This is a genomic window from Bradyrhizobium valentinum (genome assembly GCF_001440405.1).
Classification (GTDB): Bacteria; Pseudomonadota; Alphaproteobacteria; order Rhizobiales; family Xanthobacteraceae; genus Bradyrhizobium; species Bradyrhizobium valentinum.
This window is the reverse complement of sequence record NZ_LLXX01000176.1, coordinates 1-55,975: the sequence shown is the minus strand read 5'-3', so window position 1 is coordinate 55,975 and position 55,975 is coordinate 1. Positions and strand designations below refer to the sequence as shown.

At 61.6% G+C, this 55,975-nt stretch carries 52 protein-coding genes, 6 pseudogenes and 2 riboswitches (1 of these 60 cut by a window edge); of the genes and pseudogenes, 45 read left to right on the top strand and 13 right to left on the bottom strand.

Annotation, left to right across the window (positions count from 1 at the left end; genetic code table 11):
• From CP49_RS32160 to CP49_RS32150, 3 genes are all read left to right on the top strand, one after another.
• On the top strand, positions 1-19 hold part of the coding region annotated (locus tag CP49_RS32160; protein ID WP_156438769.1) for an HAD-IC family P-type ATPase (this coding region is incomplete at its 5' end). 811 nt of the annotated region lie to the left of the window's left edge; 19 of 830 annotated nt are visible.
• On the top strand, positions 19-207 hold the full coding sequence (gene ccoS / locus CP49_RS32155) for a cbb3-type cytochrome oxidase assembly protein CcoS (RefSeq protein WP_057854145.1): 189 nt from the start codon (positions 19-21) through the stop codon (positions 205-207). The genes CP49_RS32160 and ccoS, both read left to right, overlap by 1 nt.
• Positions 208-357: 150 nt before the next feature.
• Positions 358-765 (top strand): DUF6455 family protein, encoded by a 408-nt coding sequence (locus CP49_RS32150; protein ID WP_057854144.1) that lies wholly within the window; start codon positions 358-360, stop codon positions 763-765.
• Positions 766-798: 33 nt separating this feature from the next.
• Here CP49_RS32150 and hemN (CP49_RS32145) read toward each other — a convergent pair.
• The 4 genes and pseudogenes from hemN (CP49_RS32145) to cobU all read right to left on the bottom strand — a co-directional run bounded on the left by hemN (CP49_RS32145) (position 799) and on the right by cobU (position 6,531).
• Positions 799-2,101 (bottom strand): annotated as a pseudogene (gene hemN, locus CP49_RS32145) (oxygen-independent coproporphyrinogen III oxidase).
• A gap of 2,431 nt (positions 2,102-4,532) precedes the next feature.
• Positions 4,533-5,165, bottom strand: coding sequence for a 5,6-dimethylbenzimidazole synthase (gene bluB / locus CP49_RS32135; protein ID WP_057854142.1), 633 nt, complete (start codon positions 5,163-5,165; stop codon positions 4,533-4,535).
• On the bottom strand, positions 5,165-5,953 hold the full coding sequence (cobS, locus tag CP49_RS32130) for an adenosylcobinamide-GDP ribazoletransferase (RefSeq protein WP_057854141.1): 789 nt from the start codon (positions 5,951-5,953) through the stop codon (positions 5,165-5,167). Before cobS ends, bluB begins: the two co-directional genes overlap by 1 nt.
• 74 nt (positions 5,954-6,027) lie before the next feature.
• Positions 6,028-6,531: a bifunctional adenosylcobinamide kinase/adenosylcobinamide-phosphate guanylyltransferase gene (gene cobU, locus CP49_RS32125; protein WP_057854140.1), complete on the bottom strand. Its 504-nt coding sequence runs from the start codon at positions 6,529-6,531 to the stop codon at positions 6,028-6,030.
• A 132-nt stretch (positions 6,532-6,663) separates the two neighbouring features.
• On the opposite strand from cobU, the gene cbiB reads away from it, so the two are divergent.
• Together cbiB and cobD are read left to right on the top strand one after the other, a co-directional pair.
• A complete protein-coding gene (gene cbiB / locus CP49_RS32120; protein WP_057854139.1) occupies positions 6,664-7,605 on the top strand; it encodes an adenosylcobinamide-phosphate synthase CbiB in 942 nt (313 codons plus the stop codon).
• Between the two features lie 11 nt (positions 7,606-7,616).
• The gene (cobD, locus tag CP49_RS32115) at positions 7,617-8,582 is read left to right on the top strand and encodes a threonine-phosphate decarboxylase CobD (protein ID WP_057854138.1); all 966 of its coding nucleotides are present in this window, start codon (positions 7,617-7,619) and stop codon (positions 8,580-8,582) included.
• 9 nt (positions 8,583-8,591) lie between these two features.
• On the opposite strand, the gene CP49_RS32110 is transcribed toward cobD, so the two are convergent.
• A complete protein-coding gene (locus tag CP49_RS32110; RefSeq protein ID WP_057854137.1) occupies positions 8,592-10,040 on the bottom strand; it encodes a cobyric acid synthase in 1,449 nt (482 codons plus the stop codon).
• A 24-nt stretch (positions 10,041-10,064) separates the two neighbouring features.
• Entirely contained in the window at positions 10,065-10,718 is a 654-nt protein-coding gene (cobO, locus tag CP49_RS32105) for a cob(I)yrinic acid a,c-diamide adenosyltransferase (protein ID WP_057854136.1), read from the bottom strand.
• Between the two features lie 39 nt (positions 10,719-10,757).
• A riboswitch (cobalamin riboswitch) is annotated at positions 10,758-10,972 on the top strand.
• A gap of 97 nt (positions 10,973-11,069) precedes the next feature.
• On the opposite strand from cobO, the gene CP49_RS32100 reads away from it, so the two are divergent.
• Genes CP49_RS32100 through cobJ form a run of 7 tightly spaced genes read left to right on the top strand, consistent with a single transcriptional unit; the run spans position 11,070 to position 18,980 of the window.
• Positions 11,070-11,444 carry a DUF1636 family protein gene (locus tag CP49_RS32100; protein ID WP_057854135.1) on the top strand — a complete coding sequence of 125 codons (375 nt, stop codon included), beginning with the start codon at positions 11,070-11,072 and terminating at the stop codon, positions 11,442-11,444.
• Positions 11,441-12,478, top strand: a complete 1,038-nt coding sequence (cobW, locus tag CP49_RS32095) for a cobalamin biosynthesis protein CobW (protein ID WP_057854134.1) — start codon at positions 11,441-11,443, stop codon at positions 12,476-12,478. Before CP49_RS32100 ends, cobW begins: the two co-directional genes overlap by 4 nt.
• Complete coding sequence (gene cobN / locus CP49_RS32090; RefSeq protein ID WP_057854133.1) at positions 12,478-15,726, top strand: cobaltochelatase subunit CobN; 3,249 nt, start codon at positions 12,478-12,480, stop codon at positions 15,724-15,726. Before cobW ends, cobN begins: the two co-directional genes overlap by 1 nt.
• A complete protein-coding gene (gene cobG / locus CP49_RS32085) occupies positions 15,723-16,886 on the top strand; it encodes a precorrin-3B synthase (protein WP_057854132.1) in 1,164 nt (387 codons plus the stop codon). Before cobN ends, cobG begins: the two co-directional genes overlap by 4 nt.
• Positions 16,886-17,515: a precorrin-8X methylmutase gene (locus tag CP49_RS32080; RefSeq protein ID WP_057854131.1), complete on the top strand. Its 630-nt coding sequence runs from the start codon at positions 16,886-16,888 to the stop codon at positions 17,513-17,515. The genes cobG and CP49_RS32080 overlap by 1 nt, the downstream gene beginning before the upstream one ends.
• 2 nt (positions 17,516-17,517) lie before the next feature.
• Positions 17,518-18,249 (top strand): precorrin-2 C(20)-methyltransferase, encoded by a 732-nt coding sequence (locus CP49_RS32075; RefSeq protein WP_057854130.1) that lies wholly within the window; start codon positions 17,518-17,520, stop codon positions 18,247-18,249.
• Positions 18,246-18,980 carry a precorrin-3B C(17)-methyltransferase gene (gene cobJ / locus CP49_RS32070; RefSeq protein WP_057854129.1) on the top strand — a complete coding sequence of 245 codons (735 nt, stop codon included), beginning with the start codon at positions 18,246-18,248 and terminating at the stop codon, positions 18,978-18,980. Before CP49_RS32075 ends, cobJ begins: the two co-directional genes overlap by 4 nt.
• Here cobJ and CP49_RS32065 read toward each other — a convergent pair.
• Positions 18,956-19,705, bottom strand: a complete 750-nt coding sequence (locus CP49_RS32065) for a cobalt-precorrin-6A reductase (protein ID WP_057854128.1) — start codon at positions 19,703-19,705, stop codon at positions 18,956-18,958. The genes cobJ and CP49_RS32065 overlap by 25 nt on opposite strands.
• On the opposite strand from CP49_RS32065, the gene CP49_RS32060 reads away from it, so the two are divergent.
• From CP49_RS32060 to cobT, 8 genes are all read left to right on the top strand, one after another.
• Positions 19,704-20,885 carry a bifunctional cobalt-precorrin-7 (C(5))-methyltransferase/cobalt-precorrin-6B (C(15))-methyltransferase gene (locus tag CP49_RS32060; RefSeq protein ID WP_057854127.1) on the top strand — a complete coding sequence of 394 codons (1,182 nt, stop codon included), beginning with the start codon at positions 19,704-19,706 and terminating at the stop codon, positions 20,883-20,885. The genes CP49_RS32065 and CP49_RS32060 overlap by 2 nt on opposite strands.
• A complete protein-coding gene (locus tag CP49_RS32055; protein WP_057854126.1) occupies positions 20,882-21,250 on the top strand; it encodes a cobalamin biosynthesis protein in 369 nt (122 codons plus the stop codon). Before CP49_RS32060 ends, CP49_RS32055 begins: the two co-directional genes overlap by 4 nt.
• Positions 21,247-22,029: a precorrin-4 C(11)-methyltransferase gene (gene cobM, locus CP49_RS32050; RefSeq protein ID WP_057854125.1), complete on the top strand. Its 783-nt coding sequence runs from the start codon at positions 21,247-21,249 to the stop codon at positions 22,027-22,029. Before CP49_RS32055 ends, cobM begins: the two co-directional genes overlap by 4 nt.
• The gene (locus CP49_RS32045) at positions 22,029-23,339 is read left to right on the top strand and encodes a cobyrinic acid a,c-diamide synthase CobB (RefSeq protein WP_057854124.1); all 1,311 of its coding nucleotides are present in this window, start codon (positions 22,029-22,031) and stop codon (positions 23,337-23,339) included. The genes cobM and CP49_RS32045 overlap by 1 nt, the downstream gene beginning before the upstream one ends.
• On the top strand, positions 23,336-24,064 hold the full coding sequence (gene cobA, locus CP49_RS32040) for a uroporphyrinogen-III C-methyltransferase (RefSeq protein WP_057854123.1): 729 nt from the start codon (positions 23,336-23,338) through the stop codon (positions 24,062-24,064). The genes CP49_RS32045 and cobA overlap by 4 nt, the downstream gene beginning before the upstream one ends.
• Positions 24,065-24,112: 48 nt before the next feature.
• A riboswitch (cobalamin riboswitch) is annotated at positions 24,113-24,332 on the top strand.
• A 37-nt stretch (positions 24,333-24,369) separates the two neighbouring features.
• Positions 24,370-25,047 carry an energy-coupling factor ABC transporter permease gene (locus tag CP49_RS32035; protein ID WP_057854122.1) on the top strand — a complete coding sequence of 226 codons (678 nt, stop codon included), beginning with the start codon at positions 24,370-24,372 and terminating at the stop codon, positions 25,045-25,047.
• 49 nt (positions 25,048-25,096) lie between these two features.
• The gene (gene cobF / locus CP49_RS32030; protein ID WP_057854121.1) at positions 25,097-25,846 is read left to right on the top strand and encodes a precorrin-6A synthase (deacetylating); all 750 of its coding nucleotides are present in this window, start codon (positions 25,097-25,099) and stop codon (positions 25,844-25,846) included.
• A gap of 52 nt (positions 25,847-25,898) precedes the next feature.
• The gene (gene cobT / locus CP49_RS32025) at positions 25,899-26,954 is read left to right on the top strand and encodes a nicotinate-nucleotide--dimethylbenzimidazole phosphoribosyltransferase (protein ID WP_057854151.1); all 1,056 of its coding nucleotides are present in this window, start codon (positions 25,899-25,901) and stop codon (positions 26,952-26,954) included.
• Here cobT and CP49_RS32020 read toward each other — a convergent pair.
• Entirely contained in the window at positions 26,949-27,524 is a 576-nt protein-coding gene (locus tag CP49_RS32020; RefSeq protein ID WP_057854120.1) for a histidine phosphatase family protein, read from the bottom strand. The genes cobT and CP49_RS32020 overlap by 6 nt on opposite strands.
• A gap of 1,196 nt (positions 27,525-28,720) precedes the next feature.
• Between CP49_RS32020 and CP49_RS32015 the strand changes: the two genes are divergently transcribed.
• The 16 genes and pseudogenes from CP49_RS32015 (at position 28,721) to hemN (CP49_RS31940) (ending at position 44,058) form a co-directional block, all read left to right on the top strand.
• Positions 28,721-29,812: a hydrogenase small subunit gene (locus tag CP49_RS32015; protein ID WP_057854119.1), complete on the top strand. Its 1,092-nt coding sequence runs from the start codon at positions 28,721-28,723 to the stop codon at positions 29,810-29,812.
• A gap of 20 nt (positions 29,813-29,832) precedes the next feature.
• Positions 29,833-31,623, top strand: coding sequence for a nickel-dependent hydrogenase large subunit (locus tag CP49_RS32010; RefSeq protein WP_057854118.1), 1,791 nt, complete (start codon positions 29,833-29,835; stop codon positions 31,621-31,623).
• 11 nt (positions 31,624-31,634) lie between these two features.
• A complete protein-coding gene (gene cybH, locus CP49_RS32005) occupies positions 31,635-32,366 on the top strand; it encodes a Ni/Fe-hydrogenase, b-type cytochrome subunit (RefSeq protein ID WP_057854117.1) in 732 nt (243 codons plus the stop codon).
• 12 nt (positions 32,367-32,378) lie between these two features.
• On the top strand, positions 32,379-32,963 hold the full coding sequence (locus CP49_RS32000) for a HyaD/HybD family hydrogenase maturation endopeptidase (RefSeq protein ID WP_057854150.1): 585 nt from the start codon (positions 32,379-32,381) through the stop codon (positions 32,961-32,963).
• A gap of 16 nt (positions 32,964-32,979) precedes the next feature.
• Positions 32,980-33,270 (top strand): HypC/HybG/HupF family hydrogenase formation chaperone, encoded by a 291-nt coding sequence (locus CP49_RS31995; RefSeq protein ID WP_057854116.1) that lies wholly within the window; start codon positions 32,980-32,982, stop codon positions 33,268-33,270.
• Positions 33,271-33,727: 457 nt separating this feature from the next.
• Positions 33,728-34,546, top strand: a complete 819-nt coding sequence (locus CP49_RS31990) for a hydrogenase expression/formation protein (RefSeq protein ID WP_245310966.1) — start codon at positions 33,728-33,730, stop codon at positions 34,544-34,546.
• On the top strand, positions 34,543-34,758 hold the full coding sequence (locus tag CP49_RS31985; protein ID WP_057854114.1) for a rubredoxin: 216 nt from the start codon (positions 34,543-34,545) through the stop codon (positions 34,756-34,758). Before CP49_RS31990 ends, CP49_RS31985 begins: the two co-directional genes overlap by 4 nt.
• Positions 34,748-35,281, top strand: coding sequence for a [NiFe]-hydrogenase assembly chaperone HybE (gene hybE / locus CP49_RS31980; protein ID WP_063791808.1), 534 nt, complete (start codon positions 34,748-34,750; stop codon positions 35,279-35,281). Before CP49_RS31985 ends, hybE begins: the two co-directional genes overlap by 11 nt.
• On the top strand, positions 35,278-36,375 hold the full coding sequence (locus CP49_RS31975) for a nickel-dependent hydrogenase large subunit (protein WP_057854113.1): 1,098 nt from the start codon (positions 35,278-35,280) through the stop codon (positions 36,373-36,375). The genes hybE and CP49_RS31975 overlap by 4 nt, the downstream gene beginning before the upstream one ends.
• Complete coding sequence (gene hypA / locus CP49_RS31970; RefSeq protein WP_057854112.1) at positions 36,368-36,709, top strand: hydrogenase maturation nickel metallochaperone HypA; 342 nt, start codon at positions 36,368-36,370, stop codon at positions 36,707-36,709. Before CP49_RS31975 ends, hypA begins: the two co-directional genes overlap by 8 nt.
• Positions 36,709-37,668 carry a hydrogenase nickel incorporation protein HypB gene (gene hypB / locus CP49_RS31965; RefSeq protein WP_057854111.1) on the top strand — a complete coding sequence of 320 codons (960 nt, stop codon included), beginning with the start codon at positions 36,709-36,711 and terminating at the stop codon, positions 37,666-37,668. Before hypA ends, hypB begins: the two co-directional genes overlap by 1 nt.
• Positions 37,665-39,932, top strand: a complete 2,268-nt coding sequence (gene hypF / locus CP49_RS31960; RefSeq protein WP_057854110.1) for a carbamoyltransferase HypF — start codon at positions 37,665-37,667, stop codon at positions 39,930-39,932. The genes hypB and hypF overlap by 4 nt, the downstream gene beginning before the upstream one ends.
• Positions 39,933-39,981: 49 nt before the next feature.
• Positions 39,982-40,170 carry a HypC/HybG/HupF family hydrogenase formation chaperone gene (locus tag CP49_RS31955; RefSeq protein WP_309142463.1) on the top strand — a complete coding sequence of 63 codons (189 nt, stop codon included), beginning with the start codon at positions 39,982-39,984 and terminating at the stop codon, positions 40,168-40,170.
• Positions 40,167-41,306, top strand: a complete 1,140-nt coding sequence (hypD, locus tag CP49_RS31950) for a hydrogenase formation protein HypD (RefSeq protein WP_057854108.1) — start codon at positions 40,167-40,169, stop codon at positions 41,304-41,306. Before CP49_RS31955 ends, hypD begins: the two co-directional genes overlap by 4 nt.
• Positions 41,306-42,346 carry a hydrogenase expression/formation protein HypE gene (gene hypE, locus CP49_RS31945; RefSeq protein WP_057854107.1) on the top strand — a complete coding sequence of 347 codons (1,041 nt, stop codon included), beginning with the start codon at positions 41,306-41,308 and terminating at the stop codon, positions 42,344-42,346. Before hypD ends, hypE begins: the two co-directional genes overlap by 1 nt.
• A 379-nt stretch (positions 42,347-42,725) precedes the next feature.
• Positions 42,726-44,058: pseudogene (hemN, locus tag CP49_RS31940) on the top strand (oxygen-independent coproporphyrinogen III oxidase).
• Positions 44,059-44,115: 57 nt separating this feature from the next.
• On the opposite strand, the pseudogene CP49_RS49050 reads toward hemN (CP49_RS31940), so the two are convergent.
• Both CP49_RS49050 and CP49_RS31935 read right to left on the bottom strand, forming a co-directional pair.
• Positions 44,116-44,293 (bottom strand): annotated as a pseudogene (locus CP49_RS49050) (SfnB family sulfur acquisition oxidoreductase); the annotation flags it as partial.
• Between the two features lie 42 nt (positions 44,294-44,335).
• The gene (locus CP49_RS31935) at positions 44,336-44,860 is read right to left on the bottom strand and encodes a hypothetical protein (RefSeq protein ID WP_082646339.1); all 525 of its coding nucleotides are present in this window, start codon (positions 44,858-44,860) and stop codon (positions 44,336-44,338) included.
• A 581-nt stretch (positions 44,861-45,441) separates the two neighbouring features.
• Here CP49_RS31935 and CP49_RS49045 point away from each other — a divergent pair.
• The 3 genes and pseudogenes from CP49_RS49045 (at position 45,442) to CP49_RS43640 (ending at position 48,211) form a co-directional block, all read left to right on the top strand.
• Entirely contained in the window at positions 45,442-45,567 is a 126-nt protein-coding gene (locus CP49_RS49045; protein ID WP_082646342.1) for a transposase domain-containing protein, read from the top strand.
• 372 nt (positions 45,568-45,939) lie between these two features.
• Positions 45,940-46,131 (top strand): annotated as a pseudogene (locus CP49_RS49475) (isocitrate lyase/phosphoenolpyruvate mutase family protein); the annotation flags it as partial.
• 487 nt (positions 46,132-46,618) lie between these two features.
• On the top strand, positions 46,619-48,211 hold the full coding sequence (locus CP49_RS43640; RefSeq protein ID WP_082646341.1) for a carbohydrate porin: 1,593 nt from the start codon (positions 46,619-46,621) through the stop codon (positions 48,209-48,211).
• Between the two features lie 24 nt (positions 48,212-48,235).
• Here CP49_RS43640 and CP49_RS31925 read toward each other — a convergent pair.
• Positions 48,236-48,463, bottom strand: a pseudogene (locus CP49_RS31925) (IS630 family transposase); the annotation flags it as partial.
• A gap of 359 nt (positions 48,464-48,822) precedes the next feature.
• On the opposite strand from CP49_RS31925, the gene CP49_RS31915 reads away from it, so the two are divergent.
• Positions 48,823-49,104: a hypothetical protein gene (locus tag CP49_RS31915; protein ID WP_057854104.1), complete on the top strand. Its 282-nt coding sequence runs from the start codon at positions 48,823-48,825 to the stop codon at positions 49,102-49,104.
• A gap of 167 nt (positions 49,105-49,271) precedes the next feature.
• Here the strand turns inward: CP49_RS31915 and CP49_RS31910 are convergent, their stop codons facing one another.
• Positions 49,272-49,547: a hypothetical protein gene (locus CP49_RS31910; protein ID WP_057854103.1), complete on the bottom strand. Its 276-nt coding sequence runs from the start codon at positions 49,545-49,547 to the stop codon at positions 49,272-49,274.
• 36 nt (positions 49,548-49,583) lie between these two features.
• On the opposite strand from CP49_RS31910, the gene CP49_RS31905 reads away from it, so the two are divergent.
• Positions 49,584-49,916 (top strand): hypothetical protein, encoded by a 333-nt coding sequence (locus CP49_RS31905; RefSeq protein WP_057854102.1) that lies wholly within the window; start codon positions 49,584-49,586, stop codon positions 49,914-49,916.
• A 297-nt stretch (positions 49,917-50,213) separates the two neighbouring features.
• Here CP49_RS31905 and CP49_RS31900 read toward each other — a convergent pair whose 3' ends face one another.
• Entirely contained in the window at positions 50,214-51,611 is a 1,398-nt protein-coding gene (locus CP49_RS31900; RefSeq protein WP_057854101.1) for an IS1380 family transposase, read from the bottom strand.
• 351 nt (positions 51,612-51,962) lie between these two features.
• On the opposite strand from CP49_RS31900, the gene CP49_RS31895 reads away from it, so the two are divergent.
• From CP49_RS31895 to CP49_RS43635, 4 genes and pseudogenes are all read left to right on the top strand, one after another.
• Positions 51,963-52,277 (top strand): helix-turn-helix domain-containing protein, encoded by a 315-nt coding sequence (locus CP49_RS31895; protein ID WP_057854146.1) that lies wholly within the window; start codon positions 51,963-51,965, stop codon positions 52,275-52,277.
• Complete coding sequence (locus CP49_RS31890) at positions 52,274-53,518, top strand: type II toxin-antitoxin system HipA family toxin (RefSeq protein ID WP_057854100.1); 1,245 nt, start codon at positions 52,274-52,276, stop codon at positions 53,516-53,518. The genes CP49_RS31895 and CP49_RS31890 overlap by 4 nt, the downstream gene beginning before the upstream one ends.
• A 1,564-nt stretch (positions 53,519-55,082) precedes the next feature.
• On the top strand, positions 55,083-55,682 hold the full coding sequence (locus tag CP49_RS31885; protein WP_082646336.1) for a GNAT family N-acetyltransferase: 600 nt from the start codon (positions 55,083-55,085) through the stop codon (positions 55,680-55,682).
• Between the two features lie 31 nt (positions 55,683-55,713).
• Positions 55,714-55,921: pseudogene (locus tag CP49_RS43635) on the top strand (transposase); the annotation flags it as partial.
• Positions 55,922-55,975: the final 54 nt, after the last annotated feature.

Here is a 55,975-nt window from a genome sequence, read left to right as displayed (position 1 = left end):
CCCGCTGGAGAATCTGTGATGGAGGTGATCCTGTTCCTGGTGCCGCTGGCGCTCTTGCTCGGCCTGTTCGGGCTGCTCGGATTTCTGTGGTCCCTCAAGAACGGCCAATATGACGATCTCGAGGGAGCCGCCTGGCGCGCGATTTCTGACGACGACGAAACGCAGGCTCCACGCCGCGTCGAGCTGAGGTCGGAATCGCGACCGTAATGCCTCGTCGTTGCGCGTCCCGGGATGCTTCCAATTTTGATCTGACGCAATACGGTCGGCTATTCGCCCCGCATACTTGACGTGCTCAAACCGTACCAGGAGGGTACTATGGCATCGGCTATAAGAAAGGAATCGATCGGAGGTAGGCTCATGGGCAGGTTTTCGGAGTGGCTCGGCCGGCTCCGTGATACCGCCGACCTCCGCGCCCTTGGAGCCGCCGAGCTCGATTGCATCGCGCGCGACCTTCGCGTCTCACCGACCGAGCTCGAAACCCTCACTTACCGTGGGCGGCGCGGCGCTGATGAGCTGTCGGGACTACTCAAGGCGCTCGGCATCGACGAGACGGCCATTGCGCGCAAGGAGCCGGGCGTGCTGCGCGACATGACGCTGGTGTGTGCACTGTGCGCCGAAAAGACCCGATGCAACCGCGAGATAGAGGCGGAAACAACGGCGCAGCACCTTCATGAATACTGCGCCAACAGCTACACGATCGATGCGCTGCGGACGAAGCCAAAGCCAGATGCGATGGATCTCGTTCGTGGTCCGAGCTGCTGCTGACAAGCTACAAATGGTCTAAGGGCCTCTCGGTCTTTAAACCGCGCGACTGTGCACGCCTGTTGACCGCGAAAGGTGAGCATCAAACGCTGAGGCAACGCTACGCACCAAGAATTCCGATCCTTCGCTGACGGTTAGCCGACCTTGAGACATTGTCGCGACTCCGTCGGCTAAAAGCCGGTCGATTCGGGCGCGATCGACGACTGCTGTCCGTGGATCCCGACGATGGATGCGGGATATCTGCTCCAGGTCAACGGTCAAATCGCACATGATCCGCTCGATGATATCAGCGCGGAAAAGGTCATCCTCGGTGAAAGCATAACCCTTCACCGTGGCTAGCCGGCTCTCCGCGATGCGGTTCAGGTAGTCGCGGATGGCCACTACGTTCTGGACAAAGCCGTGTGGCATCCGACCGATCGCGCTCGCCCCGTGGCCGATGAGTGTGTCAGCGCCGTCATCGGTGTAGCCCTGGAAATTGCGCCGCAATCGGCCATCGCTGCGCCGTCGCGAGCGCATCGTCTGGGAGCGCGAAGTGATCCAACCCGATGCGCACATACCCGCGTCCTGAGGGGCCCCTGCGATGGTCTCGGACTGAACGTGTCGCTCGACACTGTCAGGTAAGCTCTCCTCCGCGATCTTGCGCTGATGCTTCTTGAATGAGGGGACGTGCGCGTAGCCGAACACCGAAAGCCGGTCGGGGCGCAATTCGACGCACTTGGCAATGCTGTCTAGACAAGAGCTTACCGTCTGAAAAGGAAGACCATAGAGAAGGTCGAAGTTGATCCCCCGCACACCTGCCCGGCTGCCGTCTGCTCGAAGCTTTGCAATCTATTTATTGTGCGCTGCACTCTTGGGTCGAAGCTCTGGACTCCGAGGCTCGCGCGGGTGACCCCGCAGTATTCTAAAGCCTGCGTCAGGTTGTTGGTCAGAGTTCGCGGATCGACCTCAACGGCAATCTCGGCATCCGGAACCACGAAAAAGATACAACGCAAGGCGTAAGCGAGATCGACGAGCAGTTGCGGAGCCATGATGGTCGGAGTGCCCCGCCGAAGTGCAGATGCGCGACCGGCAGGCTTTTCTCTATCGTGTCCGCGACTAGTTGCGCCTCCCGACGCAAAGCTGCGACGAACGCGGCGATCGGCTCCTCGTGCTCGGCCACCGATGTATGGCATCCCGCAGTACCAGCACATTGAGCGACGGGTCGGTGGGCCGAAACCGATCTGAGCCAATGCCGATACACCTTCTCGCCGATTGCAGAAGAGAAGTGCGGGGCTGTTGGATAGCTGGTGTACCGTGGGAGCTTGTCTTGCCCGTAGATGTCAGCCAAATCCGATCGCATATTCGAGTTCCCCCCATTCCTAGCCACATAACAGCCTAGCGCCAACTGGACTTTGCGCTGGGTCAGGGAGTATGACCGGCGAGATCAGCGATTCAAAGCCAATGGGCTTGATCGTCAAGGTTGTCGTTGGTAGTGTTCTAAATCACCGGGAAACTATCAATTTGGGAATGTTTTTCGATGGCTCCCCCGACAGTCTGCTGCATTGTCGCATCCCGGATACAAAAATCCGGATACGGAGCAGCGTGCACTTCTAATCGGATTGGACGCTACCGAAAGAACTATTGAAGGTGATCACTCCTTTCAGCGAGTAGGGAACTGCACTTTTCAGCGTCGCTACGCTCTGGCGCAAGCCCTGCTTCCTGCTCACCGTGAACGTTACCGCTGCGTCTGGCGCAGGAGGAAGTGGACTAAATCTCAGCGACCGCAACGCCGCTGGTCGCCGAGAACATCGCCATGCATCCGATGATTGGCGCCGACATGGCGTTCGGCGTCTCCGAAAATGCGCGCGTATAGTTCATAGGCGTTCCAATTTGCATTCACGCGGAGGATAGGCAGATGCGTGGAAACTTGACGACCGAAAAAGCCCGACGCACTTTGCAAGGGGGAAGCAAGAGGTGCGTCGGGCTGCAACCTGGAGGTTGCGGGCATCGGCACGGGTGAACGTCCGTGTCCACGCCCAACATCATCTTTGCAAATGACGTGCCGCTCGAAGGCTGTCGATGATGTGCGTCTAGTCGGCCCGGGGCACGGCCGCGCGATATTCTTTGATTGAGAATAGTGTCGCAATTACCACGTTGCCGAGTGAGACTTTGTCGGCCATCAAACAATCATGGGCCATGATGAGCCGGGTGCCTCGCCGTTTGCGAGCCGTGTCCGTGCAAGCCTCGATGATTACCTTCGCACCAGCCGTCGGCCAACGCGCCCCCTCAGCGGTCTTTCGCGATTGAAGCCCTAAACGCGCAATTGTGAGATTTCCGCGGCGTGCCCTGGCTGATCCTTAAAAGCAGCGCAAGCCCGCAGCGGGCCTTGCAGGTGGGAAAAGGGCCGAGGCCGCGCAAAAAAGTCGGCCACCGCGAGGTCTTGATAGAATAGATTGCTATGAGGCCAGAGCTTACGCTGGGTCATCAGAGCGTCCGGCGCGAACGACGCGATTTAGATCAAGGCCGCTGAACGCATGTCTTTATGTATCAACAGTATAGATGCATCCCATCAAAACAATCGATTTCACCAATTTTACGGAATGCTGCATAGAAAAAGCGCATAGTCTGGTGCAAATGGCCGCACACACTCGGCGTCATTTCCGTCGTGGATGACGATCAGTCGGCGGGTGTAGCATTGACGGACAGCCTCTTTTCCGTGGGTCCATCTCAGAAGCATGATCTTGGTGACCGTCCTAAGATTACGTGAGGGAAGAACTAACGCCGTTGTCGAACTTCCCGCGCAGCGTTGGGCCGAATTCCCTGAATAGAGCAGAAGGAAGCGAAGCCAGATTTCATTTGGAACGGATATCGCCGTGGCTAAAGTTAACGGCGAATGCCCTCGCCGTAAATGAACCGTCGGCACCCTCCCTCTGCCGACGGAAGCTGGTGCGATGTGTAACAGCGTCGCTCCTCCCAGACTGACTTCCGCCCGGCCGCCGAAAGGGGGCCGGGCATTTTTTACTATGGCGAGTATGAGCGCCAGCTTGCAGATCTTGCATTTGATCTCACTCACGCCCATGAATTCAGGGGTTGGCCGCGTCCTCGCACCAATCCATCGCTAAATCAGAACGGCCCATCGGATTAGTTGATGTCTGTCACCGGCCTATTACTTCGCAACGATACTGCGACGGCAGAAAAGCGTTTAAGGACAGGCATGGCATTACCACTAAGTGCGTTGATTCAAATAGTTGTGGCCTCGTACAGCTGAAGTGGCGACCGGGTATTATTCTTTCCCGTCGAATTGCGAGCACACTGATCGATCATCGTGCGAGCGTACTCTGGTAGATGGCTGCGGGTGGCTTCTCACGCGCTCTACCCATCATTGCTGGGCGATCGATGTCGGTTAGCGCCTAGCTTTAAGCGCGAGGCCCACCGGTTTCGACGGCAGCCAGCAACAGGCGCCGCATCGGTCGCGCCGATCCGGGGCCTCAACCCGAACGAGTTTCTCGCTTCTTAGCTGCGCACGGGGTATTGCGAGCGAACACAGCCGTCCGGAACTGGAAATTCTCTCTCTCTCTCTCTCTCTCTCTCTCTCTCTCTCTCTCTCTCTCTGGAAAAACATCGCGGCCCGGGTCTGCAGTGCCAGACAAACCAGTGTGGGGCCAATATCTAGCCGAGAGGAATCTAACGTTGCCCTTCGGCCAATCGCCAGGTCGTTAGTCCTGGTTGGTTGACCTACACGACGTTAACACGCGACGAAGGCTCCGGGTGGAAACTTGAAATTCTGGGCGCTAGCGTCGAGTGGTAAATTCCTTCGCCGATCGCCGATATTCCCAGTTGGCGCGCTCAAGTTCGGGTCGATCAAACTCTTTCTGGGGATAGCCGACGCAGAGATAGCCGATGAACTTCCAGGACTCCGGCACTTCAAGAACCTCGTGGATGCGAGCCGGGTTAAGGATCGACACCCAGCCAAGTCCGATGCCGTCTGCACGTGCGGAGAGCCACATGCAGCAGATGGCGGCGGCGACGGAGTATTCGACCGCATCCGGCATGGTTGCACGCCCGAGGCGATGCCCCATATCGTTCGTCTTGTCCGCGAACACGGCCAGGTGACCCGGGGCCTCTTCGAGACCGGCGAGCTTGAGGCTCGCATACCGCGCCGCGCGTTCGCCTGAATAAGAATGCAACGCATCGGCGTTGCAGGCCCTGAAATCCTCGACCACGGCACTGCGCCTTGCGTTGTCTTCGACGATCACAAACCGCCAAGGCTGGCTCAGGCCGACCGACGGGGAAAGGCAGGCGATCTCAATCAGCCGCTCCATGGCGCCGCTCGGCAGAGGATCGGGACGAAAGCGCCGCACGTCGCGGCGCCACACGAAGAGCTCGCGCAGTTGCCGGCGAAAGGCTTCATCGAAAGCGACCATCAGGGTCCTGGTTCCGTGTGAAGGAGGGCAGCTGTCATCAGCAAAACCACGATCTCGCCAATCTGTTCGAACGCACCCAATATATCACCTGTCTGTCCGCCGACCTGCCTCGTGGCAAGCCACGCCAGTATCAACCCGGCCAGTGAGAGCAAAATCACTCCGATCAACGCCTTGCTCGGCCCGGAACCGAAAACGAGGCAAAGAGCCCCGAGAGCAAATGCAATGGCGGCGCTTCGCCCCGGCGGCCGTCCGGCTCGGGCCGAAAGCCCATCCGATCGCGCCGGCGGAATCAGCCACATGAAGGCGGGCATGCCGGCGCGCGCCGCCGCATGTGCAACCGAAAGCGCGGCCGCGATCGACATTGGCTCGGCGATCGTTTCGAGCGCGCTCCATCGCAAGATGAGCGATGCGATAAGCGCGCACGCGCCGTAAGTACCGATCCGGCTGTCGCGCATGATCTCGAGCTTCCGCTCGCGCGTCCGGCCGCCGCCGAGCCCGTCGGCGGTATCGGCAAGGCCGTCCTCGTGCATCGCGCCGGTGACGAGAACCGTGGCCGCTAGCGCCAACATGGCTGCAGGGCTTGGCGTCAAGCCCACCTCGCGTGCGATCCAGTAGACCGCCGCACCGGCAAAGCCAACCAGCAATCCTGCCACTGGCAACGCCCAGCTCGCGCGGGCAACATCGCCATCGCTGACCGGCGTCGCCGGCCCGAGAGGCAGAAGCGTGGAGAGCGAAATGGCGATTCTCAGGTCAGTGACGATGCCCCTGAGAAGCTCGAAATGATGCATGTTTCTTCATCCCGCGAACCGTCAACTCGCTCGCGCTCACCCGACGACGCGTCGCAATTCCGCCAAGCGCGGCATTACTTCAGCTTCATCGGCAATCCTGCCACGACGAATTCGACCTCGTCCGCAACGGAGGCAATCGTCTGGTTCAGGATACCCGCCGCGTCCCGAAATGCGCGCGCCAGCGCATTATCCGGCACGATACCGAGCCCGACCTCGTTCGTGACCATGATGACCGGGCTGCGCTGGCGCGCAAGCGCGTCAGCGAGCAGCGAAGCCTCATGCGACCAGTTGCGTTCCGCGTGGAGCAGGTTCGACAGCCACAGCGTGAGGCAATCGACCAGCCTTGCGCCACCGCCATCGGTTTCGATCAAGGCCTGCACGAGATCGAGCGGAACCTCGCGCTCGATCCAGTCCTTTCCTCGCCGCGCGCGATGCTTCGCTATTCGCTCGCCCATTTCCTCATCGAGCGCCTCTGCCGTGGCGATATAGATGGGCTGTTCCGGAAAAGCGCGGGTGCGGACTTCTGCGCGTAGGCTTTTGCCGGATCGGGTGCCGCCCGTGATGAGTATGATGGCCATGACGTCCTCCGCTTAAGGCCAGCACTAATCACCAATTTTCGACAAAGACAAAGGGTGAAATCAGGCGATATGGGGCTTGCCTTGATACCGAATTCTTGTGACATCAGGGCCAGGCACGACGGGAGATGATGCGTGGGCTTTGCGGGAGCGATGGCGGTGGCGATGACCGTGGACGCCCTGTTGGGCTGGCCCAACGCGCTGTTCGCCCGCATTGGTCATCCCGTCACCTGGCTCGGGAGGCTGGTCAACATTCTCGACATCAGCTTCAACCGGCCCATCGATCCGCCTGGAGTCAGGCGGATCGCTGGCGCAGCCGTGGCGCTTTTCGTGATTGGGCTTTCGGCCGGCATCGGATGGTCAGTTCAAGCCGCGCTCACCTTTGAATGGAGCCGCATCGTCCTGCTGGGAATCCTGGTATGGCCCTTGGTCGCACTTCGTTCGCTTTATGATTATGTGGCCGCCGTTGCGCATCCCCTGCAATCCGGTGATATCGCAACCGCACGTGCCGCGGTCGCGCACATCGTGGGACGCGACCCCGCAGCTCTCGATGAGGCAGGTATTGCGCGCGCGGCCATCGAGAGTCTGGCCGAGAACGCCTCCGACGGCATCGTCGCGCCGGTGTTCTGGGGGGCGTTGTTCGGGCTTCCGGGCATCATCGGCTACAAGGCGATCAATACGCTCGATTCCATGATCGGCCATCGCACGGAGCGGCACGGATCTTTCGGTTGGGCTGCCGCGCGCATCGACGATCTCGCAAATTTGATACCTGCACGTCTCACCGGTTGTCTGTTCATGCTGGTTGCCGGGCGGCCTTCGGATGCCATGTCGTGCATGGTGAGGGATGCGAGCCGCCACCGCTCGATCAATGCCGGCTGGCCGGAAGCAGCCATGGCCGGCGCGCTCGGCGTGCGGCTCAGCGGGCCGCGCATCTATCACGGAAGTACCGCCGACGAACCCTGGCTCAACGAGGGCGCGCGCGATCCGCTTGCCGCTGACATATGGCAAGGGCTGAAGCTCTACGTCCGCGCCATGGTCCTGTTGGCCGGCGCGCTTGCGATGATGGCTCTCGCATAACGGAGAAGGCTATGCTCGAGCATGGTGGCAATCTCGATCTCGCCGTTCAGCGCTTCGGCGGGCGTGCGCAGGACTGGATCGATCTCTCAACCGGGATCAATCGGCAGCCCTATCCGGTGAGCGAGATTGAGCCAAGGCATTGGAGCGCGCTGCCCTCCCGATCCGACATCGAGTCCCTCCATCAGGCTGCTCATCAGGCCTATGCCACCAAGGCGCCAATCGTGGCGCTTGGTGGCGCACAAGCGGCCATCCAATTGTTGCCGAATCTTTCATCGTGCGGCAGGGCGCGGATTCTTGCGCCCACCTATAACGAGTACGCAGCAGTTCTTGCGGCCGCAGCCTGGGACGTGGCAGAGGTTTTTGATCTCGAAGGGTTGGTGGGTGCCGATCTCGCCGTGGTCGTCAATCCCAACAATCCAGACGGCCAGCGCCATGATCCGAACGAACTGCTCGCGCTGTTGCCGCGCGTCGGTCGACTCGTGGTCGACGAGAGCTTCGGCGATGCCGTCCCCGACCTGTCGCTGGCACCGGAGGCGAAACGGCCGGGGCTGTTGATCCTGCGCTCGTTCGGAAAATTTTACGGGCTTGCGGGACTACGGCTCGGCTTCGCGCTCGGCAGCGAGGCCGATGTCGCGGCGCTGGCGGCGATGGCAGGCCCATGGCCGATTTCGGCTGCTGCGATTGCGATCGGACGGCGCGCCTTGCTTGATCGCGATTGGACGAAGGCGACCTCCATGCGGCTGGCACACGACGGCGTCCGGCTGGACGCCGAAGTGCGATCGCAGGACTGGCAACTGGTCGGTGGCACGCCGCTGTTCCGGCTCTATGAGGCCGGCGACGCGCGTGCCGCGCAGGAGCGGCTCGCACGGGGCCAGATCTGGTCGCGTGTATTTGGGCAAAGACCGGGATGGCTGCGGCTGGGATTGCCGGGTAACGAGACCGAATGGGCGCGGTTTGCTGCCGCGCTCTCGCGTTGATCACCAACCTCAGCGCGCAAGCGCAAGCAGCCCTTCGACGTCGAGATGGGCGTCGACATGATCGGCTAGCGCGTCGAGTGCGCTCTCCACTCTGGCGCGGTACTGCTGGTCCGTAGCCGGAATGTCCAGTCGTGCGAGAAATGAGCCGCGGAAACCATCGGAAGCAAACAGGCCGTGCAGATAGCTGCCGTACACGCGTCCGTCGCTGGAAACTGCGCCTTCCAGTGCGCCATCAGATGAGGCAAATGGCCGTGCTCGATCCGGCCCGTCGGTGTGCCCGATGTGAATCTCATAGGCCTCGATCGGCCGGTTCGTCGCGGCGTGAACCGCCGTGACGCGCGTAAGAGTCTTTTGTGGCGTCATCACCGTCGTTACGTCCAGGAGTCCGAGGCCGGGCGTTTCTCCCGCCGGTCCCTCGATACCTTCCGGATCCTGCACACTGCGCCCGAGCATCTGGTAACCGCCGCAGAGTCCGAGCACATGGCCGCCGCGACGATGGTGAGCAAGTAGATCAATGTCCCAGCCCTGGGCGCGCAGGAAGGCGAGGTCGCCACGTGTCGACTTCGAGCCGGGAACGATGACGAGCTTTGCATCGCCAGGGATCGCCTCTCCAGGCCCGACCATCACAAGATCGACGCAGGGTTCGAGCTTCAGCGGATCGAGGTCGTCAAAGTTCGCGATCCGCGAAAGCGCGAGAAAGGCGATTTTGCATTGCGCCGCCTTGCGCGCACCGGCAAGCCCCAGGGCATCTTCGGCCGGAAGCTCGTTGGCGCGGGCGAAGTAGGGCAGGACCCCAAAACCCCGCCAGGATGTGCGGGTTTCGATCAGCCGATAGCCATCGTCAAACAGGGAGGGATCACCGCGAAATTTGTTGATGACAAAACCGCGGATCATGGCGGCATCCTCGGGATCGAGCACGGTCTTGATGCCGACGAGCTGCGCAATGACGCCGCCGCGGTCAATGTCGCCGATCAGCACGACCGGGACCTCGGCCCTCCGGGCAAAGCCCATGTTGGCGATATCAGCGCTCCGCAAATTGACTTCGGCGGGGCTGCCGGCGCCCTCGACCAGAACTAGATCGGCGCGATCCTTCAGCCGGGCGAAACTCTCGAGAACCGGCGCCATCAACGAGGGTTTCATCGCGGCATATTCGCGTGCGCGCACCGTCGCCACGAGGCGCCCCTGCACGATGATCTGGGCGCCGATATCGGTTTCCGGCTTCAGCAAGACGGGATTCATGTCCGTGTGCGGCTCGACGCCTGCGGCTTGCGCCTGCAATGCCTGTGCGCGTCCGATCTCGCCGCCGTCGATAGTCACGGCCGCGTTGTTTGACATGTTCTGCGGCTTGAAGGGAAGTACCCGATGTCCGCGGCGGGTCGCGGCGCGAGCAAGGGCGGCCACGATGAGCGACTTGCCGACGTCGGAGCCGGCTCCCTGGATCATCAATGCGCGCGCCATGGAATCGGATTCTCGCTTGCTTCGTCAGAACTCGATGCCGGGCTGCGCCTTGATTCCGGATCGGAAGGGATGCTTCACGAGCGTCATCTCCGTGACGAGGTCGGCGGCGTCGATCAATTCCTGCTTGGCATTGCGCCCGGTGAGGACGACGTGCGTCATCGGCGGCTTTGAATTCTTGAGAAATTCAACGATTTCTCCGATCTCCAGATAGTCGTAGCGAAGCGCAATGTTGATCTCGTCGAGAACGACCATGCGCAAGGCGTGATCGGCGATCAGCTGTTTGGCCTTCTCCCATGCGGCGCGGGCGGCAGCGACGTCGCGGGAGCGGTCCTGGGTTTCCCAGGTAAAGCCTTCACCCATCGCATGGAACTGGCACAGTTCACCAAAATGTCCGGTCAGGAGACGGCGCTCGCCGGTATCCCACGCACCCTTGATGAATTGCACGACAGCGCAGGGAAAGCCATGCGCGACGCACCGCATGATCATGCCGAAGGCCGAGGAAGATTTTCCCTTGCCTGCGCCGGTGTGGACGATGATGAGTCCCTTCTCTCCACTCTTGGTGGCCATCATCCGGTCGCGGGCGGCCTTCTTCTTCGCCATTTTGGCAGCATGGCGGGTATCGAGCGAGGCCTCGGCGACGACAGCTTCCTCCTCAGCGGCATCCGGTTCGGAAATCATCTGCACGTTCCTTTGGCTTGACAAGTTGCACGCTTGAGCAAATGGTGAGGCAGCGTTGGTTCCTGTCCTACGACAGGCGAAGAGGGAATGCGATAGGGCTCTTGCCTCGAAGCTTGAGCCTGAAAAGCAGCCGCCCCCGCGACCGTGACCGGAGAGATCTCCAAGAACCACTGGCCCGTTTGGGTTGGGAAGGTGGAGATCAAAGGGAAACCTGCTCCGCAAGCCGGGAGACCTGCCAGCGCACAGATTGACCACCGGCGGACGGGGTGTTCCGCGACGGGGAGCGAACCCTCGCGTCTCTGGGTTCGTGTGCCTCATCGCCTCCGTCAAAAATTTTTTGAAGAAGGGGCGATGACCGTTACGTTGCATGTCTGCATCACCTGCCGTGCCGGCCAAACGCTGATGGAAGGCGAAACCGCGCCAGGCGCGCGTCTGCACAGCGCCATCCTCGCGGCTGGCGTGCCGGAAGGCGTCAACGTCGTTCCGGTCGAGTGTCTATCCGCCTGCAGCCAAGGCTGCTCGATTGCGCTCTCCGGTCCCCGGCGCTGGTCCTATGTGTACGGCCGCTTGTCAGACGCAAGCGCGCCGGACGTTGTTGCTGGCGCCGCGGCCTATGCGGCGGCGCCCGACGGCATCGTGCCATGGCGCAGCCGGCCGGAGATCTTCCGCAAGCAGTCGCTTGCGCGCATTCCACCCATCGCCGTCGTGGCGGAGGCCGCAGAATGAAAACGCTTGCCAAGATCCCGGTGACCGTTGTCACCGGCTTTCTCGGATCGGGCAAGACGACGCTGATCCAGCACCTGATCACCAACGCGAACGGCAGGAAGCTTGCGGTGCTCGTCAACGAGTTCGGCAGCGAAGGCGTGGATGGAGAGATCCTGAAATCCTGCGCGGACGCCAACTGTCCTGCAGAGAACATCGTAGAGCTCGCCAATGGCTGCATCTGCTGCACAGTCGCCGACGATTTCATTCCCGCCATCGAGCAGTTGCTCTCTCGACGCGTGAAGCCCGACCATATCCTGATCGAGACATCGGGATTGGCATTGCCGAAGCCACTGCTCAAGGCATTCGACTGGCCCGAAATCCGCTCGCGGATCACGGTCGACGGCGTGATCGCGCTAGCGGACGCGGAGGCCGTGGCGGCCGGCCGCTTCGCACCCGATCCTGTCGCGGTCGAAGCCCAGCGTGCGGCCGATGAAAACCTCGACCATGAAACGCCGCTTTCGGAAGTATTCGAGGATCAGATCGCTTGCGCGGACATCGTGCTGCTCACCAAGGCGGACCTTGTCGGCGCGGAAGGACTTGAAGCGGCCAAGGCGGCAATCGCGGCCGAGATGCCGCGTCGCGTGCTGCTGATGCTGCCGGTCGTCGACGGCGCGGTCGATGCCCGTGTGATCCTTGGTCTCGAAGCAGCGGCAGAAGACGATCTCGCCGCGCGCCCCTCGCACCACGACGGCGAGGAAGAGCACGAACACAACGATTTTGCCTCCGTTGTAGTCGAGTTCCCGGAAGTCGCGAATATCGATGCGCTGGTCGCATCGATCCAGCGGCTTGCGCGCGAACAGAACGTGCTGCGCGCCAAGGGATATATTGCGGTCGCGGGCAAGCCGATGCGATTGCTGCTGCAATCGGTCGGGGAGCGAGTACGACATCAGTTCGATATGCCCTGGGGCACGCGGCCAAGGCGGTCTAAGCTGGTTATGATCGGTGAACACGACGATATCGACGAGGCTGCCATTAGGGCGGGACTTGGTGTCTGATGCACGTCGTCTTTCGCGAGAGCCGCGGTCTTGAGGAGACCGCGATCCCTAAGGATCTCGGCCAGGGTCCGGCCGACCTTGTGGTGCTCTCGTTTTCGGACAGCGATCTCGCCACGTTCGCTTCCGGCTGGCGGCGGGGCCGCGCCAGTCTGCCGTCGCTCAGGCTCGCGAACCTGGCAGAGCTGCGTCATCCGCTCTCGGTCGACACCTATATCGAGCGTACGCTGTCGCAGGCGCGGGGCGTGCTGGTGCGCCTGATCGGCGGCGAATCCTACTGGCCATACGGACTGGCCGCCTTGCATCAATTGGCCAAACAGCGCGACATCGCGCTTGCGGTGCTTCCGGCTGATGGTCGTGACGATCCGCGCCTGGATGCACTCTCGACATTGCCCGGCTCGACGCTCGGACGGCTGAAGGCGCTGTGCGACAAGGGCGGAACAATAGCGGCGCAGGCTGCAATCGCCCAACTCGCACTGGCGTCGGGTCTCTATGCGGGGCCGGTCGTCGGTGAAATCGAAATTCCCGAGATCGGATTCTACGATCCGGGTCGCGGTGCAATCGCGGCGCTGCCAAATCCGGATCAGCGGCCGCGCGCGTTGGTGATCTTCTATCGTTCCTATCTCACCGCGGCAGATACTGCCCCGGTCGACGCGCTGATCACAGCATTGCGGCAAAAAGGTTTTGATGCCTATGGTGTATTCATCACTTCTCTGAAGGCTGCTGGTGTGGCGGATTGGATGAGGGGGCATTTCGAGCAATGCGCTCCGGCGGCGATCGTCAATGCGACCGCCTTCTCTGCGGTCGCCGATGACGGCACGACGCCTTTCGATGCCGCATCCTGTCCGATATTCCAGGTCGCATTGTCGACAGCCCGGCGCGATGATTGGGCGGAATCGCTTCGCGGGCTCTCGCCAGGTGATCTGGCAATGCACGTGGTGTTGCCTGAGGTTGACGGCCGGCTGTTTGCGGGTGTCGTCAGCTTCAAGTCGCCGGGGGAGAGCGATCCCGATCTGCAATTCGCGCACCTGGCGCACAGGCCTGACGACGAACGCGTATGCGCTGTCGTCGAGCGGGTGGCCGCCTGGCACAGGCTTGTCAACCGCCCGGCAGGCGAGAAGCGGCTGGCGATGGTGCTCTCGAACTATCCGGGCCGTCCGCACCAGCTCGCGCATGCGGTCGGGCTCGACGCGCTCGCTTCGGTCGAAACGCTGCTGTCCGATCTCCACGCTGCCGGTTTCGACGTGAAAGCGGCAGAAGCGCTCGGTGAAACTCTCCTACGGGAAGCATTGACCTGGAGCGTTGCCGATTATCGCACGGAGCTGGCCAGGCTGCCGCGCCGGCTGCAGGACGATCTCGCGAGTGCCTGGGGCGCGCCGGAAGATGATCCAGCCTGTCGCGGCGGCGAATTTCGTTTCGCCGCGATCCGGCGCCGGAAGATGACTATCGCCGTCCAGCCGGAACGCGGCGATATCGGCAATCGCGATGCCGAGTATCACGATCTCTCGCGCACGCCGCGCCACGCCTACGTTGCATTTTATCTCTGGCTGAGGCGCGAGGGCATTGATGCCATCATCCATATGGGGGCTCACGGAACGTTGGAATGGCTGCCCGGCAAGTCCGTCGCGCTGTCGGCTGCCTGCTGGCCGGAAGCGCTGATTGGCGACGTGCCGGTGATCTATCCCTTCATCGTCAACGACCCCGGCGAAGCGGCACAGGCCAAGCGCCGTATCGGCGCGGTCACGATCGGCCATTTGCCGCCGCCGCTGGCGCGGGCCGCTTTGCCCGAAGGCCTGCGCCGGCTCGAGCAACTGCTCGATGAATATTCGACCGCCGATGGTCTCGATCCCGCGCGTCGGCAGCGACTGATCGCAGCAATCCGCGATGAAGCGCGTGCCGCGGGCATGGAAGATGATCTCGGCCTTGGCGCGTCGGCTGCGCCGGCCGAGGCTATTCCTCGGATCGATCGCTTCGTCTGCGATCTGAAGGCAAGCCAGTTCGGCGAGGGCCTGCATGTGTTCGGCCGCGGGGCTTGCGGCGAGGCGGAGAAGGACGCGCTGCTCGGCGCGCTCTCCGGCAGGCGCGTTCCGCCGGGGCCTGCCGGCTCGCCCTATCGCGGGCGCCGCGATGTGCTGCCCACCGGACGCAATCTGTTCGCCGTCGATCCCCGCGCGGTGCCGACGCCGTCGGCGCATGCGCAAGGGATCAAGCTTGCCGAGGAATTGCTGCGGCGTCACCTGCAGGATCACGGCGACTGGCCGAAGGGGCTCGTGGTTGATCTCTGGGGATCATCGACCATGCGAACCGCAGGTGAGGATTTCGCGATGGCCCTGCATCTTGCAGGTATCGCGCCGCGGTGGGACCATGCTTCGGGGCGGGTGACGGGTTACGACATCATCATGCCGGCGGCGCTCGGCCGCCCGCGTATCGACGTGACGCTTCGCGTGTCAGGGCTGTTTCGCGACGTCTTTTCAGGTCTTGCACAATTGTTTGAGGCGGCAACCGAAGCCCTCTCCGAACGGGACGAGGAGGGCGAGGACAATCCTTACCGTCATTGCGCGGCGCGCGTGTTCGGACCGCGGCCCGGGCAGTATGGCGTCGGTATGGCATCGATGCCGGATGTCCTCACGGAGGAGTCGCGCGAGGCGGCCGGTGAAGCCTGGCTTTCGGCTTCGTCCTGGGCGATCGCGTCCGACGGCACGATGCGGCCTGACCGCGCGGGTATCGAGGCGAGGCTCGTCGCCGCCGATGCCTTCGTCCATGCGCAGGACCTGCCGGAAACGGACCTGCTGTTGGCCGCAGATTATGCCGTGCATGAGGCGGGCGTTGCGGCCGCGGCGGCACGGCTGGGCACGGCCGCCCCATCGCTCTATCACCTTGACGCCACGCGTCCGGATCAGCCGCATGCACGCTCGTTGACCGAGGAAATATCGCGCGTCGTGCGTGCGCGCGCCGCCAATCCGGCATGGATCGCCGGCATGATGCGCCACGGCTTTCGGGGTGCCGCCGAAATAGCCGCAACACTCGAGCACATGGCCGCTTTCGCCCATCTTGCGGACGCCGTGCCGGTGCATCTCTTCGATCTCTATTACGACGCGACGCTCGGCCATGACGACGTTCGTGTGTTCATGGAGCGCGAGAATCCGGCGGCGCTCTCGGCGATCGAAACTTGCTTCACCCGTTTGCATGAAGCGTCGCTCTGGAGAACGCGACGCAATTCGATCGCGGCCGCGCTGCGGGAGGCCTCATGAGCACCGTTGCGATCAAGGGCTGGTGCCCCGGCGCCTTGCGGCCGATGCGGTCAGGCGATGGGCTCGTGGTTCGAATCCGGCCGCATGGTGGCCGGGTCGATGCGAAAGAGGCGGCAGGGATTGCGGCGCTGGCCGCGCGCTACGGCAACGGCCTGATCGATCTGACCAGCCGGGCCAACTTCCAAATCAGGGGTGTCAGTGATGAAGTCCATCGGCCGCTGATCGAGGAACTCTCGCGGCTGCACCTGATCGACAATGATCCGGAGTCGGAAGCGCGGCGCAACATCCTGGTTACCCCGTTCTGGAGCGCAAGTGATGATACCTGTTCGCTCGCCGCAGAGCTTGAACGGGGGCTTGCGATGGGACCGCCCGACCTGCCGACCAAATTCGGCTTCGCCGTCGATTGCGGGGCAAAGCGCGCGCTGGCCAGTGCCTCCGCCGATATCCGCATCGAGCGCGGCATCGCGGGAGAATTGATCGTGCGTGCTGACGGCGCGGAGCATGGCCGTCCGGTCTCGCGCAGAGAAGCCGTCAAGGTCGCGCTCACGCTTGCCGAATGGTTCGTCAACTCAGGCGGAGCCAGGGGCGGACGAGGGCGGATGGCCGCGCATATCGGGGCTGGCGCAAAACTGCCCGCCACGCTTCGTGGCCACGTCGAACCGGCTCGCATGATCGCGGTGCCGCGTCCGGAACTTCATCCTCAAGGCGCGATGGTCGGCGCGGCTTTCGGGCAGGTAACGCATGCCGCGCTCAGCTATCTCGCCGGATGCGCGCGAGGGTTGCGGATGACGCCGTGGCGGATGATATTGGTGGAGAGGTTGCACGAGATGCCCCGCTGCGAGGGCCTCATCACGCAGGCCGTTGATCCGATCCTGCGCGTCGTCGCCTGCAGCGGTGCACCCGCCTGCCGTGAAGCGCATGCCGATACACGAGCACTTGCGGCGGCGCTTGCACCGCATGTTGCCGCGGACAGCAGGCTTCATGTCTCCGGCTGTGCCAAGGGCTGTGCCCATTCGGGGCCTGCCGCGCTCACCCTGGTTGCCACCCACGAGGGATTTGACCTCGTTCGCGGCGGCTCGGCGCGGGATACGCCCGCCGTGCGTGGACTGAGCGCCGCCCGCATGATCGCCGATCCTTCCGTTCTAACGGTAGCACGCTGATGCCGCACATCTATGAGACCGATGGTGCGGCGATCTACCGTCAATCCTTCGCCACCATCCGTGCCGAGGCGGACCTTGAGCGCTTTTCGGCCGAAGAGGAGCCGGTGATCGTCCGCATGATCCATGCGGCCGGTATGGTGGGCCTCGAATCCTACATCCGCTTTACGCCCGGCATGGCGCGCATCGCGCGGGCCGCGCTGCAGAACGGCTCACCTATCCTCTGCGATGCGCGCATGGTGTCGGAGGGAATCACGCGCGCGCGCCTGCCGGCCGGTAACGCCATCATCTGCACGCTCGGCGATCCCGCTGTTCCCTCGCTCGCGCAATCCATGCGCAATACGCGCTCAGCCGCGGCGCTTGAACTGTGGCGGCCGCATCTGGATGGCGCGATCGTCGCCATCGGCAATGCTCCGACCGCGTTGTTTCACCTGCTCAACATGCTGGAGGATCGCAACTGCCCAAAGCCGGCGGCGATCATTGGCTGTCCGGTCGGCTTTGTCGGCGCGGCTGAAGCCAAGGCGGCATTGATGATGGATCCGCCCGCGCCGGCGCTGACGGTCGAGGGACGCCTTGGCGGCTCGGCGATTACGGTCGCCGCCGTGAATGCGCTGGCAAGCCGGAGCGAATAGCCATGGGGCGTATCATCTGCTGCGGCCTCGGGCCGGGCAATCCGGACTTGATGAGTGTGCGCGCAGATCGCGAGGTCCGTGCGGCCAAGCATGTTGCCTATTTCCGAAAGAAGGGACGCCCTGGCCAGGCCCGGCGTATCGTCGAGGGTATGCTGGCGAAGGATGTCTACGAATATCCAATGGAATATCCGGTCACCACGGAGATCGCCTTCGATAGTCCGGAATATGTTCGCCTCCTTGCCGGCTTTTATGACGAGTGGGCGGAGCGTCTTGCGCGGCTCGCCCGCGCAGTGGATATCGTCGTGCTCTGCGAGGGCGATCCCTATTTCTATGGTTCCTTCATGCACCTGCACGCGCGTCTGCAGGGTCGAGTTGAGATCGAGGTGATCGCAGGCATTCCCGGCATGGCCGGCTGCTGGAATTCGGTCGGCCTGCCGATCGCCCTTGGCGACGATGTGATGACGGTGCTGATGGGCACGCTGCCGGAAAACGAGCTCGAACGGCGCGTGCGCAATTCCGACGCGCTCGTCATCATGAAGACCGGGCGCAACCTGAAGAAGGTGCGCCGCGCGCTGGCGGCCGCCGGCCGCCTTGGTGAGGCATGGCTGATCGAACGCGGCACCATGCCGGGCGAGCGCGTCGCGCGGCTGAACGAAGTGGACGAGACCGAGTGTCCTTATTTCGCGATCGTGCTCGTGCATGGGCAGGGGCGACGGATGGAGGCAGCGGAATGACCGGCACATTGACCATCGCGGGACTTGGGCCGGGCGACGAGGCGCTGGTCACGCCGGAAGTCTCCGCTGCGCTCGCTATGGCGACCGACATACTCGGCTATGTGCCCTATGTTGCGCGCGTAACCCCTCGCGAGGGGCTTACGCTGCATCCGTCGGACAATCGCATGGAGCTGCAGCGCGCAGGCGATGCCTTGCGGCTGGCATCGGAAGGACGCCACGTCGTCATGGTTTCCTCCGGCGATCCCGGCGTGTTCGCGATGGCTTCCGCCGTGTTCGAAGCACTCGAGGCCTCGCCGCAATGGCAAGGGCTTCCAATCCGCGTTCTGCCCGGCGTGACCGCAATGCTGGCAGCGGCCGCGTGCGCCGGTGCGCCGCTCGGCCACGACTTTTGCGCGATCAATCTCTCCGACAATCTGAAGCCGTGGCCGATGATCGAGAAACGCCTGCGGCTCGCTGCTGAAGCCGACTTTGCCATCGCAATGTACAATCCACGTTCGGCGAGCCGACCCGAGGGTTTTGGGCGCGCGCTCGCGGTTCTGAAAGAGGCAGGTTGCGGCGAACGCCTCGTGATCTTCGCGCACGCTGTCAGCACGCCAGAGGAGCGAATTGAAACGGTGATGCTGCGCGAGGCGCGGCCGGAGATGGCCGACATGCGAACCCTTGTTATCGTCGGCAATTCGGCAACGCGCCGCGTCGGCCGCTGGGTCTATGCACCGAGGCATGCCCGATGACCGAGCCATTGCATGACCTCCGCCACGCTTTCGACCCGCGGCCTGTCAGGCGATTCGGGCCGCTTGAGCATCACGACGGAAAGGCCGAGCTCGCGCGCAGCGTCGATTTTGGCATGCGCGCCCGTTCCCCCGGAATTGCGGGCAACGATCCATTCGATACCGCGCGCGCACATCATCTCCAATTCGCCGGCGAGCGTGAATGGTCCACGCGATACGATGACATCGGCATCCGGAAACGGCAGCGGCCCATCGGGAGGATCGACAAATCTCAAAGTGTAGGCGTGCTGCGGCTTGGTGCCGAAGGCTGCGATGTGCTGCCGGCCGATCGCAAGAAACACCCGCGCGCGATTCTGTGGCAACGCCGCCACAGCGGAGGTGATACCAGCGACCTCGACCCAATGGTCGCCGGCCGCTTTTGCCCAGGCGGCGCGCTCGAGCGCGATAAGCGGTGTTCCGGTTGCCTCGCACGCCGCAACCGCGTTGCGGCTCATCTCGGCCGCAAAGGGATGAGTCGCGTCGACGACATGCGAGATTCCTTTTCGACAAATGTATTCGGCAAGGCCGCTCGCGCCGCCGAAGCCGCCGATGCGGGTCGGCAGCGGCTGGTGCGCAGGGGCGCGGGTGCGGCCCCCGTAGGAATAGATCGCGTCGAGCCCCGCGCATGCCGCAGCGTTCGCGAGCAGATTGGCATCGCTCGTCCCGCCCAGAATGAGGGCGCGTATCATGGGTAATCCCTGGCTGACCATTATCGGCATTGGCGAAGATGGCCTTGCCGGCCTCTCCGAAGCAAGCCGAAAGGCGCTTGGGGACGCCGAGATGGTCTTTGGCGGCCAACGGCATCTCGCGCTGGCAGGCGTTACCGACCACGGCCGTCCCTGGCCGGTACCGTTCGATACGGACTGCGTGCTGGCTTGTCGCGGCCGTCCGACGGCGGTGCTCGCCTCGGGCGATCCGTTCTGGTACGGCGTCGGAACCAGTCTCGCGGAGAAACTGCCTGCTGGCGAATGGATCGCCCATTCCGCACCGTCAACATTCTCGCTGGCGGCGGCGCGGCTCGGCTGGCGCCTTGAGACCGTAACCTGCCTTGGGTTTCATGCAGCGCCATTTGAATGCCTGGTGCCGCATCTGGCACGCGAAGCGCGCATCATATGTCTCGTGCGCGACGGCAAGGCGGCCGGCGATCTGGCTGAATGGTTGACGGCGCGCGGCTGGGGCGAATCACGGTTGTGGACTCTCACTGCGCTGGGCGGCCCGCGCGAATCCGTGACGCCACATCGCGCCGACAGCTATACGGCCGATCCGGGTGCGGGCCTGGTGGCCATCGCCTTGGAGGCCAGCGGATCGGACGGCCTGTCGCGCAGCTCTGGCCTCCCCGACACGCTGTTCGTGCATGAAGGCCAGATCACCAAGCGGCCGATGCGCGCGCTCGCACTGTCCGCGCTCGGGCCGAAGCCGGGCGAGAGGCTGTGGGACATCGGCGCCGGCTCAGGCTCGATCTCGGTGGAATGGGCCTTGTGTGGTGGGACGGCGATTGCAGTAGAAGCGCGGGCCGATCGCGCAGCGAATATCCGCAGCAATACGGCGGCCTTCGGTCTGACACATCGGATCAGGGTCGTCGAGGGGACCGCGCCTGATATCCTCTCAGGCCTTGAGAGGCCGCAAGCCGCCTTCATGGGTGGAGGGCTCGACGCCGCGATGTTCGATGCGGTCTGGTCGCTCATTGGGCCGGGAACGCGGATAGTTGCGCATGCCGTGACGCTTGAGACGGAGGCGCTGCTCTCGGACTTGCACCAACGCCACGGCGGCGAGTTGATGCGGGTCGAGATTGCGTATGCGGGTGGCCTCGGCCGCTATCGTTCCTGGGAAGCGGCGCGGCCGGTCGTGCAATGGAGTGTCGTGAGGTGAAGATCGCAGGTTTGGGATTCAAGCGTGACGTCACACTTGCTGCGCTGCGCGAAGCGCTCGCCGCCGCGGGAGGTCCTGACGGTATTGCGGCGGTCGCAACTGTCAGCAACAAGGCCGAAACGGCCGCGCTCAAATTGCTGGCACGTGAACTCAACGTGCCGATCAGACCTGTTCCAGTCGATGTGCTGGCCGGCATTGCCACGTCCACACAGTCCGAATTCATCAAGGTGAAGTTTGGCACGGGTTCCCTGGCCGAAGCCGCGGCGCTGGCTGTGGCAGGCCGTGGAGCGCGCCTGATTTCGATGCGGACGGTTTCGCAGGATCGGACTGCGACCGCAGCGATCGCGGAAGGAGACGGTGAATGACGGTGCACTTCATCGGCGCCGGGCCGGGCGCAGCCGACCTACTCACCTTGCGCGGACGCGATCTTATCGCCGCCTGTCCCGTCTGCCTCTATGCCGGTTCGCTTGTGCCCGAGGGCGTTCTTGCGTACTGCCCAGAGGGAGCGCGGATCGTGAATACCGCTCCGCTGTCACTCGACGACATCATGTCGGAGATCGTCACCGCGCATCGTGAGGGCAAGAACATCGCAAGGCTGCATTCCGGAGATCTCTCGATCTGGTCGGCGATGGGCGAGCAATTGCGCCGCCTTCGCGCGCTGCAAATTCCCTATTCAATCACGCCGGGCGTGCCGGCCTTTTCCGCCGCCGCAGCGGCTCTCGAGGCTGAGCTCACGCTGCCGGGTCTTGCGCAGTCCGTCGTGCTGACGCGAACGCCGGGCAGGGCAAGCGCGATGCCCGAAGGCGAAAGGCTCGCTGCCTTCGCCGCGACCGGTGCGGTGCTCGCCATCCATCTCTCGATCCATCTGCTTCCCAAGGTGATTGATGAGCTCACGCCGCATTACGGACCGGACTGCCCGGTAGCGATCGTCTGGCGCGCGAGCTGGCCGGACCAGCGCATTATTCGCGCAACGCTGGGTACCCTCAATGCGGCGGTTGGCACCGAGCTCGAGCGCACCGCGCTCATCCTGGTTGGCCGGACGTTAGGTACGGAGGAGTTTAGCGAGAGTCGTCTCTATGCCGCCGACTATGACCGCCGCTATCGGCCCCTCGGGCCGACGCCGCGCTTTCCGCAGGCATCGTGATGGCGGCGAGCCTCGTCATCTCCGCGCCGGCATCCGGTGTTGGCAAGACGACGCTGACGCTGGCGCTGGCGCGCGCCTATCGCGATCGCGGGCAGAAGGTCCAGTGCTTCAAGAGCGGACCGGACTACATCGATCCCGCCTTTCATGCGGCCGCCACGGGGCGCGCCTCGGTCAATATCGACAGCTGGGCCATGCGTCGCGAGGCGATCGAAGCGCTCGCCTCGCGCGCGGCGGATGCGGACATCGTTCTGGCTGAAGGTTCGATGGGCCTGTTCGATGGCGTTGCCGCGCGGGGCGTCTCGGGCATCGGTGCCACCGCCGATATTGCCGAGATGATGGGCTGGCCGGTCCTGCTCATGATCGATCCTTCCGGACAGGCGCAAACCGCCGCGGCTGTGGTTGCGGGACTGCGCGGTTTCCGTGCCGGTGTGCGTCTTGCGGGCGTCGTTCTCAACCGTGTCGCCAGCGCCCGGCACGAAGACCTTGTGCGTCGCGCCCTGGCGGCCACAGGCATTGCTGTGTTCGGCGCATTACCGCGCCACGCCGCGATCGCCTTGCCGAAGCGGCACCTTGGCCTGGTGCAGGCCGAGGAGCAGGCAGAGGTAGGCGGCCTGATCGCCGAAGCCGCGCGCTTCGTCACCGAGCATGTCGATCTCGACGCAGTGCTACAATCGGCATGCGCCTGGTCACCGCAGCTCGCCGCGCGCAGTGAAAACGTCAAGCCACCCGGCCAGCGCATCGCGCTGGCGCGCGACGCCGCATTTTCGTTCGTCTATCCACACATGCTCGAGGCCTGGCGCGCCGCCGGTGCCGAGATCTCAACCTTCTCGCCGCTCGGCGACGAAGGTCCCGACGTCGGGGCCGACGTTTGCTGGCTGCCGGGCGGCTATCCGGAATTGCATGCCGGCCGGCTGGCGGCCAACACGCGATTTCGCCGCGCGCTAAAGTCCTTTGCCGAGACGCGGCCGGTGCATGGCGAGTGCGGCGGCTATATGGTGCTGGGCACCGCCTTGACCGACGCCAACGACGCACGCCACGAGATGGCGGGATTGCTCGGACTGGAGACCAGTTTTGCCCAGCGCCGCATGCATCTGGGCTACCGGCTCGCGGAGCTCACTGAGCCGATGCCCGGGCATGGGCGGGGCGCACGGCTTCGCGGCCACGAATTTCACTACTCCACGATTGTCTCGCAGCCCGATACACCCTTGGCCGTCGTGCGCGACGCGACCGGCGCGGTCGTTGCGGAAACCGGCTCGCGGCGCGGTTTCGTCACCGGTACGTTCTTCCACCTTATTGCGGAGGATACGTGAGCAGCCTTGTTTCCTTTGTCTCGGCCGGTCCCGGCGATCCTGAGCTCCTAACGCTCAAGGCGGCCGCGTGTCTGCGCGCCGCCGACGTCGTGTTGTATGACGACCTTGCCTCGGGCGCGATCCTCGATCACGCCCGCCCCGGGGCCAATCTGGTGGCGGTTGGCAAGCGGGCGGGCCGGCCTTCGGCCAAACAGGAGCATGTCAACCGGCTGCTGATCGACTACGCCGCCGCGGGTGCCCGCGTGGTCCGCTTGAAATCGGGAGACGCCGGCATCTTCGGGCGACTTGAAGAGGAGATCGAGGCGCTGCGCGCGGCGGGCATCGGCTACGAGATCATTCCCGGTGTCACCTCGGCCTGCGTTGCGGCAGCGCACGCCGGCATTCCGCTTACCCGACGGCACACCTCGCGCCGCGTCCAGTTCGTGACCGGAGCTGATGTCGCCGGACAGTTGCCTGCAAATCTCAATTGGGCGGCGCTCGCCGATCCGGAATCGACGACCGTGGTCTATATGGGCAAGCGCACATTCCCGGCCCTCGCGGCGAAGCTGATTGAGCACGGCATGGCCCCCGACACAGCGGCGCTGTTTGCCGAGTCTCTCGGCCATGCCGAACAACGGCTTGTCCGCACGACGATGGCGAAGCTCGCCGAGCAGCTCGCGCAAGCCGGCCCTGCAACGACGGCGGCCGTCATTCTTTTCGGCGCGCTGGCGGGAGAGTATCCGTGATGCCGTCGTCCGCCCTCGCGAGCCACTTGACGCCGCCTCATCGGAAGGGGCACACAGAACAGGCATGGTGCTCGAAGCGGCGCAAAGCGCCGGAGCATAATCGGGAATGGGGTAGGGCGGACCCAATTGCGGCGCCTGAAGCCCCGGCCGCCCCCGCGACTGTAAGCGGTGAGGGACTCCAATCCGCCACTGGGCCGTCAAGCCCGGGAAGGCTGGAGGTCCGTTTCGAACCGCGAGCCAGGAGACCGGCCCTGCAGTTTTTGACGCCAACGCCGTCGGGTGTGACGGCAGGAGGGATGTAAATCATGCATATCGAACCGGAAATCGTTACAGGCGCCAAGCTCGTGCTGAGTTACGCGACCGGGGCAGCCGCCGCCGGCTGCGCCCTCAAGCTCGCGGCCGAAACAGTGCGCGAGCAGGGGATCGTTTCATTGGCGGTGCGCACCGTCGCAACAACGGTCCTGGTCTTCTCGTTTTTCGAGTTGCTGCCGCATTTCCGGGTCGGGGTCTCGGAGGTGCATTTCATTCTCGGCTCGACGCTGTTTCTCCTGTTCGGCGCAGCGCCAGCCGCGTTCGGGCTGGCTCTTGGTCTTCTGCTGCAGGGGCTGTTCTTCGTACCGACCGACCTGCCGCAATATGGTATGAACGTGACCACGCTGCTGGTGCCTTTGTTTGCGATCCAGGCGCTGGCCGGGTGGAGCATTCCTCGCAACACCGCTTATGTTGACCTGCAGTATCGCCAGGCGCTTGCGCTTTCGACCGCCTATCAATCCGGCATCGTGGCGTGGGTCGCCTTTTGGGCGCTGTATGGCACGGGCTTTGCGGCCGAGAACCTCGCCTCCATCGCGTCTTTCGCCGCTTCCTATGCGCTTGTCGTAGTAGTTGAGCCGCTGGCCGATCTGGCCGTGCTGGGACTGGCAAAATCGCTGCGAGGTGTGACGGCCGATGGTCTTGTTACCTATCGCCTTCACAAAGCCGCCTGAAGATGGCGTAAGGGCGGTCGCAAGTCGCGGCCGCCCCACTCATAACGTGATGCTGACACTCTCCCTGATAGGCATTGGCTGCGGCGATCCCGAGCAGCTCACGCTTGCTGCGATCCGCGCGATCAATGCGGCTGACCTGGTGCTGATTCCGCGCAAAGGTGCCGCGAAGTCCGATCTCGCCGACCTGCGCCGGCTGATTTGTGCGCAAGCCTTGACGAGCAGCCGGACGCGCGTTGCTGAGTTCGACCTGCCCGTTCGCGATACTGCGCAGGAGCACTACCGCAAGGGAGTGGAGGAATGGCACGACGCCGTCGCCGTGACCTGGTCCCGGGCAATTGCGGCGCATCTCGGTCATGACGGGCGCGTTGCCCTGCTGATCTGGGGCGATCCTTCGCTATACGACTCGAGCCTGCGGATCGCACGAAGGCTTGATCCGGCGCCAACGATCGAGGTCGTGCCAGGCGTCACGTCGATCCAGGCGCTTTGCGCCGTGCATTCACTGCCGCTGAACGACATCGGGGAGCTCTTTCTCGTCACCACCGGACGGCGGCTGCGCGAGGTCGGTTGGCCGTCCGGCACCGACACCGTGGCCGTCATGCTCGATGGCGGTGCCGCGTTCCAGTCGCTCGACCCGAACGGACTACATATCTGGTGGGGCGCGTATCTCGGGATGCCCGAGCAGATCACCATGTCAGGTGCGCTTGCAGAAGTGGGGCCAGGCATCGTCGCCGCACGACAGGAAGCACGCGCCAGGCACGGCTGGATCATGGATAGCTACATACTCAAGCGCGTGTCGTAGCACGCGTGCGAAGGCCGCTGGCATCTTGAACAATTACCAAGGGCAGGACGACATGCTACCCGAGTGGGTCTACCAGGAGTGCCCGGGCGTTTCGACCGCCCATCGCAATGCTGCCCTGGCCCGTCAGGCCGAGCTCACCAAGCCGACCGGTGCGCTGGGTCGCCTCGAGCACCTCGCGATCGAGCTCGCCGGTCTGCAACAAACCGAACGGCCTCGAGCCGAGGCCGTGCCTATCATCGTCTTTGCAGGGGATCACGGCATCGTCGCGCAGGGAGTATCGGCCTATCCTCAGGAAGTTACGAGCGCGATGATGTCGAATTTCGCGTCAGGCGGTGCAGCAATTTCGGTTCTCGCGCGCGAACTGGGCTTAAGTCTGGAGATCGTCGATGCCGGGACGCTCGCCGAACAGCCTATCCCGGGAGTCGCGACAGACAAGCCGCGCCGGGGCAGCCGGGATTTCAGCAAGGAAGCGGCGCTCGAGTCGGGGGAGGTCGCCTTCGCTTTCGACTGCGGCAAGCGCGCCGTAGCGCGCGCGGCCTCAGCAGAGCCAGATCTTCTGATCCTTGGTGACATGGGGATCGGCAACACCACGACTTCTGCGGCAGTCGCCGCCGCCCTGCTTGGCATGGGCGCCGAGCAGGTGGCCGGCAATGGCACCGGGATCGATGCAGACAGCCGTGCGCGCAAGGCGCACCTGATTGATGCAGCGCTGGCTCGTCATGCCCTTACAAGACCAGGAACTTGTGCCGAGCGGATCCTGTGCGCGGTAGGCGGTCTCGAAACTGCTGCGATTACGGGCGCGATCATCGCCGCCGCACAGCGTCGCCTCCCGATCCTGATCGACGGTTTCATCGTGTCCGTCGCGGCATTGACGGCGGTGCATCTTAATCCGTCGTGTCGGCCCTTTCTCTTATCCTCGCATCAATCGGCCGAGCAGGGGCACCGCCTGGTTCTTGAGGCCCTGAATGTGCAGCCGTTGTTCAATCTGGACCTCAGGTTAGGGGAGGGATCGGGCGCCGCGCTCGCATTGCCGATCCTGCGGCTTGCATGCGCTCTGCACAATGGCATGGCGACCTTCGCGCAAGCCAGCGTTCCGAATCGCTCATAACGCGACATTCTGATTGACCGACACAATCCGCCAATCGTTCCGTAGCCGATCAATTCGGGTGATCGACAGCGGATCGATAACAAAGCGCAACGCTACTTGCGGTGCGATGTCGAGGGCTACGCAGAGCGCGGCGCGAATAGTGCCGGAATGCACGACGAGCGTTGCTGGACCAGCAGCTATTTTACGTAGTCCATCCCGAACCCTCGCAATTTGATCTTCGAAGCTCTCGCCGCCGGGTGGGCTTGAACGAGCGGGATCCTTCCAGAACTCGGCGTACCTTTCTTCTCCGAAAGCGGCGAGATCGTCGTGACGTCGGCCGGTCCAATCCCCGAAGTCCTGCTCCCGAAACTCAGGCACCGGGATTGGATCAAGCTCGAATGCGCGCGCGGTATCGAGAGTTCGTTGAGACGGACTCGCATAGCTTGCGGCGTCCCGCGGCAAGCGCCTTCGCACGGCTTCCAAATGCGCCCGATCGCTGAGATCGGCCGGAGCGCCCGAAGGGGAGATCGTTCCTTCGATAGAATCGACGACCGCATGCCGGACCAACCAAAGAAAGGCTTCCCCTTCCATCCCATATCTCCGAGATGCTTATCAATGCGAGAAACATCTTGAATATTCGCCCGCGGACGCTTTACCGCGACCAAGGATTAATATCACAGCCGGAGCAAAATGCCTATCTCAACACCTCCCGCCGCCGCCGCCGTGCAAGGAAGGCGCGTTGTAGCCTCGCGTCACGCTAGTTTCTCATGACAGCGCTCGTGCCCTCTCTCGTTAATGCGACGGCGATGGGCGCCCGCGCTGAAGTAGCAACTCGTTGCGAGCGTGGCGGTCGTCCACTCGACCATGCCGACGCCGCTGGTGCCCCGATCCCTACACCATGTTCAGGAGAACGCGGAAGCTACGCTGTCCGCGGAGGAGGTCAGCTCATGATCGCATCCTGGGAGTAGTTCTAAGCTTCGGATTCTTGGTTGCCATCGGCCCCTGTTCTGGAATCGACATCGCCCGGCTCGCGAATGCGTCGGCATCGAGCTAACTGAGCTCCCGAATGTCTCGAACGATCGCCGGGGGATCCTGCGCGTCGTCGCGGGCGCGCCAAGCTGTCCGGCGCAGTGACCTGCTTTGCAGGCTTACGGCTCAATCGGCGGCGACCTATTGCGATACCACTGGCTGACATGATCAGGCCAACAGCGAGAATAACTATAAGCTGGTGCGATGTGTAGCAGCGTCGCTCCTCCCACGCTGACTTCCCGCTCGGCCGCCGAAAGGGGCAACTGAGCTCGTCGAGAGACGACCATCGTCATTCGATGCTCCGTGGTGTCGTGTTCGGCGTGTCCGGTTGAATACGCGTATGTCCAGAAACCGACGCCGAGGCGCAAGTATTCCGTCGCCGCGGCGCGAAGCACATGGTTTTCACTCTTAAAGCAACGCTCGTACAACGTGCTTGGTGGCACGTCGATTGCTGGGACACGGTAAAAGATCCGCACGACCATGCCGCTCTCCCAGCCATTGGCGCAGGAGGTGCGACATCTGACTGTTCTCGACAATCTGTAGTCATCCCGCGCGTCTCGCCGGACGCATCGCGACGTGCGATCTGATCTGGGTCGAGTGGTGGGAGGCGAATGAGATAGCTGATCGAAATGCGCTGCTTCAGTAACGAGCCAAAGAAGAAATTGATGTGACGCGGCCGCAGCTGTCATCGCGGCTTGGCCTGCTTCTTGCTACCCGATCGTCGGCAAGTCGTCGATAACAGATCTCGGGAAGAATTTATGGGCGGGGCAGCGGAAACGTTTTACGGCGTCATCAGACGTCAGGGTATCACGCGTCGCAGTTTCCACAAATTCTGCAGTTTGACGGCAACGAGCCTCGGGCTCGGTCCGCTCGCGGCAAGCCAGATTGCCAACGCGCTGGAGACAAAGCCGCGTGTGCCCGTGATCTGGATGCACGGGCTCGAATGCACCTGCTGTTCGGAAAGCTTTATCCGCTCGGCCCATCCGCTGGTCAAAGACGTGGTGCTGTCGATGATCTCGCTGGATTATGACGCCCTGATCATGGCGGCGGCAGGACACCAGGCCGAAGCCATCCTCGAGGAGATCCGCGCCAAGTACAAGGGCGAGTATGTGCTTGCCGTTGAAGGCAATCCGCCGCTGAACGAAGGCGGCATGTTCTGCATTGATGGCGGCAAGCCGTTCGTCGAAAAGCTCAGGGCGATGGCGGAAGATTCCATGGCGATCATCGCTTGGGGGACTTGTGCGTCCTGGGGTTGCGTGCAGGCGGCCAAGCCCAACCCGACTGGGGCGACGCCGATCGATAAAGTGATCACGAACAAACCGATCATCAAGGTGCCCGGCTGCCCGCCCATCGCAGAGGTCATGACCGCCTTGGTGACCTTCATCACGACGTTCGGAAAGCTTCCCGAGCTCGACCGCCAAGGACGTCCAAAGATGTTCTATTCCCAGCGCATCCACGACAAGTGCTACAGGCGTCCCCATTTCGACGCCGGCCAGTTTGTCGAGGGGTGGGACGACGAGTCCGCGCGCAAGGGCTATTGCCTCTACAAAATGGGCTGCAAGGGGCCGACCACCTACAACGCCTGCTCGACCGTTCGGTGGAACGGCGGCGTTTCCTTCCCGATCCAATCCGGCCACGGCTGTTTCGGCTGCTCCGAAGACGGCTTCTGGGACAAGGGCTCATTTTACGATCGACTGACGACCATCAGGCAATTCGGCATCGAGGCCAACGCCGATCAGATCGGCATGGCCGCTGCCGGCGCGGTCGGCCTAGCCGTTGCCGCGCACGCGGCGGTCACGGCCGCGAAGCGGCTGACCCGTAAACCGGGCCGCGTAGCTCAGGAAAAATAATCGAATTCAGAAGGACAACGATGGGCGCCCAGACACCCAATGGGTTCAAACTCGACCATTCCGGCAAACGCATCGTCATCGATCCGCTGACCCGGGTCGAAGGCCACCTCCGCGTGGAGGTCAATCTCGATTCCGACAATGTGATCCGCAACGCGGTCTCATCCGGAACTATGTGGCGCGGCATCGAGACGATCCTGCGTGGACGCGATCCTCGCGATGCCTGGGCGTTCACCGAGCGGATTTGCGGCGTCTGCACCGGCACACATGCGCTCACCTCGGTGCGCGCGGTGGAGAACGCGCTGGGCATCACCATTCCAGAGAATGCTAATTCGATCCGCAATATCATGCAGCTCTGCCTGCAGGTGCATGATCATCTTGTGCACTTCTATCACCTGCACGCGTTGGATTGGGTCGACGTGATTTCCGCCCTCAAGGCCGATCCCAAGGCGACCTCTGCGTTGGCGCAATCGGTCTCGTCCTGGCCTCTATCATCGCCAGGCTATTTCAAGCATCTGCAGATCAGGCTCACCAAGTTCGTTGAATCAGGACAGCTCGGCCCTTTTAAGAATGCCTATTGGGGGCATCCGGCCTATAAGCTTCCGCCGGAAGCGAACCTGATGGCCTTGGCGCATTATCTGGAAGCGCTCGACTTCCAGAAGGACGTCGTCAAGATCCACGCCATCTATGGCGGCAAGAACCCGCATCCGAATTGGCTGGTCGGTGGCGTGGCCTGTGCCATCAATGTCGATGGTACCGGTGCAGTGGGCGCCATCAATATGGAGCGGCTGAACCTGGTATCCTCGATCATTTGCCGTTCGATCGAATTCGTCGAGCAGGTTTATCTGCCCGACGTTGCCGTGATTGGCTCCTTCTACAAAGACTGGCTCTATGGCGGCGGTCTCTCGGCTAAGAGCATAATGTCCTATGGCGACATTCCCGAGAACGCCAATGATTATTCCGCGAAAAACCTCAAGCAGCCGCGCGGCGTGATCCTCAATGGCAATTTCAGCGAAGTCCTGCCAATCGATCACGGCGATCCCGAGCAGATCCAGGAGTTCGTCGCTCATTCCTGGTACAAATATCCTGATGAAACCAGGGGGCTGCATCCCTGGGATGGTATCACCGAGCCGAATTTCCAGCTCGGGCCCAACGTCAAGGGCACCAGGACCGACATCAAGGAGCTCGACGAAGGCGGCAAATATTCCTGGATCAAGGCGCCGCGCTGGCGCGGCAACTCCGTCGAGGTGGGACCGCTGGCGCGATACATCATAGGTTACGTGCAAGGCAAAGCGGAGTTCAAGGAACCGACCGAGAAGCTGCTGAAGACGCTCGATCTGCCCTTCGCTGCGCTCTTCTCGACGCTCGGCCGCACTGCGGCGCGTGCGCTCGAATGCCAATGGGCCGCGCACCAGATGCGCTATTTCCAGGACAAGCTTATGGCGCATATCAAAACGGGTGACACCGCTACCGCCAACGTCGATAAATGGAAGCCGGAGAGCTGGCCGAAGGAAGCCAAGGGCTACGGTTTCACTGAGGCGCCGCGTGGTGCGCTGGGGCACTGGATCAAGATCAAGGAGACCAAGATCGACAACTACCAGTGCGTCGTGCCGACGACATGGAACGGCTCGCCGCGTGATCCAAACGGCAATATCGGTGCATTTGAGGCCTCGTTGATGGATACGCCGATCGCTGATCCGGAGAAGCCGCTGGAAATCCTGCGCACGATCCATTCCTTTGATCCATGCCTGGCCTGCTCGACCCATGTGATGGGGCCGGATGGCCAGGAAATGGCAACGGTCAAGGTCCGCTAGGGGAGGCGGCATTGCTGGACAAATCTCCGCAAGCGCTAACCGCCGCTGTCGCGGCCGACGCGGTACGCTCCGGCCTCAGCGCCGAGCGTGGCGTCGTCTACGTCTACGAGGCGCCGGTGCGGCTGTGGCATTGGATCAACGCTGCGGCAATCCTGGTGTTGGGCCTTACCGGTTATTTCATCGGCAGTGCGATACCGACCATGCCGGGAGAGACAAGCGACAATTTCCTGTTCGGCTATATCCGCTTTGCGCATTTTTCCGCAGGGTATGTGCTCACGCTCGGCTTCCTCTTCCGCATTTACTGGGCGTTCATGGGCAACCCCCATGCTAAGCAGATTTTCTATGTGCCGCTCTGGCGCAAGAGCTATTGGCGCGAGGTGTGGCACGAGATTCGCTGGTACGCTTTCGTTGCGGCCGAGCCGAAGAAATATGTCGCGCACAATCCGCTGGCCCAGCTCGCTATGTTCTTCATGTTTACGCTGGCGATCGCGTTCATGATCGTCAGCGGCTTTGCGCTGTACGCGCAGGGCACCGGCAACGACAGCTGGCAGTACAAGCTGTTCGGCTGGGTGTTTTCGATTTGGCCGAACAGCCAGGACGTCCACACCTGGCATCATCTCGGCCTGTGGATGATCGTGACGTTTGCGCTCATCCACATCTATACGGCGGTTCGGGAAGACATCGTGTCGCGCCAGAGCATCGTCTCCTCGATCATTTCTGGCGAGCGCGAATTCCGCGATTGATTGACGATGCAGATGCCAACTCCGGAGAATACGAAACGGATCCTGGTGCTCGGCATCGGCAATATCCTGTGGGCCGATGAGGGGTTCGGCGTGCGGGTGGTGGAGCAGTTCCACCGCCGCTACGACGTCCCTGACAATGTCACCATGCTCGATGGCGGCACGCAGGGGCTCTACCTCGTCAATTTTCTCGAGGAGGCCGATTGCCTGATCGCGTTCGATGCCATCGATTATGGACTCGCGCCCGGGCACTTGAAGCTCGTGCGAGACGAGGAGGTGCCGAAATTCACCGGCGCCAAGAAGGTGAGCCTGCATCAGACCGGTTTCCAGGAGGTCTTAAGTGCGGCCGACCTGCTTGGCCGCTGCCCGCGAGAGCTCGCTCTAATCGGCTGTCAGCCACTTGATCTGGAGGATTGGGGCGGGCCGCTGACCGCTCCGGTGCGCACTCAGATTGCGCCTGCGATCGAACTGGCTTGCGAACTGCTGGCGCAGTGGGGTTCTCCGGCAAAACTGCGGACCGCGCCGCTACCGGAGTCGGAGCGTCTGCTCGCGAACGACATCGACCATGCAAAGTATGAGAGGAGGGCGCGGCCGATCTAGCGGCTCGCCGATTACCATGTGCCTTGGCTTGCCAATGACGATTATTGAGACCGACGGCATGTCGGCGCTTTGCGAATATGCCAATGAACAGCGGCGCGTCTCAGTCATGCTGCTCTCCGAGCCGCCGGTCGGTGCCAAGGTGCTTGTCCATATCGATACCGCGGTGCGGCTCTTGGATGACGACGAAGCGCGGCTTATCGCGGACGCGCTTGAGGGCCGTGATGCGGCCCTCAATGACGACAATTGTGATCGTTTCTTTGCGGACTTGATCGGTCAAGAGCCGCAACTGCCCGAGCACCTGCGCTAGCCTGGTGCCGCCTCCCGGACACTGCCTGCCCATCTTTGCCAATCAGAAGCCAAACTTGCAGCCGAAACGAGCTTCACGTGGAATATGTCGAGCAGGTGCTGATCCGAGCGGGAACGCAATCGCGAAAGAGCAATGGTTGGCACGCGCCTTGCTACACCTCATCCAGCAGAACCATGGATTATCAGAGAGGCGGCTGATGGACTTTCAGCCCGGGAAACATGATCTGACGCGGCTCCATCTGTCCGAGGTGGGGACCGCAAGCGTCGCACAAGCGAAAGACACTCGTCATGATCGCCAAGATCCGGGAGATCTCTATCGATCGCATTGCGAAGCTCATTGATCGCCCGCGCGCCAATGGCGCGTCTGAGCATCGTCCCTCAGCACACCAACGGAACGTCGTATCATGAAACAGGTTTCCGGGTCGCGCCCCATAGCGCCGAGAAAATGCGAGCAGCCGATGAGCGTGTTTCCTATCGCCGCGGAAAGTCTCGACTCAGCCCATAGCGGGCTGACGGCTGCGGGTGCGCTCGCGAGGCCCGCTTCGGTCAATGGCATCGAGCTGGCAAGGAACTGTCCGAGTGCCATCGCGCTGTTGTCTTCCGTCGCGGCTGCCGCTGCCGGCCAGAAGAGCGACGTGCCGACGCAGCTGTTCAGGCTCGGGAATCTCAGCGATCTCGAGCGCAAGCTGATTGCGGACGTGCTTGGGGAGGGCGAGCTCGCCGGCGTCGTGGCGCTGCCGGGTGGCCGCGTGGCGCAAATCCAGGAATCGGTACTTGCGGGAATCTGGCGCGTGCGCATCGAGACCGACGCCGCACACGAATATGTCGAGGTCGGTGCGATCCCGGAGATCGTGCGGCGCGCCGCAACCGACCTGACGTCGAGCGATCTCATGATCGGCGCGGCACCGGACGGCGCGATGAACGTGCTGCCGGTGCTCGCGGAAATCCGCGAGCGGGCATTGGCCTGGCGGCCGGACATGCGCTCGCAGATCATCAACTTCACCCTGCTGCCGATGAGCCCGGTCGACCAGGCGTTTCTGCAGCAAAGCGTCGGCAACGGGCCGATCCAGCTCAGCTCGCGCGGCTACGGGACTTGCCGAGTGCTTGCGACGGGCATCCGGAACGTCTGGTCGGTGCAGTTCTTCAATGCCATGGACACCATCATTCTGGATACGCTGGAGGTCGGCGGCGTGCCAACGGCTGCGTTGGCCGCCGAGGAAGATTTCTGGGATTCCGCCGAACGCCTGCAAGAAATCATCAAAGCTTACTTCGAATGACGAGCTTCGAGAATTGTGGCGTCCGGAAGGATATCGCAGACGGCTCGCGCATGGAGTGCGGCATCTGTTGGATCGTCTATGACCCAGTTGAGGGGGATGAGGCGACGCAGATTGCAGCGGGAACGCCTTTTGCCGGGTTGCCCGAAAAGTGGCGTTGTCCAAATTGCGATGCGCCCAAATCGAAGTTCATGGCGATTGAAGATGACGTCTGACCGCGAACAGCATTCCCGCACGAGCATGCACGCCGATGCGTCGGCGTGGGGCGAGATGCTCTCGGCAGCCTATCGGGATATCGCGGATCGCACCATGCGCGACCTGCCGATCTTCAACGAGGCCTTGAGCGTCGAAGCCATCGCCTTTCGCGCGCGCGAGGGCAGGATCGTCGGCATGATGGTCACGCCCTGGTTCATGAACGTGGTCACACCCATGCGTGACGGCATTTCGCAATCGTCTCCGGGCCCGGGATCGAACCTGCGCTTGCGATTTCCGGCCGGCGAGATCGAATTCACCGTCAGCGATCTGGTGCCCGTGGGCTCGATCGCGAGCTACTCACTGTTCTCGCCGATGTTTGAGTTCGAGGATATGGCGTCCGCGCGCGCCACCGCCGAAGCAGCGCTCGCGGCGCTGATGTCGCCGGCCAATCGCGCGGCGTCACATGGGACAGATGCGCCACATATCAGTTCGTTCGACCGCCGGCATTTCTTGCACGGTGTACTGACGGAGCGGCGCGCATGAGCCTCGCCGTCCGCAACCAGATCGATGTTACCGTATCGCTTGCTGGCGACGCAATTGCCGCGGTCGAGATTCTGCCGTGCGCCCGGCCGCCACTGGCGCGGCTATTCGCCGGCAAGCCGGCCGCTTCGTTGCTCAACGTGCTGCCGCGAATCTTCTCGTTGTGTGCCGCCGCGCACCAGGTGGCATTCCTGTCCGCGATCGAGGCGGCGCGCGGCGAAAACATCAGCCTTGCGACGCGGCAGCATCGTATCGCCATGGTCGTTGCCGAGCGGCTAGCGGAATTGCTGCGGGGCCTGTTTGTCGGGCATTTCGCGCTGGATACCACCAGCGCCGCAGCGATCCGCGCCCTGATGGAGGGGGTATCGGCACTTCTCAACAGCTCAGAGCCCGGCTGCGGCCAGGTTCGACGCGAGGCAACAGCGCGGGTTCCGATTGCGCTGGCAGCGCTTGGCATAACGAACGAAGACGGCGCGCCGACACTCGGTAACCCACTCGCGCTTCGCATCGCGGCTCTCGAGGAAGACGCGTTGAACCCAATGCCGACGCAGCACTCGTTTTTGTCCGTTGCCGACGACCGCGGCGTCATTGAACGGCTGCTCGCGGATGATGCAGGATTTTGCCGTTGCCCCGACCTGGAGGGCCGCATTCCCGAGACAGGTGCGTGGGCGCGCCAAATGATGCGTGATCAGCTCACGCTAGGCCGGTCGGGGCCGGCCGAGCGGCTGAAGGCGAGGATCGCGGAAATCGTGCGACTGCACGCTTGGCTCCGCTCCAGTGCTTATGTTGAAACAGCGGAGGATGGGATCGTCGAAAGCTACAGGCTGGGGCCGGGCCGTGGTGCGGCCGCGGTCGAATGCGCAAGGGGACGACTCTATCACGCGGTTGAGCTTGATCGTCAGGGGCAGATGTTGCGCTTGGAATTTCTTGCCCCAACCGAGTGGAATTTCCACGCGCGCGGACCGCTTGTCCGCAGCCTGCAAGGCGCGGTGCTGGCCGCGAAACCGCGGGGACTGGGTGCGGTTCGCTCGATGGTCGCATCGTTCGACCCTTGCGTCGGGTTCACTCTCAATTTTCGCGAAATTGGCGATGCATGAAATGGCGCTTTGTGAGGGCATCGTCGAGATCATCGAGGAGGAGGCGCGCCGGCGATCGTTTTCCAGGGTGAAGACCGTGTGTCTGGAGATCGGGGCGCTCAGCCATGTCGCTCCCGAAGCGATGAAGTTCTGCTTTGCGGCCGTTGCCGCGCGGACCATCGCCGATGGCGCGGTTATTGAGGTCATCGAATTGCCTGGCGTCGCCTGGTGCATGGCCTGTTCGAGGAGTGTTGAGATTGCGCAGCGCGATGAGCCGTGTCCCTGCTGCGGCAGCTATCAGCTGCAGATGACCGGGGGCGAAGAGATGCAGGTGAAAGAGCTGGAGGTCGATTGATGTGTACCGTATGTGGCTGTAGCGAAAGAACGCCCTCCATCGAACGCGCCGACGCGCAAGGTGCGCAAACCCAGGGCCATCACCATGATCATGCGCATGATCACTACGGTCACCACCGTGATCATGTGCATAGCGGTCAAAACGTGCATGATTCTCACAACCATCACCACGGCCATTATCACCATCATGATCATAGCCATCAACATGCTCAGGGCGGAGGGGCGCTTGTGGATTGCGGTGCCGATCCGGCCGGCTTGAAGATCGCGGGTATGAGCAGCGAGCGAACCATTCGGATCGAGCGCGACATCCTTGGCAAGAACAATAGGATCGCCGCCGACAACCGCGCGCGCTTCCTGACCGATGACCTGCTCGTGTTCAATCTTGTTTCCAGTCCGGGCGCCGGCAAAACCTCGCTGCTCGTCCGTGCCGTCTCCGAACTGAAGGATAGCCGCCCGGTTGGTGTCATCGAGGGAGACCAGCAGACCTCGAACGATGCCGATCGCATTCGCGCCACCGGCGTGCCCGCAATTCAGATCAATACGGGCAAGGGCTGCCATCTCGATGCTGCGATGGTCGGTGAGGCTTATCGCCGCTTGCCGCCGCTCAAGGGCGGTATTCTCTTCATCGAGAATGTCGGGAATCTAGTTTGTCCCGCGGCGTTCGATCTCGGCGAGGCCTGTAAGATCGTGGTGTTCTCGACCGCCGATGGTGAAGACAAGCCGCTCAAATATCCGGATATGTTCGCCGCATCGTCGCTGATGCTGATCAACAAGATTGATCTGGCGCCGGTGGTCGACTTCGATTCAGCCAAGACCATCGAATATGCGAGACGCGTCAATCCGAACATTGAGGTGCTGACGGTTTCGGCGCGTACGGGCGAGGGCTTTGCCGCGCTCTACGCCTGGATCCGGAAGCAGGCTGCGAATCAGAGGCGTCCCGTCGCTGACGCATTGCCATGAGCGCGAGCGGCGACGCCATCATCCGCGGCGGAACGCGGCTGCGGGTGCGCGTCAGTGGCGCCGTGCAGGGTGTCGGCTTTCGTCCGTATATTTATGGTCTCGCTACCCGTTATAGGTTGGCCGGGTTCGTCGCCAACGATCCTGATGGCGTGATCATCGAGGTTGAGGGCGACCTTACGTGCGAGTTTGTGGCCGCTTTGCCACTCGAAAGCCCTCCATTGGCGCGGATCGACCACATCTCCGTTCAGGAGATTGATGCGCTTGCGGCGAAAGACTTCTCAATCCGCGCCAGCGAACACGGGAGGGGCTCGACGCGGATCGTCGCCGATGCCGCGACATGCCAGCAATGTCTCGATGAGTTGTTCGACCCGAACAGCCGCCATTACCTCTATCCCTTCATCAACTGCTCTCATTGCGGCCCGCGCTATACCATCGCCGAACGCCTTCCCTACGATCGCCGCAACACGGCGATGGGGGAGTTTGCGATGTGTGCCGTCTGCGCGGGCGAATATGCCGATCCGGCGAGCCGCCGGTTTCATGCGGAAGCGATTGCATGTCCGACATGCGGTCCTCGGCTCAGTCATGGGATCAACGACATTGCCGCGGGGATCGATGGCGGCCAAATCGTCGCAATAAAGGGGGTTGGCGGGTACCAGCTGCTTTGCGACGCTCGCAACCATGACGCCGTGCAGCGTTTGCGCAGGAGGAAGCAGCGCGACCAGAAGCCGTTCGCGGTCATGGTTGGTTCCGTAGAGCAGGTCAGCGAGATTGCGGAGGCGAATGCCGCCGAGCTCCCACTGCTCGAATCTGTCGCCCGTCCGATCGTCCTCCTGCCGTCGCGCAACAATCTAGCGCCGGCGATAGCCCCTGGCCTGTCGCGGGTCGGCGTGATGCTGCCGGCGGCCCCGTTGCATCACCTTATCTTCCATGCGCTTCGTTCGACAGGTGCATGGCATGGGGCTGAAGGTCCGGTCATTGTCAGCACCAGTGCTAATCCCGGCGGCGAACCGCTCCCGATCGACAACGCGGAGGCGCTGCGGCGGCTCGCGGGCATCGCCGATCTTATTGTGACCCATGATCGCGATATTCTGACGCGCGCCGATGATTCGGTAGTGGCGGTGGTGGCGGGGCGGCGCCAATTCATTCGTCGCGCCCGCGGCTATGTTCCCGAACCGATCCGGCTTGCGAGGTCTGTGCCGCCCGTCCTCGCCGTCGGCGGCGCGTTGAAATCGACCATCACGGTCACACGGGGCAGTGAGGCCTTCGTCTCCCAGCACATCGGCGATCTCAATACGGCTGAAGGCATCCGCTTCTTCGAGGAGACGATCCGGCACCTCACATCGACCCTCGACATCGATCCTGTCGTCATTGCCCATGATCTGCATCCCAACATGGCGGCCACCCGCTTTGCGGAAGCAAGCGGCCGCGCGCTGGTCGCTGTTCAGCATCACCACGCGCACGCTGCGGCCGTCATCGCGGAGCATGGCCTTGCGGGGCCTACGCTCGCCCTTCTCCTCGACGGCTATGGTTATGGCTCCGACGGCGGCAACTGGGGTGGCGAACTCTTGTTGTGCGAAGGCGCCGGGTTTCGACGGATCGGGCATTTCGCGCCGTTGCAAATGCCTGGCGGAGATCGCGCAGCCCGCGAGCCTTGGCGCATGGCGAGCGCAATATTTCACTTGCTGGGACGGGAAAACGAAATCAGGCCGCGCTTTGCAGCACAGCCTCAGGCCGAGCGTCTGCCGTCAATGCTCGATCAGCCCGGCGTGGCGACCACGACCAGCGCGGGCCGACTGTTCGACGCAGCGGCGGCGCTGCTGGGGATCGCGACTTTGCAGAGCTATGAGGGCGAAGCCGCGATGAAGCTCGAGGCGCATGTGCGGCGGACTGCGGTGCTTGAAGCGGGCTGGATAATCGATGGCGACGTGCTGTCCTTTCGCCCGCTGTTTGCGCGTTTGATTGCAGACAACGTCAGCGCCACGGAGGGAGCGGGGCTGTTTCATGGTACGTTTGCCGCTGCCTGCGTTGACTGGGTCGCGCGCGCGGCGCGGACAACTGGCGTTACCGCCGTCGTTCTGAGCGGCGGCTGCTTCCTGAACGCGGTACTCGCGGATGAAATCGAGCGCGGCTGCGTTGCGGCCGGCCTCACTCCGCTGCTGCCACGGCAGGTTCCGCCCAATGACGGTGGATTGAGCCTCGGACAAGCCTGGATAGCCGCTCTGCAGATTGCAGAACGGCCGTCAGCCCTGGAAGGAACAGCCTAATATGTGTCTCTCAGTACCAGCTGAGGTCGCGAAAATTCTTGCTGATGACATGGCCATCGTGTCCATCGACGGCATCAGCAAGGAGATATCGATCGCGTTCATCGACGATCTCGCGGTGGGGGACTACGTCCTTGTCCATGTCGGTTATGCCCTGGCTAGAATTGACCCGGCGGAAGCCAAGCGCACGCTGCAGCTCCTACAGGAGCTGGGCAGCGTGGGGCAGGACCTCCAGTCATGAAATATGCCGACGAATTTCGCGACAAGACCATCGCGCGGGGGCTAGCGCGTGTGATTGGCGCCGAAGCCGATTCGCAAAGGAAATATCGGTTCATGGAATTCTGCGGCGGACACACGCATGCAATTTCCCGCTATGGCCTGGAGGATATGCTGCCTGCGAATGTTCGCATGATCCACGGGCCGGGTTGTCCCGTCTGTGTTCTCCCCGCCAGCCGGATCGACATGGCGATCAGGCTCGCCGAGCAGCCGGAGGTCACTCTCTGTGTCTATGGCGACCTGATGCGCGTGCCCGGCTCGCAGGGAAAATCCCTGCTGAGCGCCAAGGCGTTCGGCGCCGACATTCGGATGGTCTACTCGACGCTCGATGCGATCCGGATCGCCGAACAGGCGCCGAATCGAGAGGTGGTCTTTTTTGCCATTGGATTTGAGACCACGACGCCGCCGACGGCGGTGATGATCCGGCTTGCCGAGAAGAAATGGCTGAAGAGTTTCAGCGTGTTCTGCAACCACGTGCTGACTCCCTCGGCGATGCACAGCATTCTCGAGAGTCCCGATATCCGCAATATCGGGCGGGTCGAAATCGATGGCTTCGTCGGGCCTGCGCATGTCAGCACCATCATCGGCACGGAACCTTACGAGGTCCTCGCAGAACAATTCGGCAAGCCGATCGTGATCGCGGGATTTGAACCGCTCGACATGATGCAGGCGATCCTGATGCTGGTGCGGCAGGTGAACGAAGGCCGACATGAGGTGGAGAACCAATACAGCCGTGCGGTGACGCGGAAAGGCAATCGGCGCGCCCAGGAAGAGGTGTCGGATATCTTCGAATTGCGTGACCAGTTCGAATGGCGCGGGCTCGGGCTCGTACCCCATAGCGGACTAAAGCTAAAGCAGGCTTACGCTCAATTCGACGCCGAGATGCGTTTCACGATGCACGAAGTGCGCGTCGCCGATAATCCGGCGTGCGAGTGCGGGGCCATCCTGCGCGGCGTGAAGAGGCCGGTTGACTGCAAGCTGTTCGGAACCGTCTGCACGCCGGAAATCCCGATAGGATCCTGCATGGTCTCATCGGAAGGCGCCTGTGCCGCGCATTGGACGTATGGACGGTTTCGCGATTATCGGTTGAGGCGGGCGTGATGAGAGCCTATCAACGCAAGCTCGACATCAAGAACGGACGGGTCGACCTGTCCCATGGCGCCGGGGGACGCGCCATGGCGCAGCTGATCTCCGGCCTTTTTCACGAAGCCTTCGGCAATGAATGGCTCGCCCGCGGCAACGATCAGGCGGCCTTCGATGTTGGCGCCGGCAGGATGGTGATGACGACCGATGGCTATGTGATTTCGCCGCTGTTCTTTCCCGGCGGCAATATCGGATCGCTCGCGGTGCACGGCACGATCAATGATGTCGCGATGGGCGGCGCGCGTCCGCTCTATCTGTCGGCAAGTTTCATCATCGAGGAGGGCTTCCGCTTTTCGGATTTGAAGACGATTGCGGATTCGATGGGCGAGGCCGCGCGCGCCGCCGGCGTTTACATCATCACGGGCGACACCAAGGTCGTCGAGCGCGGGAAGGCGGACGGCCTGTTCATCTCGACGACGGGGGTCGGGGTTGTAGCCGATGGGCTCGATCTCTCCGCCGAGAAGGCAAGGGTCGGCGACCGCGTGCTGGTCTCCGGCAGTCTCGGCGACCATGGTACGGCGATCATGTCGAGGCGCCAGAATCTCGCTTTCGAGACCGAGATCGTCTCGGATTCCGCAGCGCTGCATGATCTCGTAGCCCTAATGGTTGCGGCCGGTGGCAGCAGCATCCGGGTGATGCGCGACCCCACGCGCGGCGGTCTTGCGGCGATGCTCAACGAGATTGCGCATCAGTCGGGCCTCGGGTTCCATCTGCAGGAAGAGGCCATTCCGGTGAAGCCGGCGGTTGCCGCCGCCTGCGAACTCCTTGGGCTTGATCCGCTACATGTCGCCAACGAGGGCAAGCTCGTTGCCATCGTGGCGCCTGACATGGCCGATGCCGTGCTTGCAGCCATGAAGGCGCATCCGCTCGGGTGCGATGCGGCTGATATCGGCGAGGCCGTAGCCGACAATCATCAGTTTGTGCAGATGTCAACCAGCTTTGGTGGCGGGCGAATTGTCGATTGGCTGTCGGGCGAACAATTGCCCCGGATCTGTTGAGCGCAATCGCACTTATGCCATTTCGTTGTTGCTTTGACGAGATCGCCCTGCGATCCTCATGAAGCACTCGTTCGCCTCGAGCGCATCAATCAAACCGAGCATGCGGGATGGGACTCGAAGCGGAACGGCGCGCACGTCGATCCTCGACATCAAGCCCTGCTCTCAACATCAGTTGTGTGATAAATTCCTTCTTCTCACAAACATTAAATGAGTGTCAGGGAGTGGCTATCACTCCCGCTATCATGCTAACCGGTCTCCTTAGCATGGACATCGACGGAACGCAGATTTCGCGGCTAAAGCGGACCGATTGATATGGCGCAAAGACACAGGGGAGCGCAGCGGTTAGGGTGATGCTGATATAAGCGTGGGATAGTAACCGTTGCAGGCCTCAATCCTGAAAAAGTATTGCGATGCCCGCCTGCCTTGGTACACCATCTATCCAACTGTACCGGAGTTCTCCCCGGCTGTCGGTGCACAGGATTGTGAGAAATGGCTGAGGCGCCTGCCGGCTGACGACTCCGTGTCGCTCTATCTCCACATTCCGTTCTGCCGGTCGATCTGTTGGTATTGCGGCTTCCCTACGGCCATCACTCGCCGGGTTGCGCCGATCCTCAATTATTTGTCGGTGCTGCGCGAGGAGATCCGGTTGGTCGCGGAGCAAGCGCCGCAAGCGCTGCCCGTGAGCGACGTGCACTTCGGCGGCGGAACGCCGACCGTCATCGAGCCAGCGGAGTTCCTGGCCCTGATGGAACTCCTGCGCCGCCGCTTCGCGTTCAGGAAAACGGCTGCGATCGCCGTCGAGATCGACCGCGCACGTTCACGGTCGAGACGGCCGAAGCCTTAGGAGCAGCCGGCGTGAACCGCGCGAGCCTCGGCGTGCAGAGCTTCGATCCCATTGTTCAAAAGCGATCAACCGGGTCCAGAGTAAGGCGCAGACGGCCGCTGCCGTCGAAAATCTGCGCCAGCACGGAATAAGCCGCATCAACTTCGACCTCATTTTCGGTCTCCCAAATCAGACGGTGCAGTACTGCGTCGAGAGCGCGACGACGGCGGTGGCCATGCGCCCGGACCGGCTTGCGGTTTTCGGCTACGCGCACGTTCCTTCGTATATGAAACGTCAGCGCCTGATCGATGAGGCAGCGCTGCCGGACAACGCTGCCCGCGCCGAACAGGCCGCGGCCGTGGCCGATACGCTTGTCGCCGCCGGCTATCACCAAATCGGGCTCGACCATTTCGCCTTGCCGGACGATGAGCTCGCAATGGCGCAGAAAGCCGGTCGCCTGCGGCGTAACTCCTTGGGTTATTCGGCCGACACCTGCAAAACCCTGATCGGCTTCGGCACGTCGGCCATCGGCCGTCTCGGCGACGGTTACGTCCAGAACGATGTTGCAACAGGCTCCTACAGCCGGCACATCAGAGCTGGCCGTCTGGCGACGTCAAAAGGCTACCGTCTCACCGATAAAGACCGCGTCCGAGCCGCGATCATCGAGCGGCTGATGTGCGATCTGGAGGCCGACGTGCCGGCAATCTGTGCCGCCCACGGAGTTTATGCGATCCCTTTTCTCGATTCAGCTGAACGCTTGTCGATGCTCGCCGAGGACGGGGTAGTCGACATCGAAAAGGGTTTCATCCGCGTGAGGCAGGAGCACCGCTTTGTGATTCGCGCTGTTGCTGCCGCATTCGACGCTTATCTCAACCGTTCACCCTATTAGCACAACAAGCAGCGTGAGCGGATCCAAAAGCATCACCGCTCGTCGCTAACAGGACGGCGCCTCGACCATGTAGAAATAGTTCTGTGGAATCTGATCCAGACTGCTGTCGGCTGCGGCAACGATGGCGACGCCGCTCGGCGAGCGTCACGTTGGAGACCCCGGCACTGCCGTATGCTTTGGGCACCGTAATCGCCCGGCAGGCCCAGCTTTGCAAGAAACGATCAACCGCGTCGAGCAGCTGGCGGGCTGGACTAGACTGTAGCACTCTGGGATGTCATCAAGGCTCGTCCGGCTTCGGTCCCGAGACCAGTGGCGCGCCCCCGACGGAAACCGGCCCTTGTGGTTTCGGCGAGCGCACGAGTGTCTTGGCCGGCTCTGACACGGCATGGCCAGGCGTCGGACGAGGAACATGAGGAGGAGAAGCCGTGGGTGCCGGATTCTGCAATGAGTCGATTCGTAAAGTCAGCGCTGCGATTTGATCTGAGATTCGTGTTAAATCGGCCAGCTGGGCACTGATGCTGCGGTTGAGTTTAGCGAACTCGTCGCGAGCCTTCTGTTGTCCCGACTGAATCTCCGACAGGGCCGCCCGGTCCTCCGGTGACAAGCCTGGCATTGGGGCGACTTCACGGGCGGCCGCCAACGTCTCGACAAATTGTCCGACGTTGGTCCAAAAATAGGCTCCTGCAGCGCACAGGCCAACGAGGACAACTACGAGTACTAAAAGCCACGAAACGCGTCTCGACGACGTGTGCAATACCGGCGGCAAGTCCGAACCGGCCGTTTGATCCATCATCTCCATCATCCCTCGCTCGATGTCCGGGTCTGTGTTGGCTTTTCTCGTTGACGCGCTATGACACGATGGTCAAGAGCTGCAGCGAGCCGCGACCATCGACAAATCGTTATCCGCAACGTTGCCCTCATCGATTGGTCATCCAGTCCTATGATCGGTTCGATGTAACACTTTTTGCGCATGGCCGGCTCCTACATCATAGCGCCACCGCAAAGCAATAGTTCTCGTCTTCATCGGCCATGGCGCAGCATTTCCTCGCATTCAGAAAAAGCCTGCGAGCAATCTTCCATTTGCCGGCACCGAATGCGAGCCAGTCGTTATTTCCTGAATTATCTTTCAGGCTCGTATCGAGCTAGGCATCGCCACTTGCCGTAGCCCCATCCCTTGACGAGACGCGCCACTTAGAGCTCTACGAGCTGCCCGTGGGTCCACTCTTCACGCGCCGGAATAGTCGGCTCGTGCCCAAAATACTCTTCAAGCTATCCTGGCCTGCGCAGTCGAATACGGAGCACAACGCCAACTATGTCGAGCCCAATTGCACATAAAAATCTTGGGGAAAACAAACCGTTCGGCGAGTCCGGCGGTCGGCATAAATCTGCAAGATCAATGACGTCGGTCCTCTCGCCTACGTCACCGACATCCTGAGGATGATGGTCAATGGTCACCCGAACGATGAACTCGGCCAACTTCTTCCCTGGGCCGATCCGGGCAATCCCTAAAAGCCGTCGCTTGAGAACGACGCTAATGATGCAGATCAACAAATCGCGGTTTAACTGCGTTTCCGCCGAGAGATGGGCGCGTAAAGAACTGAGCGGCTGCAGCGCTCACGAGTGACCGACGCCCGATTTCCACTGGACCGATGCCAGCGTCGCCAGAGTTCGTCTAGTCGCCGAGGGGCCTCACCCCGAGCAGCGAAACAGCCACGATCCCTGCATCGACAGGCAACGGCTTGCGATCCAGTCAACTACTAACGTTAGCAGTTGGAGGAGATGACGGACACGTGGCAATCGGCGGTTAATGAAGGTCGCGCGGGTCACACGTCAAGGAACTGGGATGCAATATAGAACTGGCCGCTCCAACGGCCCTGATGGATGTGCCAACGCATCTGCGGCCATCAAATCGGCTCCAACCGCGATTTCTCCTTTCTTATGCAAGCCCATGATGGACCTTCTGGCGCGATCGCCGAGCGCACAGGTTTCAACGGTCTCTCGGCTTCGGGCCTGTCAGTTGCCTCGTCTCTCGGCTACCGCGATGCCAGTGAAGCATCATGGAGCCAACGCGTCGTCCTTGGCGCGCGAGCCCTGCTTTCTGATGACTACTATCTTCTCGAAGAAGACGTCTTCTCCGATCAGAATGCTGCACGGCCGAAATCCTCATGCTTCTGGTGGAAGAGGCGGATCGTTCGCAGTGTATTGGTGGCGAGGACACCGAGGCGCCGTCCGCCCGTCGCCACTATCTCGCCGAGCGAAGGCACCGAATAAAGCCGGCCGCCGTCGACACCGAGGCAGCGCAACAGAACTGCGTTGGAACAGTCGATTAGCTTGGCCGCGGTATGGCGTGCTCGACACGTGCGTTCCGATCAAGCCAATAGCGTGCCGGCCGGTGACGAGGTCGGGAAGGCTCAGCGGGTATCGCTGAGATAGACGGGCCGATTGCAGCCAAGCATCAGCCCCGGAGCCTTCAGACATTAGAAGGTTGGGGGTCAGCTCCGAGCCAATCAGGCCGGAGCGCAATCCATTCAAGACTAGCAATACGGACGCGGAGTTCACTATGCATGGTTACTTTGTCCTGGCGACGGCTGCGGCACGCGTTTTCAGCTTTCGATCAAGTACGAAGCAAAGAGGGCTTGTTATCGCACTCTCCCTGGCAGCGAGCCTCGTCGGCAGTTCGGCGCTGGCACAGACTGCCATGGGCCTAAGCCAAAACGCGACATTCCAGATGAGGTTGCTAAAAGAAGAATTGAGAGGGAGTCCGATTCGGTCACAAAATTCCGAGGCCGCCGGCTCAAACGAGCAACGCTTCCGGTCGGTAACTCCGGCGCTAGCACAAACTGCCAGTTTGCCTTCCGCAAAGCGCGACAGTGCGGATGAAATTGCTAAAAACAGAACTCAAAAGGAGATCGACCCATTCGCAAAGTTCGAGAACCTCCGCGAAAAAGGTATGTGGCTCAATATCCCTGGTCCTGCCGATACGATAGATCACGATAAAGGCGGCGTTAGATCCGCGCTGGCAGAGGTCGGGATCGGCTACGTTGGCGGGACAGTAATCAGTCTCGTAGACAATCAACTGCCAAATGCAGCCAGTGCCACCACCGCCAATCAGCTATATATGGGCCAGAATTCGACATTTAGTACCGTAAATTTCATGATTGTGACCTACGATCTCAGCCGCTTTGGAATTCCCGATGGTCAGATCGTCGTGGGAGCCGAGCAGCAGTACTGGACATGGAAACCCGGAGGGCCAGATAGAGTGGGTCTCAATACATTGGCCTATTACCAGACGTTTTTCGACAGGAAACTCGAACTCAAAATGGGTTACCTCAGAAATGTAAATGAGTTCGCAGGCACATTGGTCGGAGGGAACGCAGGAGCAAGCGTTTTGGCCCCCTCGTCGAATATTTTGTATCAAGCTGGCATGAGCAACAATGCCGCGCCTACGCCAGCTCTCAACGTGAAGTACAATTTTGATGATCACCTATATGACAAGGTCTCAATCCAGCGCTCAATCAGTCCAGACGGTCAGTATGCGCAGATCACCGAAAATCCCACCGGCTTAAGCTGGAGCACGGCCAACGCGGGCATTCTTTTGCTTGATGAAATTGGCTACAAGAACAAAGCTGCTCCGGGCTTACCCGAGACCTGGTTGCGGGCGGGCGCCGGTTTCAATAACAGCACCTACAAGAACTTGCAGTATCCGCAGCAATCGAGAGCCGACGCGAACAGCGTCTACTACGTCGCAGCGGACAGGCAACTCTGGCAGTCTGATGTCCAGGGCTCGGCATATCGTGGTATCTATGGTGGTTTCTCTGTAATGTACGCTCCACCTGACCTAAATAAAGTCAGCCAATATTACGAGCTTCGTCTCTATGCGAAGGGACTGTTTGACAGCCGGCCCAGTGATCAGATTGCTATTGTTGCCACTAACACCGTCTGGAGCAACTTTGCAGTGGACGCTGCCTTGGCTAAAGGGAATCTCGTGCATCGCGACAGCACAGCGATCTTGGGCACCTATACCGCGCATCTGGCACCCGGGATATATGCAAGTGTAGGACTGGCATACATCAACAACCCGACGAGCATTACACACACGCGCCAAACGGGACATGCTCTGAATTTGTTGGTGTCTACCTCGATATTCTTCTAAGTCCTCAAGGCTAGTCACGTGACTCTAAAGTTCGCCACATAAAGTCTCCTGGGCTTTGTGGCAGAAGCGTTTGACGGAAGCCAAAATCTGGTACGCCGACTTGGTCCATTTGAAGGGCTTCTGATATTTGTTGTGCTGGTCGATGAAGGTACGGCTGTCGGCCTCGAGCTGCCTGACGGAGGTGTGGACACCTCGCTGGATCTGCTTTCTGGTGAGTTCAGCGAACCAGCGCTCGACCTGATTGATCCATGACAGGGCTTCGACGTCTTGTCGGTCGGAGCACAGTTCGGATGGCGAGCGATCCTTGAAGCAAATCGCCATAGAGGGGCTGCCGGGCGGCGAACGTTGAGAAAAGCCCTCGCGACCACGCGTGCGGTTCTCAAAGATCAACGCGAGGAGGAAGCCGAAGATCTTGGCTTGCCGGTCCGCGGTGCGATTCAGGCAATGCGTGCCACTCACGAAGCACGAGCCGCGCAGCGCAATGTTGAAGCAGAAGAAGCCGAACGGCTGAAGCGTTTGGAGCGGTTGAACACGATCATGCCCCTGTCAAACGCACCGATGGGCGAGCACATTCGAATTGGATAGAGACGCCGCACTCAAGCCTCAACGGGATGACACCGCGCGAAGCCGCAGCACAATCCGCCGGACTTCTCGAAAACGCGACACGCCTGCTGCACAATTTCGCGGCGGAGTTTGCGAAGACGGCGAAATGGGTCGATGAGTTGGAGCGGGAAGCGTCCAAGCTGATTCCACGCCCCGACAAGCTTTGTCTCTCTATGACAGTCAGCGATCCGGACCTGCCGGGACTGGCCTCGCCAAGCGTCTACATCAAGGAGGAGCAAACCATGCAGCAATGTCTCGTACTTTTGATGCGTCGTTTTGGAAAGCGGTAGTGTCGCCTATCGCACGGCGCCAACGGATACGAGGGTCGAGAGCCTGTGAAATTCTTTTCGACTATCATCGAACAGTTGGACATGGCGGTTGCGGAGATTGCCGTCGATCAGCCGATCCACAGCCGCTTCGCGCTGATCCTGATCGATAACGCCACGGAATTGCTCATTCACCGATCGTGCAATACGCTGCCCACGGCGCCGGAAAAGATAAGACTCCGCTTAGTCCCAAGATGCGTCGCGAGGCGACGGGTAATTACTTCGAGCCGAAGCTGGCCGTAATGAGGCATGTCGATGCAATCACGGAGGATGAAAGACGCTTCATTGCGATAGCGCATGCCTATCGTAATGAACTGTATCACGTCGGATTGCGCCACGTTGGGAATGTCGCTCAAGACCGAACTGATGCAGCGGATCGGACGCATCGAAAAGCACTTCAATTTCATCAGTCGTGATCTTGATGGGAGACACCGCCGGCTGCGATGCTGGAAAATCTCCAATTTGCATACGATCATAATTCCGCGCTTCGGAAGAAGGGTGGCGAGAACATTTGGATTCCATGGGACGCGCCGTTCATGCAGGGCCATAAAACGCGTCTCATGGCGACGTGGAAGCGACGGTACTCGACTGTGCCCATTGTTAAGTGGCGGCAGAAGGCGAATCTCATCGGAACGGAGACGAATTGGCTGCGCGCAGCCGCGGCGCATGATGATCTCAACCGGCAGATGGATTATTTGGATGACGCTATCACCGAAGCGCTTTCTGAATTTGATGGCTGGGTGCAACAGCAGATCGACCGGGCGCGGGGCAAGTGAGCTGTGCGATGAGCCGAAGTGGTAGTGGCACCTCAGGTCCTTCCCGCGGAGGCCCGAGTCAAGCGATGACAGCGCCACCTCAGGGCACCGGAATTCCATGACCGTATGACGGTATTCCTGAGGGTCGCTAGCCCGCATTTCTCACGGGGCCGATTGATTTTGCGATGGGCATTGGTGGGTCGGCGCGAAGGCGACGAGGACCGTGGCGCCGAAGACGCTGGCGTCGAGATGGCTTTGTGTGTCTCCGTTGGGCCTTGTTGATGATGCCGCGGATTGGGCGCGTTGCGGCGGCGCGTGTCAGGCCGGCGAGCCGCGGGCCTTGGCGGCTTCGGCCAGGCTGCGGGCGGCGCGGCCCCATTGTTCGGCGGCTGGGCAGGCCGAGGCCATGGCAATTTTGATGCGGCGGCAGGAGATGCGCACCAGTGCACCGATTTTCAGGAGCTTGAGGCGGATGGTGCCGCAGGTGGCGTCCGCAAAGGCGGTTTCAGCAAGGCCGATGCGCCGCAGCGCGCAGATCAGCACATAGGCCATCGAGGCGAACCACAGCCGCAGTTGGTTGGCGCGCATGGTCTGAGCCGATGTGCGGTCGGCGTAGAGGTCGAGCTGGCATTCCTTGATGCGGTTCTCCATGTCGCCGCGCGCGCAGTAGATGTCCTCATAGAGCTGCCGCGCGCCCGCCTCGCTGCGCTTGAGCGAGGTGACGACGAAGCGCGGATTGGCCTCGCCGTGCGTCCACTCCGCCTTGGCGACGACGCGGCGCTCCTGGCTCCAGCTATCAAGCGTCGTCCACTGGAAGTCCTTGAAGCGGCGCGCCGGGCGGCCGGTCTTCTCGGCCGCGGCTCTCGCCGCGGCAAGCTCCTCTTCGATCATGGCGACCAGGCGGATGTTGCGGGCGAGCCCGAACAGGTAATCTACGCGGTTGTCCTCGCACCACGCCATCAGCGCCGCGCGCGCAAAGCCACTGTCGGCTCGCAGCAGGATGCGCACGAACGGCCAGCGGGCACGGATTTGCCGAACGATCCGCGCAACCTCATCCACGCTGCCCGCACTGGCATCGATGTCGGAGGGCCGCAGCTTGGCCGCCAACAGATGCCGGCCGCAGAACACGTACAGCGGCAGATAGCAGTAGCAGTCGTAGTAGCCGTGGAAGAAGCGCCCCTCCTGATGCCCGTGCAGCGGATCGTCGGTGGCGTCGAGATCGAGGACGATCTGCTCCGGCGGCCGCTGGTGCGCCTCCAGGAACAGCGTCACCGGCAGCGCCTCGATTGCCGCCGCGTCATAGGCGATCTTGTGATAGCGCGAAGGCTCCTCCCGGCTCAGTTCCAGCCGGTTGAGCGTCGACTTGCCGGCCACCGGCGCGCAGTCCTCGCGCCGCGCCGAAAGCTTGTCCGAAAGCACCGCCATCAGCGGATCGTGCCGCAGTTCATCATGGTCGTTGAGATCTTCATAGCCGAGCGCGATGCCAAACACCCGCTGCCCGATCAGTGTCGCCACCGTGTGCTCGATCAGGTCCTGCCGGCGATGATCGCGAAAGCAATCCGCAAAACGCCCGACCAGATCGATCGCCCGATCGGCCGCGCCCAGAAGCAGCGCGCCGGCATCCGACGTCACCAGTCCAGCGTCAAAGGCCGCTTCCACGAGGCGTCCTTCCACCCTTCCAAAATCAAACCGCTCTGCGCTACACTCTGTCGGCATCGGGGCGCTCCTCGAATCATCGCAAAGTCCTTCTCGCAAAAGAACTTTCGCTGATTCGGCGCCCCGATGCGCCTAACTCTGTGAGAAATGCGGGCTAGTCCTGCTGGGCCGGATCATCAGCGGCAGCAGCATGCGGCGAGTATGGCAGATCGGGCCATTGACCGAGGCCGGCTCGTTTCACCCGCCTTCCGAGCGCCAGCACCTGCGGGAACTGACCGTCCCAAGCCAAACTGTTCGATAGATACGTTTACGGATCATTTCCCACCCGAAAGATTCGTTTACGTTTCATCTTGACCGATCGAAATGATCTGTTTACGTATCACCCACTGGCAAATGATCCGGGAACATATCATGACCTCCGCCCCAGACCCCTTGCTCAAGGATCTTGGCATGCACTTTAGAAAGGCGCGCATGGCCGCTGGCTTGTCCCAGGAGCAAATCGCCCTTCGGGCGAACATCAGCAGACCCCGCTATCGGGACATTGAAACCGGTGCCGCTGCCGCCCGTGCAACGACGCTCGTCAACGTCGCCCGCGCCCTTGGCATGGAAATGATGTTGATCCCGCAGGCGATGGTGCCCGCTATTCAGTCGATGCTGCAGCCCGCCGCCGACGATGATGATCGCCCCGCATTCACGTCAGACGTTGAAGAGGAGGAAGGCGCATGAGTCCGACCGTTCTCGCGGCAGAGCGCATCCAGTCGCTCGATATCTCGTTGAACGATCTTCCAGTCGGCACGCTCGTGCGGACGCCGGGCGACTACAATGCGTTCAACCTTTTGCCCGCTTACCGGAACTTAAACAACCCGCCAATCTTCAGCCTGTCGCTTCGCTCAGCGAACGGCAGCCTCCGCCGGGATCCAAAACCAATACGCGGCGCGCTGCCACCGTTCTTTGCGAACCTGCTGCCCGAAGAGAAACTGCGCGAGGCGATGGAAAAGCACCACGCGGCGTCAGTAAGACCAGGAAACGACTTCGATCTCTTGGCTGCGCTGGGGATCAACCTGCCAGGAGCGGTATGCGCTTTGCCGAGTGATGGTATCCCCATTCCAACTGGTCCAGAAGCGGAGGGCAATAAAAAGGCGCGATTTTCGCTTGCCGGTGTGCAGATGAAGCTTTCCGTCATGAAGAACACAGGAAAGGAAGGTGGGATCACACTCGCCGTAGACGGCGAGCAAGGGCAATATATCGCGAAATTTCCCTCGCTCACTCACATCGGGCTTTCGGAAAACGAATTCGCAGTTCTCGCCTTGGCGGAAGCGCTGGGGATGGAAGTGCCGGCACGCGAACTCGTCGACAAGAAGGAGTTCGCCGGCATTCCGGAAGAGTTCAACACCATGTCCACGGGCAAGGTGCTGCTTGTCCGTCGCTTCGACCGCGGCGCGGACGGAGCGCGCGTCCATATGGAAGACTTCGCACAGGTCTTTGGCCGCTATCCGTCGGAGAAATACATTGGCGCAGCCTATCATAATATCGCAGCAGCGCTGAACAGCGGCGTCTCCTTTGATTCAGCCATCGAATTTGTTCGGCGCCTTGCACTCACCGCGGTCACCGGGAACGGTGATATGCATCTCAAGAATTGGTCGCTGCTGTATCCCGGAGACGGACGGACACCAACGCTGTCGCCTGTCTACGACGTGCTTTCAACAGTTCCTTACATCCCAAAGGACGGTATGGCGCTGAGCCTTGCCGGCGAAAAGTCGTTCAAGGCGCTTACTCCAGAGCGCTGGCGCAACTTCGCAAATCGAAGTCGTCTTCCGGAAGGGGCAGTGGTGACAGCCGTAGCCGAGACGGCGGCGACCGTGCGCGACAAGTGGTCGGTTCTTCCAGAACGCGATGTTGTGCCTGCCCAGGTCCTCAGCCGGATCGATGCCCATATCGAAGAAATGGCAAACGTTCTCGATCCGTAGATCCCAACGACCAAGCAGGATCAGGGACGTGAACCTATAAATCCGGAGTGGTCCGCAGACTTCCGCTTTGATACGGATTGTGTTGAAAAACTCGAAAATCGCGGGGCTCCGAAAATTCTCGCAAGTGTCGCGCATTGGCAATTTCAGCCGCTGCAAGGCTTTGCAGAATCAATACGAACGCCAGCGATCGTTTTTGGGTAATTGATGTGGTCCCTCATCTCACAGCGAGATAGACGCACCAGCGGTCCTGAGAATTTTCAGTCATCAGCGAACAAGGACTTTTTCAACACAATCATACGCATTCCGGGCTCCAGCCCGGACATCGCGTGAGGTCTGGAAAAGGGCCAGGCTGACCGCCCGACGACCACAGTATCGAGCATGAGATGATGAACAGATGCGGGCTCCCCGTCTGCAAGCATTTCCGCAAACCTGCTGTATCAGTCCGTCCCGATCAATTGGCATCGCTCGGGCTACGGCTAATTGATCCTGCGCAATAGGGGCGGAAATCGCTGAATTTCTGCACCATTTGGCCGCCAGAGGACGGCCGAAGACCTTGCTCCCGCGCGAACCGAGATATTTTTTGTTCGATGCCGTCTATTCATAATATTTCGGAACGCGATGTCTCTATTATTCGCGAGGCGACTGAGCACAACAGGACGCGCGTGTTGTGGATGTCGGCGGGCGTTAGAAGAATATTTCAACAAACGGACGAAGTCGCAAACGCAAGTGATTCAAGTGGACGATAGATGATGCCGCGAAGCGCGGACTGGCGACGATTTGAGAGGGCTTTCAGCGACCATGCGATAGGTGGCCGCAAATCGCTTCGACAGAATGGAGACAATTGTCGTTGGAGGAACAGGAGAGCCGCTCGCTTGCAATCGCGAACGCAGGGAGCAGAATGGTACGAATTCGTTAGGTAACGAGTTCGTGCACGCTGTTCGTCACCGCACGGCAACAAACAATGCGTCTGCTGCGAAATTAAGAAAAATTGAGTATCTCCTCTCAACGAAAAATGGTTCATCTTAGACTCGCGCATTCGAAAATTCTTTGAGAGGATTGATTATCAAGCAATGATGCCGGTCAGGGAGCTCATGATGCGCAACAACATCTTCGACATCGTGATTCCGTTACGCGCAGAGCTTGTTAATGACTTGTGTGCGTCCTTTTGTTGACGCTGCCCAGATGCCGCTGGTCGGCCAGCCGCTCGAGCTGTTCACGAAGGGGGAGAATAGATCGACATGCGCGGGGCTGCTCGCAAACGGTCAGCCGCGCTCCTGCGACGTCCCAGCACGAACACGAGGGCCCCGATGTGGGGGCGGCACGCAGGTCCAAAGAAGAGAGCGCTCCAGACGACCATGACGATGTGGTCGACAGGTTATCTTTCGATTTTCTGTGATATTTTTGGCCAGGAGCGACACGAACATCTTATCACCTCATTGTGAACTAAGGCGTCATATTAATTTCAACCAGAGGGTGTATCAGCCTCGGGCTGGGTGCTGCAGCAGCCTCCGGCGCCGCTACTGAACTAGCTGGCATGTTGCTTGAGCTTGGACGAGGATGTGACATGGTGACCACGCGCGAAGTGTCTGTCGATGACGTCACAACGGTAACCCACATGGTTGCTGCCCTACTTGCCGAACTTGAGGGCGGCCAAGTGCAGGCCGGACTAGATACCCAGCTTGCTGTCGACCTCCTCATAAAAGAGCGCGTCTATGGGTTTCTTGCTTTCGCGGAGGCTCGTCCTGTGGGCATCATCATGTTGTCGGAAAGCGCGGCCCTTTTTGCGCGCGGAACCTACGGCATCATTACCGAACTCTACGTGGTGCCGGACCAGCGATCGTCTGGGATCGCGATGCGCCTCATTGAGGCTGCCGTGAGCCTGGGGACGGTAAAAGGCTGGGGTCAGCTTGAACTGGGGGCGCCGAGGCAGCCGACGTGGAGCCGCAACCGCAGCTTGGCCTTCTACTTGAAGGCCGGTTTTGCAGAGATCGGCCCACGCCTCAAGTTGCCGTTGCACGGCCTTGGCCAGAGCATTTTCGCCGAACGCTGGCCAGTCTCCCAGGGCGTCCGGACAGGAAGGCTTGCGAGCGGGCCGTTTCTCGAACGTCGCGATAGCTCTAACAGGTTGTTGAAGAAGTCACTAGCGGGCAGGCGTTTGGCATAATTCTCTGGAGTGATTGAATCGGGAAATGGAGATGCGCCGCTCTGACGCGCAGTATGGATTGCTATTCAGCTATGTGGATTTGGAAGCCCGCCTCCGCGGTGATCATCCGCTGCGAACGATCCGGGTAATAGCAAACGCGGCGTTGAGTGTCGAAGGCTTTCACGGCGCTTTACGTGGACTTCGGGCGGCCATTGATCGCACCAGAGAAGCTGCTTCGAGCGGTGGTACTGCAACCCTTCTAGTCTTACTGTGTCACAAAAGAAGGCGCTTCGTCTGCCGGGTGCAACAAGGAC

Bases quoted from the DNA above. Each gene is read 5' to 3' on its own strand.
- ccoS (WP_057854145.1), top strand. From the start codon at position 19: ATGGAGGTGATCCTGTTCCTGGTGCCGCTGGCGCTCTTGCTCGGCCTG.
- CP49_RS32150 (WP_057854144.1), top strand. From the start codon at position 358: ATGGGCAGGTTTTCGGAGTGGCTCGGCCGGCTCCGTGATACCGCCGAC.
- bluB (WP_057854142.1), bottom strand. From the start codon at position 5,165: ATGGTCGCTTTCGATGAAGCCTTTCGCCGGCAACTGCGCGAGCTCTTC.
- cobS (WP_057854141.1), bottom strand. From the start codon at position 5,953: ATGCATCATTTCGAGCTTCTCAGGGGCATCGTCACTGACCTGAGAATC.
- cobU (WP_057854140.1), bottom strand. From the start codon at position 6,531: ATGGCCATCATACTCATCACGGGCGGCACCCGATCCGGCAAAAGCCTA.
- cobD (WP_057854138.1), top strand. From the start codon at position 7,617: ATGCTCGAGCATGGTGGCAATCTCGATCTCGCCGTTCAGCGCTTCGGC.
- CP49_RS32110 (WP_057854137.1), bottom strand. From the start codon at position 10,040: ATGGCGCGCGCATTGATGATCCAGGGAGCCGGCTCCGACGTCGGCAAG.
- cobO (WP_057854136.1), bottom strand. From the start codon at position 10,718: ATGATTTCCGAACCGGATGCCGCTGAGGAGGAAGCTGTCGTCGCCGAG.
- CP49_RS32100 (WP_057854135.1), top strand. From the start codon at position 11,070: ATGACCGTTACGTTGCATGTCTGCATCACCTGCCGTGCCGGCCAAACG.
- cobW (WP_057854134.1), top strand. From the start codon at position 11,441: ATGAAAACGCTTGCCAAGATCCCGGTGACCGTTGTCACCGGCTTTCTC.
- cobN (WP_057854133.1), top strand. From the start codon at position 12,478: ATGCACGTCGTCTTTCGCGAGAGCCGCGGTCTTGAGGAGACCGCGATC.
- cobG (WP_057854132.1), top strand. From the start codon at position 15,723: ATGAGCACCGTTGCGATCAAGGGCTGGTGCCCCGGCGCCTTGCGGCCG.
- CP49_RS32080 (WP_057854131.1), top strand. From the start codon at position 16,886: ATGCCGCACATCTATGAGACCGATGGTGCGGCGATCTACCGTCAATCC.
- CP49_RS32075 (WP_057854130.1), top strand. From the start codon at position 17,518: ATGGGGCGTATCATCTGCTGCGGCCTCGGGCCGGGCAATCCGGACTTG.
- cobJ (WP_057854129.1), top strand. From the start codon at position 18,246: ATGACCGGCACATTGACCATCGCGGGACTTGGGCCGGGCGACGAGGCG.
- CP49_RS32060 (WP_057854127.1), top strand. From the start codon at position 19,704: ATGGGTAATCCCTGGCTGACCATTATCGGCATTGGCGAAGATGGCCTT.
- CP49_RS32065 (WP_057854128.1), bottom strand. From the start codon at position 19,705: ATGATACGCGCCCTCATTCTGGGCGGGACGAGCGATGCCAATCTGCTC.
- cobM (WP_057854125.1), top strand. From the start codon at position 21,247: ATGACGGTGCACTTCATCGGCGCCGGGCCGGGCGCAGCCGACCTACTC.
- CP49_RS32045 (WP_057854124.1), top strand. From the start codon at position 22,029: ATGGCGGCGAGCCTCGTCATCTCCGCGCCGGCATCCGGTGTTGGCAAG.
- CP49_RS32035 (WP_057854122.1), top strand. From the start codon at position 24,370: ATGCATATCGAACCGGAAATCGTTACAGGCGCCAAGCTCGTGCTGAGT.
- cobF (WP_057854121.1), top strand. From the start codon at position 25,097: ATGCTGACACTCTCCCTGATAGGCATTGGCTGCGGCGATCCCGAGCAG.
- cobT (WP_057854151.1), top strand. From the start codon at position 25,899: ATGCTACCCGAGTGGGTCTACCAGGAGTGCCCGGGCGTTTCGACCGCC.
- CP49_RS32020 (WP_057854120.1), bottom strand. From the start codon at position 27,524: ATGGAAGGGGAAGCCTTTCTTTGGTTGGTCCGGCATGCGGTCGTCGAT.
- CP49_RS32015 (WP_057854119.1), top strand. From the start codon at position 28,721: ATGGGCGGGGCAGCGGAAACGTTTTACGGCGTCATCAGACGTCAGGGT.
- CP49_RS32010 (WP_057854118.1), top strand. From the start codon at position 29,833: ATGGGCGCCCAGACACCCAATGGGTTCAAACTCGACCATTCCGGCAAA.
- CP49_RS32000 (WP_057854150.1), top strand. From the start codon at position 32,379: ATGCCAACTCCGGAGAATACGAAACGGATCCTGGTGCTCGGCATCGGC.
- CP49_RS31995 (WP_057854116.1), top strand. From the start codon at position 32,980: ATGTGCCTTGGCTTGCCAATGACGATTATTGAGACCGACGGCATGTCG.
- CP49_RS31990 (WP_245310966.1), top strand. From the start codon at position 33,728: ATGAGCGTGTTTCCTATCGCCGCGGAAAGTCTCGACTCAGCCCATAGC.
- CP49_RS31985 (WP_057854114.1), top strand. From the start codon at position 34,543: ATGACGAGCTTCGAGAATTGTGGCGTCCGGAAGGATATCGCAGACGGC.
- hybE (WP_063791808.1), top strand. From the start codon at position 34,748: ATGACGTCTGACCGCGAACAGCATTCCCGCACGAGCATGCACGCCGAT.
- CP49_RS31975 (WP_057854113.1), top strand. From the start codon at position 35,278: ATGAGCCTCGCCGTCCGCAACCAGATCGATGTTACCGTATCGCTTGCT.
- hypA (WP_057854112.1), top strand. From the start codon at position 36,368: ATGCATGAAATGGCGCTTTGTGAGGGCATCGTCGAGATCATCGAGGAG.
- hypB (WP_057854111.1), top strand. From the start codon at position 36,709: ATGTGTACCGTATGTGGCTGTAGCGAAAGAACGCCCTCCATCGAACGC.
- hypF (WP_057854110.1), top strand. From the start codon at position 37,665: ATGAGCGCGAGCGGCGACGCCATCATCCGCGGCGGAACGCGGCTGCGG.
- CP49_RS31955 (WP_309142463.1), top strand. From the start codon at position 39,982: ATGGCCATCGTGTCCATCGACGGCATCAGCAAGGAGATATCGATCGCG.
- hypD (WP_057854108.1), top strand. From the start codon at position 40,167: ATGAAATATGCCGACGAATTTCGCGACAAGACCATCGCGCGGGGGCTA.
- hypE (WP_057854107.1), top strand. From the start codon at position 41,306: ATGAGAGCCTATCAACGCAAGCTCGACATCAAGAACGGACGGGTCGAC.
- CP49_RS31935 (WP_082646339.1), bottom strand. From the start codon at position 44,860: ATGATGGAGATGATGGATCAAACGGCCGGTTCGGACTTGCCGCCGGTA.
- CP49_RS43640 (WP_082646341.1), top strand. From the start codon at position 46,619: ATGCATGGTTACTTTGTCCTGGCGACGGCTGCGGCACGCGTTTTCAGC.
- CP49_RS31915 (WP_057854104.1), top strand. From the start codon at position 48,823: ATGACACCGCGCGAAGCCGCAGCACAATCCGCCGGACTTCTCGAAAAC.
- CP49_RS31910 (WP_057854103.1), bottom strand. From the start codon at position 49,547: ATGAAATTGAAGTGCTTTTCGATGCGTCCGATCCGCTGCATCAGTTCG.
- CP49_RS31905 (WP_057854102.1), top strand. From the start codon at position 49,584: ATGCTGGAAAATCTCCAATTTGCATACGATCATAATTCCGCGCTTCGG.
- CP49_RS31900 (WP_057854101.1), bottom strand. From the start codon at position 51,611: ATGCCGACAGAGTGTAGCGCAGAGCGGTTTGATTTTGGAAGGGTGGAA.
- CP49_RS31895 (WP_057854146.1), top strand. From the start codon at position 51,963: ATGACCTCCGCCCCAGACCCCTTGCTCAAGGATCTTGGCATGCACTTT.
- CP49_RS31890 (WP_057854100.1), top strand. From the start codon at position 52,274: ATGAGTCCGACCGTTCTCGCGGCAGAGCGCATCCAGTCGCTCGATATC.
- CP49_RS31885 (WP_082646336.1), top strand. From the start codon at position 55,083: ATGGTGACCACGCGCGAAGTGTCTGTCGATGACGTCACAACGGTAACC.